Origin of the sequence: Brevibacillus jepli (assembly GCF_047229145.1) — a bacterium.
In the GTDB taxonomy this organism is placed as follows: Bacteria; Bacillota; Bacilli; order Brevibacillales; family Brevibacillaceae; genus Brevibacillus.
Genome location: NZ_JBFEFW010000038.1, coordinates 1 through 51,437 on the forward strand (window position 1 = coordinate 1; position 51,437 = coordinate 51,437).

At 48.3% G+C, this 51,437-nt stretch carries 43 protein-coding genes, 2 pseudogenes and 2 riboswitches; of the genes and pseudogenes, 10 read left to right on the forward strand and 35 right to left on the reverse strand.

Translation table 11 applies throughout. The annotated features are described in order from the left end of the window. Positions 1–514: 514 nt before the first annotated feature. Both AB1L17_RS27665 and AB1L17_RS27670 read right to left on the reverse strand, forming a co-directional pair. Complete coding sequence (locus AB1L17_RS27665; protein ID WP_412848176.1) at positions 515–5,416, reverse strand: polymorphic toxin-type HINT domain-containing protein; 4,902 nt, start codon at positions 5,414–5,416, stop codon at positions 515–517. Between the two features lie 266 nt (positions 5,417–5,682). Then, positions 5,683–6,636, reverse strand: coding sequence for a YybI family spore inner coat protein (locus AB1L17_RS27670; RefSeq protein ID WP_412848175.1), 954 nt, complete (start codon positions 6,634–6,636; stop codon positions 5,683–5,685). Positions 6,637–6,891: 255 nt separating this feature from the next. On the opposite strand from AB1L17_RS27670, the gene AB1L17_RS27675 reads away from it, so the two are divergent. The 5 genes from AB1L17_RS27675 (at position 6,892) to AB1L17_RS27695 (ending at position 11,374) form a co-directional block, all read left to right on the forward strand. After that, entirely contained in the window at positions 6,892–8,253 is a 1,362-nt protein-coding gene (locus tag AB1L17_RS27675; protein ID WP_412848174.1) for a VCBS repeat-containing protein, read from the forward strand. 38 nt (positions 8,254–8,291) lie between these two features. Next, positions 8,292–8,984: a response regulator transcription factor gene (locus tag AB1L17_RS27680; RefSeq protein ID WP_412848173.1), complete on the forward strand. Its 693-nt coding sequence runs from the start codon at positions 8,292–8,294 to the stop codon at positions 8,982–8,984. Position 8,985: 1 nt separating this feature from the next. Then, positions 8,986–10,380, forward strand: coding sequence for a sensor histidine kinase (locus AB1L17_RS27685; RefSeq protein WP_412848172.1), 1,395 nt, complete (start codon positions 8,986–8,988; stop codon positions 10,378–10,380). A 238-nt stretch (positions 10,381–10,618) separates the two neighbouring features. Continuing rightward, positions 10,619–10,669 (forward strand): putative holin-like toxin, encoded by a 51-nt coding sequence (locus AB1L17_RS27690; RefSeq protein ID WP_231504337.1) that lies wholly within the window; start codon positions 10,619–10,621, stop codon positions 10,667–10,669. Between the two features lie 291 nt (positions 10,670–10,960). Continuing rightward, positions 10,961–11,374, forward strand: coding sequence for a GNAT family N-acetyltransferase (locus AB1L17_RS27695; RefSeq protein WP_412848171.1), 414 nt, complete (start codon positions 10,961–10,963; stop codon positions 11,372–11,374). A 79-nt stretch (positions 11,375–11,453) separates the two neighbouring features. On the opposite strand, the gene AB1L17_RS27700 is transcribed toward AB1L17_RS27695, so the two are convergent. Then, complete coding sequence (locus tag AB1L17_RS27700; RefSeq protein WP_412848170.1) at positions 11,454–12,086, reverse strand: nitroreductase family protein; 633 nt, start codon at positions 12,084–12,086, stop codon at positions 11,454–11,456. A gap of 208 nt (positions 12,087–12,294) precedes the next feature. Here AB1L17_RS27700 and AB1L17_RS27705 point away from each other — a divergent pair, with 208 nt between their 5' ends. Together AB1L17_RS27705 and AB1L17_RS27710 are read left to right on the forward strand one after the other, a co-directional pair. Next, a complete protein-coding gene (locus AB1L17_RS27705; RefSeq protein WP_412848895.1) occupies positions 12,295–12,405 on the forward strand; it encodes a hypothetical protein in 111 nt (36 codons plus the stop codon). Next, positions 12,378–12,488 (forward strand): annotated as a pseudogene (locus tag AB1L17_RS27710) (3-ketoacyl-ACP reductase); the annotation flags it as partial. The gene AB1L17_RS27705 and the pseudogene AB1L17_RS27710, both read left to right, overlap by 28 nt. Before the next feature lie 225 nt (positions 12,489–12,713). Here the strand turns inward: AB1L17_RS27710 and AB1L17_RS27715 are convergent. The 5 genes from AB1L17_RS27715 to AB1L17_RS27735 all read right to left on the reverse strand — a co-directional run bounded on the left by AB1L17_RS27715 (position 12,714) and on the right by AB1L17_RS27735 (position 17,201). Continuing rightward, positions 12,714–14,387: a b(o/a)3-type cytochrome-c oxidase subunit 1 gene (locus AB1L17_RS27715; protein ID WP_412848168.1), complete on the reverse strand. Its 1,674-nt coding sequence runs from the start codon at positions 14,385–14,387 to the stop codon at positions 12,714–12,716. 15 nt (positions 14,388–14,402) lie between these two features. After that, positions 14,403–14,870 carry a cytochrome c oxidase subunit II gene (locus tag AB1L17_RS27720; RefSeq protein WP_412848167.1) on the reverse strand — a complete coding sequence of 156 codons (468 nt, stop codon included), beginning with the start codon at positions 14,868–14,870 and terminating at the stop codon, positions 14,403–14,405. Positions 14,871–14,893: 23 nt separating this feature from the next. Then, positions 14,894–15,061 carry a cytochrome c oxidase subunit 2A gene (locus AB1L17_RS27725; protein WP_088910416.1) on the reverse strand — a complete coding sequence of 56 codons (168 nt, stop codon included), beginning with the start codon at positions 15,059–15,061 and terminating at the stop codon, positions 14,894–14,896. Between the two features lie 438 nt (positions 15,062–15,499). Next, complete coding sequence (locus AB1L17_RS27730; protein WP_412848166.1) at positions 15,500–16,156, reverse strand: response regulator transcription factor; 657 nt, start codon at positions 16,154–16,156, stop codon at positions 15,500–15,502. Continuing rightward, positions 16,131–17,201 carry a PAS domain-containing sensor histidine kinase gene (locus AB1L17_RS27735; RefSeq protein ID WP_412848165.1) on the reverse strand — a complete coding sequence of 357 codons (1,071 nt, stop codon included), beginning with the start codon at positions 17,199–17,201 and terminating at the stop codon, positions 16,131–16,133. Before AB1L17_RS27735 ends, AB1L17_RS27730 begins: the two co-directional genes overlap by 26 nt. A gap of 97 nt (positions 17,202–17,298) precedes the next feature. Between AB1L17_RS27735 and AB1L17_RS27740 the strand changes: the two genes are divergently transcribed. Beyond that, a complete protein-coding gene (locus AB1L17_RS27740) occupies positions 17,299–17,820 on the forward strand; it encodes a GNAT family N-acetyltransferase (RefSeq protein WP_412848164.1) in 522 nt (173 codons plus the stop codon). A 317-nt stretch (positions 17,821–18,137) separates the two neighbouring features. Here the strand turns inward: AB1L17_RS27740 and AB1L17_RS27745 are convergent, their stop codons facing one another. The 7 genes from AB1L17_RS27745 to ytaF form a co-directional block, all read right to left on the reverse strand. After that, positions 18,138–19,112, reverse strand: a complete 975-nt coding sequence (locus AB1L17_RS27745; RefSeq protein ID WP_412848163.1) for a copper amine oxidase N-terminal domain-containing protein — start codon at positions 19,110–19,112, stop codon at positions 18,138–18,140. A 123-nt stretch (positions 19,113–19,235) separates the two neighbouring features. Beyond that, positions 19,236–19,952 (reverse strand): sporulation protein YunB, encoded by a 717-nt coding sequence (gene yunB, locus AB1L17_RS27750; protein ID WP_412848178.1) that lies wholly within the window; start codon positions 19,950–19,952, stop codon positions 19,236–19,238. A gap of 27 nt (positions 19,953–19,979) precedes the next feature. Continuing rightward, complete coding sequence (locus tag AB1L17_RS27755; RefSeq protein WP_412848162.1) at positions 19,980–22,784, reverse strand: calcium-translocating P-type ATPase, SERCA-type; 2,805 nt, start codon at positions 22,782–22,784, stop codon at positions 19,980–19,982. 137 nt (positions 22,785–22,921) lie between these two features. Continuing rightward, the gene (locus AB1L17_RS27760; RefSeq protein ID WP_412848161.1) at positions 22,922–23,080 is read right to left on the reverse strand and encodes a DUF3368 domain-containing protein; all 159 of its coding nucleotides are present in this window, start codon (positions 23,078–23,080) and stop codon (positions 22,922–22,924) included. 20 nt (positions 23,081–23,100) lie between these two features. Further along, positions 23,101–23,325, reverse strand: a complete 225-nt coding sequence (locus tag AB1L17_RS27765; RefSeq protein ID WP_412848160.1) for a PIN domain-containing protein — start codon at positions 23,323–23,325, stop codon at positions 23,101–23,103. Further along, entirely contained in the window at positions 23,318–23,623 is a 306-nt protein-coding gene (locus AB1L17_RS27770; RefSeq protein WP_412848159.1) for a UPF0175 family protein, read from the reverse strand. Before AB1L17_RS27770 ends, AB1L17_RS27765 begins: the two co-directional genes overlap by 8 nt. Positions 23,624–23,717: 94 nt before the next feature. Then, on the reverse strand, positions 23,718–24,410 hold the full coding sequence (ytaF, locus tag AB1L17_RS27775) for a sporulation membrane protein YtaF (RefSeq protein WP_412848158.1): 693 nt from the start codon (positions 24,408–24,410) through the stop codon (positions 23,718–23,720). A gap of 77 nt (positions 24,411–24,487) precedes the next feature. On the opposite strand from ytaF, the pseudogene AB1L17_RS27780 reads away from it, so the two are divergent. Then, a pseudogene (locus AB1L17_RS27780) lies at positions 24,488–24,682 on the forward strand (HXXEE domain-containing protein); the annotation flags it as partial. A 66-nt stretch (positions 24,683–24,748) separates the two neighbouring features. Here the strand turns inward: AB1L17_RS27780 and AB1L17_RS27785 are convergent. From AB1L17_RS27785 to kdpB (AB1L17_RS27860), 16 genes are all read right to left on the reverse strand, one after another. Beyond that, positions 24,749–25,273 (reverse strand): DUF1036 domain-containing protein, encoded by a 525-nt coding sequence (locus AB1L17_RS27785; protein WP_412848894.1) that lies wholly within the window; start codon positions 25,271–25,273, stop codon positions 24,749–24,751. Between the two features lie 178 nt (positions 25,274–25,451). Next, complete coding sequence (locus AB1L17_RS27790; protein ID WP_412848156.1) at positions 25,452–27,113, reverse strand: DUF4179 domain-containing protein; 1,662 nt, start codon at positions 27,111–27,113, stop codon at positions 25,452–25,454. Continuing rightward, positions 27,094–27,660, reverse strand: a complete 567-nt coding sequence (locus AB1L17_RS27795) for an RNA polymerase sigma factor (RefSeq protein WP_412848155.1) — start codon at positions 27,658–27,660, stop codon at positions 27,094–27,096. Before AB1L17_RS27795 ends, AB1L17_RS27790 begins: the two co-directional genes overlap by 20 nt. A 187-nt stretch (positions 27,661–27,847) precedes the next feature. Continuing rightward, positions 27,848–29,503, reverse strand: a complete 1,656-nt coding sequence (locus AB1L17_RS27800) for a DUF4179 domain-containing protein (protein WP_412848154.1) — start codon at positions 29,501–29,503, stop codon at positions 27,848–27,850. After that, positions 29,484–30,050 carry an RNA polymerase sigma factor gene (locus tag AB1L17_RS27805; RefSeq protein ID WP_412848153.1) on the reverse strand — a complete coding sequence of 189 codons (567 nt, stop codon included), beginning with the start codon at positions 30,048–30,050 and terminating at the stop codon, positions 29,484–29,486. The genes AB1L17_RS27800 and AB1L17_RS27805 overlap by 20 nt, the downstream gene beginning before the upstream one ends. A gap of 123 nt (positions 30,051–30,173) precedes the next feature. After that, positions 30,174–31,505 (reverse strand): DUF4179 domain-containing protein, encoded by a 1,332-nt coding sequence (locus AB1L17_RS27810; protein WP_412848152.1) that lies wholly within the window; start codon positions 31,503–31,505, stop codon positions 30,174–30,176. Between the two features lie 299 nt (positions 31,506–31,804). Next, positions 31,805–32,671: an arginase family protein gene (locus tag AB1L17_RS27815; RefSeq protein ID WP_412848151.1), complete on the reverse strand. Its 867-nt coding sequence runs from the start codon at positions 32,669–32,671 to the stop codon at positions 31,805–31,807. Positions 32,672–32,733: 62 nt separating this feature from the next. Beyond that, the gene (locus AB1L17_RS27820) at positions 32,734–33,459 is read right to left on the reverse strand and encodes a hypothetical protein (RefSeq protein ID WP_412848150.1); all 726 of its coding nucleotides are present in this window, start codon (positions 33,457–33,459) and stop codon (positions 32,734–32,736) included. A gap of 12 nt (positions 33,460–33,471) precedes the next feature. Next, on the reverse strand, positions 33,472–35,802 hold the full coding sequence (locus tag AB1L17_RS27825) for a universal stress protein (protein ID WP_412848149.1): 2,331 nt from the start codon (positions 35,800–35,802) through the stop codon (positions 33,472–33,474). Between the two features lie 21 nt (positions 35,803–35,823). Beyond that, complete coding sequence (gene kdpC / locus AB1L17_RS27830) at positions 35,824–36,384, reverse strand: potassium-transporting ATPase subunit KdpC (RefSeq protein WP_412848148.1); 561 nt, start codon at positions 36,382–36,384, stop codon at positions 35,824–35,826. A 34-nt stretch (positions 36,385–36,418) separates the two neighbouring features. After that, positions 36,419–38,458: a potassium-transporting ATPase subunit KdpB gene (kdpB, locus tag AB1L17_RS27835; protein WP_412848147.1), complete on the reverse strand. Its 2,040-nt coding sequence runs from the start codon at positions 38,456–38,458 to the stop codon at positions 36,419–36,421. Positions 38,459–38,475: 17 nt separating this feature from the next. After that, the gene (gene kdpA, locus AB1L17_RS27840) at positions 38,476–40,149 is read right to left on the reverse strand and encodes a potassium-transporting ATPase subunit KdpA (protein WP_412848146.1); all 1,674 of its coding nucleotides are present in this window, start codon (positions 40,147–40,149) and stop codon (positions 38,476–38,478) included. A 61-nt stretch (positions 40,150–40,210) separates the two neighbouring features. Continuing rightward, positions 40,211–40,288 carry a K(+)-transporting ATPase subunit F gene (kdpF, locus tag AB1L17_RS27845; protein ID WP_412848177.1) on the reverse strand — a complete coding sequence of 26 codons (78 nt, stop codon included), beginning with the start codon at positions 40,286–40,288 and terminating at the stop codon, positions 40,211–40,213. 560 nt (positions 40,289–40,848) lie between these two features. After that, positions 40,849–40,995: riboswitch (cyclic di-AMP (ydaO/yuaA leader) on the reverse strand. A gap of 162 nt (positions 40,996–41,157) precedes the next feature. Continuing rightward, positions 41,158–43,095 carry a putative bifunctional diguanylate cyclase/phosphodiesterase gene (locus tag AB1L17_RS27850; RefSeq protein ID WP_412848145.1) on the reverse strand — a complete coding sequence of 646 codons (1,938 nt, stop codon included), beginning with the start codon at positions 43,093–43,095 and terminating at the stop codon, positions 41,158–41,160. A 9-nt stretch (positions 43,096–43,104) separates the two neighbouring features. Beyond that, the gene (locus tag AB1L17_RS27855; RefSeq protein WP_412848144.1) at positions 43,105–44,427 is read right to left on the reverse strand and encodes a methyl-accepting chemotaxis protein; all 1,323 of its coding nucleotides are present in this window, start codon (positions 44,425–44,427) and stop codon (positions 43,105–43,107) included. A 37-nt stretch (positions 44,428–44,464) separates the two neighbouring features. Further along, on the reverse strand, positions 44,465–46,465 hold the full coding sequence (gene kdpB / locus AB1L17_RS27860; protein ID WP_412848143.1) for a potassium-transporting ATPase subunit KdpB: 2,001 nt from the start codon (positions 46,463–46,465) through the stop codon (positions 44,465–44,467). Positions 46,466–46,629: 164 nt separating this feature from the next. Between kdpB (AB1L17_RS27860) and AB1L17_RS27865 the strand changes: the two genes are divergently transcribed. Beyond that, complete coding sequence (locus AB1L17_RS27865) at positions 46,630–46,998, forward strand: Na-translocating system protein MpsC family protein (protein WP_412848142.1); 369 nt, start codon at positions 46,630–46,632, stop codon at positions 46,996–46,998. 55 nt (positions 46,999–47,053) lie between these two features. Here AB1L17_RS27865 and AB1L17_RS27870 read toward each other — a convergent pair whose 3' ends face one another. Genes AB1L17_RS27870 through AB1L17_RS27885 form a run of 4 tightly spaced genes read right to left on the reverse strand, consistent with a single transcriptional unit; the run spans position 47,054 to position 50,465 of the window. Then, positions 47,054–47,464 carry a hypothetical protein gene (locus AB1L17_RS27870; RefSeq protein WP_412848141.1) on the reverse strand — a complete coding sequence of 137 codons (411 nt, stop codon included), beginning with the start codon at positions 47,462–47,464 and terminating at the stop codon, positions 47,054–47,056. A gap of 19 nt (positions 47,465–47,483) precedes the next feature. After that, complete coding sequence (locus AB1L17_RS27875) at positions 47,484–48,419, reverse strand: glycine betaine ABC transporter substrate-binding protein (RefSeq protein ID WP_412848140.1); 936 nt, start codon at positions 48,417–48,419, stop codon at positions 47,484–47,486. Next, positions 48,416–49,255, reverse strand: a complete 840-nt coding sequence (locus AB1L17_RS27880) for an ABC transporter permease (RefSeq protein ID WP_412848139.1) — start codon at positions 49,253–49,255, stop codon at positions 48,416–48,418. The genes AB1L17_RS27875 and AB1L17_RS27880 overlap by 4 nt, the downstream gene beginning before the upstream one ends. Then, entirely contained in the window at positions 49,239–50,465 is a 1,227-nt protein-coding gene (locus tag AB1L17_RS27885; protein WP_412848138.1) for a quaternary amine ABC transporter ATP-binding protein, read from the reverse strand. Before AB1L17_RS27885 ends, AB1L17_RS27880 begins: the two co-directional genes overlap by 17 nt. Before the next feature lie 393 nt (positions 50,466–50,858). Continuing rightward, positions 50,859–51,005: riboswitch (cyclic di-AMP (ydaO/yuaA leader) on the reverse strand. Between the last annotated feature and the right edge of the window lie 432 nt (positions 51,006–51,437).

Genomic DNA, 51,437 nt, shown 5'->3' on the forward strand with positions numbered 1-51,437 from the left:
CTTAAGCTAATGGCTACTACTGCCTTCACCATTCGGGACTTTAACCCTAGAGATAACGCCCATGCTGGGCGCACATGCAAAAGCTCTCCCTTCTGGGAGAGCTTGTTTTGTTTTACCGTTATATTGTTTTTGACTTTACATAATTGTACCGAGTTCTTTTAAGGAGTTATATAGCTTTTTCTGGACCAATTCCAATACTTGTTCGCTCACGTCTTTTTGATCTTGAAATCACTTCGTTTTCAGTCCACACAGAATAGTCTGTATCAGCCATTCAAGTTTGTCATATTTCATATTTCTCATTCCATGTATTCTCACAAACTCCTTGATATTATCGATATTCTCCATTCTTTGCATTTCCTCTAATTCATTAATGAGTAGAATATGATACTTTTTTAACTCACTTTCCTTGAATTCAGTAATAAGTTTCTCTAACTCATTGTAATTTGCACTAACATTAAAGTAGCATTCAAGAAAGTACTGGAACGTACTGTATTTTCCCATCATATCCCTCTCTTTATTTGACAACTGGGAATGCCGTTAGTATCTTAAAACCCCACTCTTGAGATAAGTCCCTAACTAGTACTAGGCGAGAATATGTTAAATCATATTTTATTTTTTTCTTATCCTGTAGTACTCCTTTGCCAATTGGAAATGCATGATCCATTTCAAAGATCTTCCTTCCTGTATCGGATTCATTAATCCATAGTGCAATTTCATCTGCGTTTCTACGTAAGTTTTCTTGAACGGACTTAATTGCAGTACTTTTGTCGGTAAAAGATGTAGCTGCTTCCACATCCTCTTTGTTAGCTCTATTTATTAACTCTTCATTAGTTTTCGAAACGTGCTTTTCAAGTGTATGTCCGCCAACCTTCTCCATTTTGTCAAGAATATCATCACCGACATTTCTCAGTACATTCGGGTCTAAACAACCATTGATATTATGAACCCATATTCCCAAATCGCTTACAAAGTAGGTATTAAAATCAGCAACGGTAAAATTATATACCTTAACCTTCTCATCATGTTTAACTATTTTGATATGGTCAATCGTCAAGGTATTTCCATTACTTTGCTGCAGTTTATCCCAAACCTGCAAGTTAGCCGCTACTACCCAACCTTTTCCCTCCACCCAGAATGGATGGTTGTCAGTTGTCTCAATGACTTGGTCACCTACTGAAAGTTCGTAAATGATATCCTTTTCATTTCTATACAAATGTGTAACTGCCTTGTAAGCTTGCTCACCAGTCTCATCATTCTTAGAGAGCACCATATCTCCGACTTTAATGTCTTCAATATTCTTCTCCCCTTCATCTGTCAAAACCTTCGTTCCGGCTGTGAAACAATTGCATTCAAACAAATCCCCAATGGTCTTACCTGCTTTTATGACAATCTTACCGCCTGTCTTTACCATCCGAAAAGCTGGGATTAGGGTAGCGGTATCATAAATAATCACATCACCATTGAAAAGGAATTCCGCGAATTCGCCAAGCTTATCTCGGTTTAAACGATGACTTCTAACAACATAATCCAGCAGTTCCGCATTAATCTTCCCTTGTTCCATGAGCGGTTGCCCACCTTGCGGGCCTACCATTGCACTTCTGTTTATCACCATTTCAAAAGCAATAATGGACATTAGTAAATCTTCATCATAAATACCGTCTGGTTCCCCAACATAGTCATAAAACTTCATATCCTTGAGAGCTCTTTGAAGAGCCTTTATTGTTTCAGGTGATTCGCCTATATTGGCATTAATCAATTCCTGTACATTGTGTACTTTCGAAGCGTGAGTATTCATGACTCTCACTAGTATGTTAATATCGTAATCCGGTGCGTCTTTCGCAACGACCTTTACGACATAATGTCCAGTCTCAGCCAATTGCCCTGGATTCCCTTTGTTATACTTCCCGTCCCACGTAAAGGTGAGAAACGTGTTTGCAGGCTGATTCAGACGAGTCTCTTCGTATACGACGATAGTCCCTCTTAATACTTGAATACTTACTTCCTGATGAGGCTTGGAAAATCTCCATTGGACGGTAACAGATTTTTTGAACCCTGGTGTGGTATCGATTACTGTGTTCTGAGATACTCGCTTAGGACTATGTAGCCCGACATCGTAACGATCTCCCTCATCCGGTACGAGAAGCAGCGATGTATTTTTCGTTACAGCCTGATTCCAAACTACCTTCGCATAGTAAATCCCAGCGCTTTCTGTAATAAATAGCTTGTCCTCTTGTCCAGGGAGAAACGTTTTTAATGTGTTTCCGCCCTGATCCTCCAAAATGAGCATGTTGGATGTCACATACAAGTTCATAAATGCTATCTCTTCGGCAGTAAGCTTGAAATAATCGACATCATATCGCGAGGATAACCTGTCTGTATAAATCTGGTCCCACTCCGCCGGAATAGCCCCTTCTCGCGTGCTGTCTGCATCTACTTGTTCAACAGTAAGTCGAGCATTCAAACTAGGAGAAGACTTCCCAGAACTTACTTTTACGTAATAGGTAGTTCCACCTGATAAGCTGTGCTCAATTTTGGAAAACAGTTCGCCGTATGGTCCACCTGCTACGTTGTCGTTTTCCGATAATAGGCTAGTTAATTGTTCGTCTGCATACAATTGTAGTATCGTATCATATTCAGCACCCGTACCTTTAACATTCGAGGTGAAAATACGGTAGACGCCCGCATTAGAGGTCGTGAATTTAAAGTAAGCAGCATTTACATTCTCTTGGGCTATGTCCTGACTTGAGTTAATGGTAATGTTCGTAAAAGGAGAGCTAGGAAGATCCTGCGATTGGAAATGGTCAAAATAACCATAGAAGTTAACTGGACTTCCCCCTGAAACAGTAACGTCCAGTCTTCCTTTTTGTGGTACTTTTATACTTCTAGTTGTGCTGTTTACATTGTGAGTAACTAAAGCTCCACTTTCATTGTAGGTTTTATAGTCAAATATGCCTCCAGATGATGCATCCGTTTCCACTTCACTTTCGAAATTACTAAAATTCGATAAAGTAACATTTTCTCCAGGTGATACCGTTCGTTTTAACAATGCTGGATTTATAGTCCCTTTTACATCAGCGAAACCGAAAGGAGCACCGATCGTTACAGGAGCATCTGAGGTACCTGTGACAACCATTTCACCACCAGGCGGAACTTCCACAATATCCTTGATCGTTTCTTTCCCTAACCTCTTCCCCTTCTTATCTTGGTAATACACAGCCCAGTCATATTTGCGCTTATCAGCAACAGAAGCATCGCTTACAAAATCGATATTGGAAGTACTTGTATTGGTGAACCGATAGCTTTCTCCCTTGCCTACTGTTACTCTCACAAGAGCTGGATCGTTTATTTGCTCCGCATTAAAAAATGCTTCTTCTCCACCAATCGTTACCGGGTTTTCTCCAGTTCCGCTTACAATTATATGGCTACCAGCCGGAATACTAATTTCATTATCTATATAACTTAATACTATAAACGCACTATAGTTTGTCTTTGATGATCTGATACTGCCATTCGCATTTTTTCTAACATAATCAAACATGCGGCCTTCAACGTAAGTATTATTAACCAATGTTTGATCCTTGTTACTAGTATTGGAAATTTTATAACTCTCACCTTTGTTTACTTCAATTCTCCACAAAGCTTGCTGAGAGCTTGCCTCTCCGGTCAAAAGCTCGTGATACCCACCAAACATGATAGGATCTTTTGAGACATTTGTAAGTATGGTGAATCCTCCTACAGGTACATCTAACCGATGATGTTTTCCTGAAACTTGAACATCCTTTGACTGGCTGATTCCATCTTGTCTATAGCTAATAAAGTCAAATTTACGGTTATCGAATCGCACAGCATCAGTCTGTATATTTGTACTTGTCTTTGCATGGTTAGTAAATCGGTAGCTTTCACCATTGTTCAAAAAGACTTTTAAAAGTGCAGGTTGCTGACTTTCGTTCCCTTCGAAAAAGTCGTAGTACGAACCAACAACCGAAACTGACTCAGTTACACCCGTGAAAATTATTTTTCCACCAGCCGGCACATCAATTGAATTTGATGCTTCTGATAATCCTTGATTGACCCCGCCTCCAGCAGCATTATAAACTGCATAATCAAACATTCCGTTCAATAGGTACTCTTTCTCTACTCTTATATTTATGTTGCCCTTATTCGTGAACTGGTAACTTTCTCCCTGATGCAAAGTTGTTTTTAATACTGCCGGATTACTTGATTTTTCACCTGTAAAAAAAGCCTTCTTCGCCTTCAAGGTTACAGGTGAATCTGATATTGCCGTTATAACCGCTCTTCCTCCAGCAGCTATGGATACACGGCTCCTTCCTGAAGAAATCTCCATTTCGTCAGGCGTCCCATCTTTCTTATATACAGCGTAATCAAATTTAGCTTCATTAGTGTGTTCAACATCAATAGATTTACTTGAGCTTGCAATGTTGTTAATTTGATAGCTTTCTCCCTTATTTAAAGTAACTGTATACTCTGTATCTGTTATCGTGCTCAGTTCCCGGACAACTACATTGATCTCAACCTTTTGATTATGATAGTGTGCGGAAACAACTGCACTACCAGGCTCTATCGCATATAAATCTCCGTCTATTACCTCCAAAATGTTATGATCACTAACATCCCAGTTTACTGATCGTGTAACATCCTGTTTGTCTCCATCTGCAAGAATAGAGCTAACTTTCACTTTTTTTGATTCGCCGGGAAGCAATGAAATCTCTTGATCGGATACTTCTAGATTTGCTTGTCTTACCTGGGTTTGGACGTCCACTTCATCCGACGAATATTCTTCTCCATTTTTATCAATTCCAACAACGAGATATGTATATTTCTCACCATCAATATAATCTTTATCCGCGAACTCTCCTGATAGTATTTGAGTTGCTATTTCGACATAATCTTCAATACCTGTTTTCCTTTTAATCGTGTATGATTCTATCAACTTATTCATTTCCCACGCTAAAAGGATTTCACTGTCTTGTATCGTTACTTTAGGTTCTTTTAGTTCAATAGCAGGCGATTTTACTTCCACTGGTATTACAATTTCGTCGCCTTCATATGTTACTTTTATGGACGTATTTCCCTCTTGGATTCCTTTAATTTCTCCTTCTTGTACTGTTGCTATTTCTGAATCCTCTACCTCCCATCTCGCTAGCTCTGTTACATCTTCTTCCGTACCATCAGCAATCACGGCATTAATTGCTATGTTTTGCACCTGATTGACGTCTAATTCTACCTTCTTATCAGAGGCGACTAATTTATTTGGGAGTTGGACGTCATTTTCCATTACCTTTATTTGTTGCTCGCTTTTTTGTATTTCTTTTGACATTGCACTGTTTATCGGCACTGATGTCATGAAAAGCGAAAAAGTAACCATAACTATCAGGAGCTTTCTAAACCATTTCAAAACTAACCTCTCCTTCAACAATGAATTTTGTTTTTTTGCATTCAACCTAAGTAAAAAGAATAAATCAGATCGAAAGACCAATACCTCCTTTTAATTACAATTTAATACAAATATTCCATCAACTGATTCTATTTTCAATTTAATTTTCAGTTATTTACAATTTGACTACTTTAGTCCTACTTATGTGTCATTCTTCAACAATGAGCTACTACAAAAAAATCAGCCAGATTTCACTCTGACTGATCTCCCTCACGTACACTCCACTATTATTTTTTCGCCTTATTCATCCCAACGGCCTCACCATAAACCCCAATCACTGGCTGATACGCTTGACGATCGTTCAATTTCCCCTGCTCAACGAGTGGCAACGGACGATTATCTTTCCAGGTAAGCTGGCTGTACACATGCCCTGTCGCAGTCGGCATCGTGACGAGGATGTCTTTCACTTGATCGGCATTGCCATCCGTGATGGCGAGCCTCGGCAAAATACCGCTGTCGCGTTTTCCTACAGAGATAGCCGTCTGTTGATTATTCTTTCCTTCGCGAACCACGACATGCAGATTATGGGCCGTCTGATTCATCGATACGCCCATTTTATCGCCTACAAGCAAAATATGATCTTTGACCATGTCTCCTGTTACATCCGCGTACTTCGAGTCGAGGACAAAGGTACTATCGCTGCCCATACTAAAGCCGCTATTGATCGTCACATCTGGCGACGGCATATTGTCCCAGTCTGCTTTTTGAACCGTTACCTGCAAAAGCTGCGCCTGTTCATTGACGATGTTCCACACACTGGTCGCCACTGCCAGGCGGTCTTCTGAATTCACACCCCACAGTGTTTGCTTGCCCATATAGCGCAGGTTGCCTTTCGCATCCCGGAATGGCACCAGCTCCACCAGCTTTTGCGCATATCCATCGGTTGCCTTTTGCAGCTTTCCGTTCCCCTGATAAATCCCTTGCTTTACGTACGTAGCCTTATTGGCCGATATATCTACTGTACTCGTCGCTTTTGTTTTTGTATTCGTTACTTTCGCCACAAATCCATCGACAAATCGTATAGAAAACGGGATATTTTGTTCTGGCTGTAATAAGACCACTGGCGCATACGCCTGGGATGGGGTGCTACTCGCTTGAACCGGACTTGCTTCTAGGCCTGAAGCTATGAGAACCGCTCCGCTGCAAACAATTGCCGCCATCTTTTTGTGCCATGCTTTCATCCTGTTCTCCTCCTTTGTATATGTAACATCTGACTCCTATCCTATATGTTTAAACGAATTTTCTAGGTCAATTGTTGCTAGTAAAATATTCCCGGTTCTCTCGCACTTTTTTCCTGTATAAGGAAGCCCGGAACACGATCACTTCTCCTTTGGAATGCTCGATAACGTTTTTTTTACCGTTTTGCAACAACTTTGCGGGATGGGCAAGCTACAATATAGTCAAATGGATGCAACAGCAGAAAGGAACATTTCGAAATGAAAAAGGCTTGGCTATTCACGACAGCACTCTGCGCCTCGCTTGTTAGCGGTTGCGGACTTACAGATACACCCAACGAATTGATGCGTGCTCCGTCAGCAGACGGCGATCAAAAATCAATCAATCAGGCCGTCATGCAGTTTTTGCCGGCTGGGTCACAATTGTCCGTTCCGCTTCATCCCGCAGAAGCCAGTGCAGTTTCCCTACAGGACTTGGACGGCGATGGGATTGCAGAAGTCGTCGCTTTTTACAAAACGGAAAAAACTGATTACGAAATCGGTGTACTCGTGCTTACCCAAAAGCAAGGAAACTGGGAAAAGCTCTCCTCCTTCACTGGCGTAGGCAGCGAGTTGGATTACGTCTCCTTTCAAGATCTCACAGGTGACAAAGTTCCGGAAATGCTGATTGGAATGGGGGGCGGCGAAGATTTGAACAAGGAGCTCTCCGTTTATTCGCTAGCCAATCATATAACCAAGGAATTGATGAAGCAGCCCTATTCCATTATGGCAGTAGGTGATTTGACAGGAGATGATCACGCGGATCTCGCTCTTGTTGTTCTCGATAAAAATAACTTCACATCCAAAGCCGAGCTGTATGGGGCGGCGAATGGCACAATCGCAAAAAAGACGGAGGTGGCCCTTGACGGATATGTAAATGGTTACTATCAGGCTGTCATCGGAAAAGTTTCCCCTACCCGAAACGGACTATTTATTGATGCTGGAGTAGGTGCTCACTCTGCTTCCACTGAACTACTCCTCTGGGACAATGGACAACTGTCCAATCCTTTGGCAAAAATAGAAGGAGAGATGGACCCGACCTTCAAGCCATATTCTTTGGAAAGTGAAGATATTAACGGTGATGGCATCATCGAGATCGGCACGAAGATACAACCCGCTGGGACAGAGGATTTGGCCATGGCAGAAATCCCTTGGGTCTCCTCCTACTTCCAATGGGACGGGAAAACGGGATTGAAACACATCGAGGATCATTTTCAACAATACACACAAGGGTTTGACCTGAAGATCCCGGCAAAATGGGGCGATAAATACACCATCTCCATCAACCATGATACGAATCCACTTCTCATTCGATTCCTATATTACGGAGCGAATGGAAAAAATAAGGCAGAATTACTAACGGTCCAAAGCATCCCTCAAAACGAATGGGCCAAATTTGAAAGCGGATTGAAGCAAAAACAAGTTCCTTACATTTTGCTGAAGGAAGAGGGCAAGCAAGTCTTGATCGCCATTTTACCGCAAACAACACCGAATCTGGGGAAGGCGGCGCTTGCGGAGTATCGTTCCATGCAGCTTACAGCAGAAGAGGTTCGTGATCTCTACAAGCCGCTGGCCCCTCTGTAATTACCCGAACTGAAATCTTACCAAGGAGATTTTGCCTAATGAAGGTGTTAATACTCGAGGACGAAAAATCCATTCGGGATTTTGTACGTATCAATCTGAAACGCGAAGGCTATGAGGTAATTGAGGCTGGCACTGGAGAAGAGGCACTTGCTCTCGCAGATCAACAATCAGACATCGTCATTGCGATTCTCGATGTCATGCTCCCAGGCATTGATGGCTTCGAAGTATGCGGACAGCTCCGCAAAAAATATCCACGTCTCGGGATCATTATGCTGACCGCCAAAAGCCAGGAGCTGGACAAGGTAATGGGTCTCGAATTCGGGGCAGATGATTACGTTTCCAAGCCGTTTAGCCCTGCTGAGCTGTTGGCCCGTGTCAAAGCGTTACATCGCAGATTGACACCTATCCCTGAAGCAGAGGACAGGAACGAAATTGACATTGCACCCTTCACGCTGCTGCTTGATGAACGAAAGCTAATTAAAGCGGATCAAGAAATTGACCTCACCCCAAAAGAATTTGCCATCATCAAATTACTCGCAGAAAATGCGAACAAAGCCATCAGTCGAGACGAGATTTTGACAGCAGTCTGGGGTCAGTTTTTTATCGGAGATCTGAAAATCGTCGATGTGAACATCCGAAGAATCCGGCAAAAAATCGAGGACGATCCTGCTCAACCAGCTTTCCTGGAAACAGTCTGGGGATACGGCTATCTATGGCGAAAGGACGTCTAAGATGAAAGGCATTAAGAGCAGGATGGTTCTTCATTTCGGCTTGATCCTCCTTCTGATCGTTTTGCTCTTGGAGGGACTGTTTTACTGGGCCGTTCATACGTATTACATCGGGACAGCTACCGAAGCATTGGTGACCCGCAGCACCACCTTCACGAATTTTATTAACAAGTACGCTACTGGGTATCATTTAAAAGAGAAGGCCCGTTACATTCTGGAAAATGTTTCAAATGAAGAATACGCCAAGATCGAAGTGCTGGATCCTGGCGGAAAAGTCATTCTCAACTCCTACGGCTTCCAAACGGGCGAGATCATCAATACCCCTGACGTCGCGGATGCGATAAAGGGGCAAAGTGGCTTGTACATCGGAAAAAGTCCGCAGTCGCGGGAGCGCGTCATTGCCGTGTCCAATCCGCTTACCTACAGTGGCGAATTCGTAGGCGTTCTGCGGTACACGATCTCGGCTGAACCGCTCTATCAAGCAGTCAATCGCATCGCCCTCTACGGCGCTGGCGTGGGGACAGGCGTAGTCGTCTTAGCTTTTGCACTCAGCTTTCTCATGGCAAAACGGATTGTCGACCCCATCGAAGACTTGACGAAAGCGGCAAAGCAAATGGCGGAAGGAAATTTCGCTGCACGGGCGCCAAGACGCTTCGACGATGAGGTCGGAACTCTCGCAGATACTTTCAACTACATGGCAGCGGAGATCAGGAAAAACGAAAAGCTAAAAAATGACTTCATCTCCTCTGTCTCCCACGAGCTTCGTACCCCACTCACGTCTATTAAGGGATGGGGCGAAACGCTCATCTCTGGAGGACTGGAAGAGCCTGAGGAAACAATGCTCGGACTAGAAGTGATCTCCAAGGAAACAGATCGCCTCATCGGACTCGTCGAGGAATTACTCGATTTCTCGAAGTTTCAATCCGGCGAGATGAAATTGTCGCGCGTACCCATGGATGTAAGGCAGCTTCTTCTTGACTTGCATCTTCAATTTTCAGTACGGGCGAATGCGAAGCAGATCGACTTGAAGCTGGATACTCCCCCTACCTCCCTTATGGTGATGGGAGACCCGAATCGACTGAAGCAAGTATTTGTGAATTTATTGGACAACGCCTTGAAGTTCACGCCACCTAACGGCTCCATCGTGATCGCAGCGTCTTTCTCGGGCGACAGGCTCCTCGTTACTGTCACCGATTCTGGTGAAGGCATTAACCCGGAAGACCTGCCGCATGTGACTGAAAAGTTTTTCAAGGGACGCTCCAAGCTCTCTGGCAGTGGTTTGGGCCTCTCGATTTGCAAAGAGATCATTCAGCTCCACGCAGGACGCTTTTCGGTCAGCAGCGCGCTTGGGCAAGGAACCTCTATTATGGTGGATTTACCACTGTTGTTAAACGAATAAGGCAGGAAGAGCATTTGGCTCTCCTGCCTTTTTTCATTTAAACTAACTCGCCACTTACGCTTGTACCTTGTAATACTATATCTATCAGGCAACTTCATTGTCTTTTTCTATCACTTTTCGTAAAATTAAGGTAATTCAATAGAACGGGATCTCTCAAGGGTGGTCGGCTCACTCTCTCACGTCTTACAGCGAGGGGGTGATGCTGGTGGAGGTTTATCAAGCGCTGACGCTCATGTTTATGTTTGGCATGTTCATTCTGGCGTTACTGACTTACCTCAAAAAGAAATAGACCGCCCTTGAGCTTGCGAGGCCAGGCGGCGGTCTTTTCGCTGTAACACATATTTGAGCCGCTCCCTTGCGAGAACGTCTATTGAATTAACCGTAGGTGCGGGAACACCTACGGTTTTATTTATATCCCAATCCACTAAGAAAAAAACTTATGCGATATCGTATATCGTATATCCACTATAACATGTTGAGCGATATACGTTCAATCTTTGATTACAGTGGTGGTAATCAAAGATCCCTTGAGAAAGCATAAGAGGAAACGCACGTACATAACAAGAAATAGACGTAGATCATGGAACAAACGAGCTTTCACAAAGAATGGGGATATACTGGTTTTCTGCGGTTGGCAACGATACAAGAGCTCGATCAGATCGCGGAGTGGATTTATCATTTTTTCATTGAGGTTGGGGAAGATATTACAAAAGAAGATGCTTGGAAAAAAGCGAACATGCATATTGAGGCATCGAAGCTCCATTTGTGGGATGACGGAAATGGAACGGCGACATCCATGGCCATGCGATCAAGATCCACTCGCCGAGGCATTGTCATAACCCTCGTCTATACCCCGCCTGAGCAGCGCAAAAAAGGGTACGCCACTTCCTGCGTCGCAGAGCTAAGCCGTCTGCTGCTGGGCTCTAATCACATCTACCAAGCAATCGGTTATGAGCCTGTTTCCGACTCCATCGTCTATTCCTTTCACCGATAAGCATTTCCGTTTACAAAAAAACTCACCCTGGCCACATCGGTATGAGGCGTGGGTGAGCTTTTGTCGTTGGGACACGATTTTAGAAGCTATTTTGGATAACCAATTCTTCCAGTCCAAAACGGGAAGTCGGATAAGCTTGCACGCTTGCTTTACCCAATGTCAGCATTAGTGTAGGCACATAGCGAGTTGGAATGTTCAGCTCTTTAATGAGGGCATCACGGTTGTAGCCACCCATCGGGCATGTGTCGTAGCCTTTTGCTTTTGCTGCCAGCATGAGCTGCATCGCTGCATAGGACGAATTGCGGATAGCTTCGTCACGAGCGATTTCCGGGTTGTTGTTGTAAGCACCTTCGATTTGACCAATCATGGTGTCACGTACTTGCTCGGTGACATATCCTTTTGCCAATGCTTCATCATAAATCGGACGAGCAGACTTGTATGCCTCGAGATCGCCGAGAATGATGATCGTAGCGTAAGCATCAACTACCTGCTGCTGATTGTAAGCAATCGGGAGCAGTTTTTCTTTGATGGCAGGATCGGTTACCACGAGAAAACGCCAATGCTGCAGATTCCAGGAAGATGGCGCGCTTGCTGCGAGACGCAAGATTTCGTTCAGGTCGCCTTGTGGGATTTTCCCATTAGGATCGTATTTACGTACGCTGTGGCGGGCTTCCATTACCTGTTCAGCGGTGATTTTCATTTCCGTATTCATGGTTGAATCTCCTCCATACTGTATAGTACGCTGTTCAAAAGTCAATACTTACTTTATTATAGTTACAAACATTTTTCAACTACTTTTTTTCATTCCTGCTACAGTTTGCTTCATACTCTATTGTTTGGAGGCACTATCAATGAAATACACGGATAACATTGTCATCGTCACTAGTGGCGGACAAGGTATTGGACAGGCTGTTGCCAAGATGTATGCTGCCGAACGGGCACATGTCATCATTGCCGAATATAATCGCGCTGCGGGAGAAGAAACAGCCGAGCAAATCAACGCGATCTCCCCCGTGCGTGCCTATTTTTGACGCAAAAGGATAGCGATTTCATTACAGATACTGAGCTGGTTGTAGATGGTGGCATGACTCACAAGATGATATACGAGCCATAAGCTAAACCAATGCCCTCCCCCTTGAATATATTGTGCTAACAAGAGATAAAGGAGGAGTTGTATGCCATTTGAAGAGGAAGACCTCAGAATCCTCGCCCTATGGCTTTTGGCAATCGGGTATCTGATTCTTGCCTTTACCGAATTGGCAGCGCTAGAGTTTTGATGAAAAAAGAAAGAGTCGCTCGTTTCCAAACGGAATGAGCGACTTTTTTCGTACGAATCGTTTTACCAGGTCACAAAAGGCGGCGAGCCCGGTGCTTGGTGCTGAATTTGTTCCATAATCGGATAACCGTACGCGAGGATAATCAGGAAGGCGACCAATCCGATCCATACTGGCCAGCGCTCCAAAATTTTTGGAACCTCTTGCGGAGTCTCCGTCTCGGCAATCGGATATTCCGTATTTCCTTTTGGTGCGTAGAAAGTCAGGTATAACAAAATTGCGATCAAGAGAATCGCCGATACGAACAGCAATCCTCCGCCAAATGCCATCACGCGCTGATAATCCATCCAGCCCAATGCCAACGGGTGGTCCATATACGTCGTGTAGTCTGTACGGCGTGGCGCCCCTTGCAAGCCCATTGTGTGCATGGCGAGCGACATCAGGAGCATCCCTACGGTCCAGAATACGGTTTGTACCATCCCCATGCGATTGGCAGTCTTCGTTAAGCGCCGTCCAGTCAGCGCCGGAATCAGCCAAAAGCTGACGCCAAAGAAGGTGAGCGCGACCGCAGCTCCTACGGTGATATGGAAGTGACCTGTCACCCAAATCGTATTGTGTACAACCGCGTTAATCTGGTTACTTGCGTTAATAATTCCGCCCGCTCCGCCAGGAATGAAGAACAGCATCCCCACGAATGGTGCGAAGAAGCGTACATCTGTCCACGGCATTTTTTTGAACCATCCGAATAGACCAACTCCGCCTTTTTTACGTCCGGTTGTTTCAAAAATCGCAAACATCGAGAAGGCTGTCATCAAAGACGGGATGACGACGATGAGCGTCAACGTTACGTGAATCATTTTCCATGCAGGCGAAATTCCTGGCTCCATCAATTGATGGTGAAACCCGACCGGGATGGAGAACAAGAGCAAGCAGAGAAAGGCAAGACGACTGAGTGAATCACTGAAAACGTGGCCGCCAATGATTCTTGGTACGCATACATACCACGCCATATAGGCTGGCAGTAGCCAAAAATAAACGAGTGGATGACCGAAGAACCAGAACAACGTACGGCTGAGCATGACGTTAATCGTCGGCACCAAACCGAGTGACCACGGAATGAGCTGGAACAATACCTCTACTGCTACAGGAATCGTCGCTGTAATCCACAAGACGTAGGTAGTCACGCCCATGAAGACGAACAACGGGGACGTTTTCCCTTTATTTTCGCGTCTCCATTTACGATAGCTGGCAAAAACCCCGAATCCCGCCAGCCAGCTCCCCACTACGAGCAAGGCAGAGCCAATGTAAAAGTACGGTGATGCTTTCAGTGGTGCATAGAACGTATACAGGACAGATGCCTCATTCATCAGAATGGTGACAACAGCCATCAACGTCCCGATCGTCATGAGAATCCAGCCGGCCCAACCAAATTTAAGCGCGGCTCCATGCAGGGAACCACCTGTCGTGCGGGCAACTCCTGAGAAAATAAATCCGACAATGAAGTACGTGGTAAAAATAAGTGCCATCAACACGCCATGCGCAGTCAAAATTTGATAGTAATTCGTCCAGCTGGGCAGCTCCATAATTCCACCGCGAACCATGCCCTGTACCATACCTGCCAATGCGGCCAATCCAAACGCAATATACGCTACCCAAACATAGGCCAAGCTAAGCCTTGCCGCAGAACGATGAACCGGAGCATGAGGAATCGTATCATCGATCTTCCTTGCGATTACCATAGGATTCACCTACCTTTATTTCACAATAATTGTGGTTGCCATGACCTGATGACCTGCGCCACAGTATTCGTTGCAAAGGATCAAATATTCGCCTGGCTCGTCAAACGTATGTGTCGCCGAGCTGATGTGTCCTGGCAGAACCATGAAGTTGATGTTCGTCTCAGGAATCTGGAATCCGTGAATAACGTCTGGACTTGTTACGTGGAAATTAATCGTCGAGCCTACCGGTATCTCCATCTTGGCTGGAGCGAAGCCAAATGCAAATGACGTCATGTAGGCGTCGTATTCCTTGTCTCCTACCTGTTTCAAGCCCGGTTTATCAAAAGGAGGCGTCTCCGTTACCTTTTCCGGATCGATCATTTCCATATTACTTGGCGGAGCCATCCCCATGGCAAACGCATTGACGCACAGTAAAACAATAAATAATGCCAATCCACCTGCGCCTAGCATCAACCAGATTTTTTCATATCGATGCAAATGCATAAGTACCCTCCTTCACTTCCTAATTACGCCCTATCCAGGAAAAGCCCGAATACACCTAACCAACCGACCAGAATGATACCCCCGACGATCAGTACTGCAACAAACGTCCCCTTCAAGTCTTCCTGGTCCGTTTGCAGCTTGCTGGATTTTGACTTCTTGCCTTTCGCAGCTTTGTCTACTTGCGTCTCCATCGTGCTCTTCTCCTTTCCACGTGCCCTTATTGGCGCGGTGTACTTTTCACGCCTTCATTCTACCGCTGGAACCCCTTGGAAGTAATTCAGGGAAATCCCCTAAAATGTTCCGGGAAACCCCTGATTTCGACCGAATTATGACCGTTTTCGGTCACAGGTTAGACACACAAAAAAGACGACCCCGTATTGGGATCGTCCTTGGACTTGTTGTAGCAATCGTTGTAGCCCTGACCAAAAAGAATGACCGCTCTTGAGCTAGCAGGCACCTGAGCGGTCATAACCCGTTTTAAATTTTGCTGAGCCGATCCCCTTAAAGGGTCCGTCTACCGTACGATAGATCAGAGTGCTGGAACACTCTGGTCTATTTATTTTTGCCATCATCTCTTGGTTTTACCATATCATAGGCTTTGATGTTGACTATAGAGAACAGATCAAGTCCTACTCAAAATCAAGCCAGCCCTTCTTAATCGCATACCGCACCAAATCAGGCCGGGTACGCAGATGGAGCTTTTCCATAATATGCGCCTTATGCGATTCCACCGTCTTGACGGATACGGTGAGCTGTTCAGCAATTTCCTTGTTGCTGAAGCCCTTCGCGATCAAGACCAGCACTTCTTTTTCCCGATCCGTCAGGATGTCGTACTTGGCCTGCTCCTCTCCGTTCTTGACCATTTGCAGAAATTCCTCGATCAGAGATTTCGTCGCGGATGGATACAGGTACGCCATTCCTTGATTGACTGAGCGGATGGCCGTGATCAAATCGAGATCAGGGGCGCTTTTTAATATATAACCGGCAGCACCGGCTTGCAGCACGCGAAACAAGTATTCCTCGTCATCGTGCATCGTGAGCACGAGCACCTGAATGTCTGGTGCTGTTTCCTTCAATCTAGCGGTAGCGGTCAAGCCGTTTTCCCCAGGCGGCATGCTCAAATCCATCAAGACAACATCGGGATGGATTTCCCACGCTTTTTCGCATGCTTCTTTTCCGTCAGCTGCATAACCGACGACTTCCATGTCCTCCTGGGCGTTGATCAGCATCCCCAGCCCAGACCGTACAATCGCATGATCATCAGCGATTAAGACGCGAATGGTCATCCTCTATCCCCTCCTTCGGCACCGGAATGCGGACAATCACCGTCGTACCTTCCTCAGGTGCGGAGCGAATATCAACAGTACCGCCGAGAAGTTGTGCACGCTCCTTCATGCCAAACACACCCAGACCTTTTCCGATGTTTAATGTTTTCTCTACTTCAAACCCTACACCATCATCTACAATCGTGACGACAATTTCCTTCTCCCTATTCTCGAACATGATCCCTAGATGGCTCGCCTTTGCGTATTTCGCCGTATTGGTCATGGCTTCCTGTACAATCCGGTACAACGCAGTTTCCATCGCAGCGGAGTATCTGCGTTTCTCCCCCTGAACATGCAGCTCCACCTGGATATGAAAAGTCTTTTCCACCCGTTTCATCAACGAGCGTAATGCAGGCAGTAAACCGAGATCATCAAGCGCAGACGGACGCAGCTCCAGCGCCATGCGCTTCACTTCCTCCATCGCCTTGGAAGTCATATTCACCAATTCGGTGACATGCTGCATAACCGGCTCGCTTAATTCACGTTGTCTGACGACGTTTAATCCCACTAAAATGCTATAAAGCGCCTGCCCTACGCCATCATGCAGCTCCCGGGCGATGCGCTTCCGTTCCTCTTCTTGCGCTTGGATTGCAAAATTCGTGAGCTTGTACTGGTAGCGTTCTTTTTCCACCCGCTGTTGTGCTGACATATCTCGCAATATCATGACCAGCTTGCCCTGTGAATCATCCTCCAATCTGGCAGAGCTGGCGGCAACAGGGTAATCCCGACCCGACTTCGTGCGGAGCCTCATTTCGAATGATGGCATCTGCACGCGCTTAAAAAAGCAGTCCGTGCAGCTCGTTTCTTCCATGCACGTTGCCATTCCTAGACATAGCTCGCAAATATGTTTATCTCTAATTAGCTCTTCTTCTGTCCAGCCTGTCATCTGCTCCAACGCAGCATTGGCCTTTACGATTCGTCCCTCGTGATCAATCACCAGGATCGCATCACTGACGTTGGCAAAGATGGACTGCATCAGGGAAAGCACTTCACTCGACGTACCCATGCGCTCCTCCTTTTGAGACAATCATCCTATCGTTATTGTAGAGTTTCCATAAAGGAAAGTGTATCAGGGAATTCCCTGAACATCATTCGGATTGGACATGCCTAAGACTACGCCCTTCCCTGCAAATAGCGCCCGTTTGCTCTTTCAGCCCGTCACAGAACAAGATTTTGCCCGGCTGCTCTCGGTCTACAATTCCAATCCCGATTATATGGAGGCAGCCTATGGGCAAAGAGTCGTAACTGTTCAGACAATCGAAGCTGACCATCAAGACAATTTGGCATTCGCTGATTCCTACAGCTTTTCGTTCAGGGAACGGCATGGCAGCGAGATCATCGGGATCGCCCAATTCATTCTGTGCAACCCGCGAGATTGCAATCCTTGGCTCGGTCTCATCATGCTACACAGCGACTACCAAAGCTGCGGCTACGCCAAGGAATTTCTCGATACGCTGATCGCCTGGTACCGGGAAAACAGCTATACCTCCCTGCATCTCGGAGTCTTGGAGAAGAATCACCGGGTCATTCCGTTCTATGAAAAGTACGGTTTCTCTATCTATGAGGAAAGGGTCTCGGAAAAGTTCGGTCGCGTGATCTGTATGTCTTACACGATCCAATCGTAGATGCCTCCCTCTATCAGTTGGGTTAGTTCACTTTCAAGAAGAGAATCAACAGCTACGTAGAAGAAGCGCATTTCCAGTCCAAGCGCCTCTGGAGCCCGACCCAGCGTTGGAAAAAATGGTGGGGATTTTCAGCATCACTTATGGAATCCATCTTCGAAATATCTACGTTTGACGCGCTCCGGCCATTTTTTCCTGAGCGGGCAGTCTTCACCCACAGCGGGGCGGAGGCCGAAGCGTAGACTGGAAATGCGCTTCTTCCCCCACGACAGCTACGAAAAAAAAAAAACGGGACAGCAATTGCCATCCCGTTCTTTCTCTTACTCTACTACGATTTTCACAGCAGTGCCGATAGGCGGCAGGCTCTTTGTCATCATTGGGCTGTAAAACGCCACCACTTGCATATCCTCTTTCAGATCAGTCGGAGAGAGAACTTTGTTATTTCGCGCATTGATAATGATTGTTTCTTCGTTGATGTTCAGTTTGATTTTTTCTTGGGAAGTTTCGGTAATACCGCGACCCTCTACGAGTACTTGGAAGTTGCCCTCTTTATCAGAAGAGACGCTCGCTACTTTTCCCGCTGTTCCCAATACGTCTTTTGTTTCCAGGCTTTCTTTTACCGTGATGCTGAGCACACTCGTTTGTGGCGGCAAGCTCATCGCCATGAATCTTTCGGTTGTAGCATCTACTGCCATACCCAGCTTCAAGTCTTCTGGCTTCAGTACTTTACCAGCTTCATCCGTAATTTTGGTGTCTTCAGTCAGGTGCAGGATGATGCCAGACTCGTAAATGTTCAGTGTAACTGAGTAGCCTTTGTCGGATTTGTTGATGTTCGTAATAGTACCTGTACGCATAGGCGCGATTTCGTCCTCAACTACAGTCACTGCATCATCGGTTACATTCACTTCTGCTTGCAGAATCTCGTCTACGAATTTAACTGGCACATATGTACTGCCATTCAGTACACGTGGCTCAGCTCCCAATGTTTTGTACATTTTCGCGAAAGGATAGCGATCCTCGCCTTCTTTTGCGTAGCTTGTAATTGCACCTCTTTGAACTTCTGCTGCTTTTTCCTTGTCGTTCCAGCTGACTTTGAAGCCAAGGGCTTCAGCAACGGGACGAAGTGGAACCAGTACGGTTTGTTGACCTTTATCGAAGATCGCATCTTGTGCGATCGCTTGACCGTTAATGTTGACGGAAAGTTCTTTTACTGGTTCGGAGGTTGCAGATACTACGCTAGTTCCCAAAACGGCCAGTGCCGCGATTGTCATCATGCCTGTGCGAATTGTTTTCATGTTGTTTACGCCTCCAATGTTCTTGCTTGTTTTCGTGTGTCTATTCATTGGACGGCGCCATTTCTGAAACGTTTCATAAAAATTTTCATAGATGTGTAAATCGTTCGCGTATAAGCGAAAATATCACGGCTGGCTTGGGGTTGGGACCGTTGGCATTTGACTTCGCGGCATCGGCACATCGGGCTTTCCGGATGGATTGTCGTACAAATAAGTAGGCACCTTGCCGACAATCAGCGCCTCGGAGACCGGGATTTCCGTGGTGACTGTCTGCTGTTTGGTCGCAAACGGAATAATGACCCGCAGATCGACTTCCACATAAATGTAGACCGTCACCAGCACCATGTTGATTCCCGCTTGCTTTAGCTTCGTTTCCAGCTTTGTTTTGACCGCGCCAATCGGAACGAACGACACCGGAATATCAGGCCCAAAATGTTCCAGAAAGACGTTTTTCGTTGCCAGGCCAAGTGGTATGGTCGTCTGCACATGCTCCTGCTCGAATTCCTTCAAGCGATTTTGGATTCGGGCTGTCGTTTCCCCCACTATCCGGGAATACTCTTTGAAATTAAAATTCACTGCTTTGATACTGCCATTCTCGTCCTTCTCCATTATGACGACTTCGTTGATATCGACCCCCTGCTGGGACATGCGCTTGGTGACTGCATCGGTAATGGCGAGCTTGGCGACCTGCTCTGCCTTGGCCTGGGCAATCAGCATCAGCGTTGGCTCGACTCTTCGTTCCACGACGATAAACAAAACGATCAATACCACAATGACCATCAGTATCCAAGCGAAAATTCGCCTTCTGCGTCTTTTCCATCCTCCCCTTCTCAAGCGTACGATGGCTCCCACACCCCTTTGGTGGTTAGGTTAGTCAGGACGAACCGTACGCATAGCCGGGCGTTTCTCTTTGCTTGTGCGCTGTCTGCTGCTGGTAAGCACTCCACCGATTCCTGCGACAAACGTAGGAACGCCAGCAGCGACCAAAATTAATGCCCAATCACGCAGATTTAGATCCGTCGTTTTGAAGATCGGCTGAAGTGCATCCATGTACACGACACCGATCACGAGCACGATCGACGAAAGCACAGCCCAGACTAGGTATTTGTTTTCAAATACATTGCGATGAAAAACACTGTATTGGCTCCGGCAATCGAAAACGTGAATCAGCTGCGCCATAACTAATGTAACGAAAGCGACGGTCTGGGCATGCACCAAGTCATTCGGATTCTCTTTGAGAGTCAGCCAGAACGCCAAGAGCGTCATAGCCCCGATGAGGAAACCACGGCTAACAATTTTCCAGCCCAAGCCCCTGCTAAATATGTTTTCTGCCTTGTTGCGCGGCTGCTGATACATTGTGTCTTTCTCAGCCTGATCGACACCCAGCGCCATTGCCGGTAAACCATCCGTCACGAGATTCACCCATAAGATTTGGATCGGCACCAAAGGCAAAGGAAGCCCCATGAGCATCGCAAAAAACATGACGAGAATCTCGCCTACGTTGGACGCCAGCAAATAGCGGATGAATTTTCGAATGTTGTCGTAGATGTTGCGGCCTTCCTCTACAGCAGCGACGATCGTAGCGAAGTTATCGTCGCGCAGCACGAGGTCGGCAGCTTCCTTCGTCACATCCGTACCGGTAATGCCCATCGCAATCCCAATGTCTGATGTCTTGATCGCAGGCGCATCGTTGACACCATCTCCGGTCATGGCGACGACATGTCCTTTGCTTTGCAGAGCACGAACGATTCGCAGCTTATGCTCCGGGGACACACGGGCATATACAGTCACGCGCTCTGCGTACTCTGCCAGCTGTTCATCTGACATGCCATCCAGCTCCCGGCCCTCCAACACTTCGCCGTAGCCACGCATCAAACCAATCTGCCGGGCAATTGCTTCTGCTGTCACCTTGTGGTCACCGGTAATCATGACCGTTTTGATCCCTGCTTGATGGCACAGATTGATCGCTGGACGCACCTCTTCACGCGGCGGGTCGATCATCCCGGCCAGTCCGACAAAGACGAGATTGTTTTCCAATGAGCCAATCGGCTGTCCCGGTCGATAGCCTTGCAGTGTCTTATAGGCGAAGCCCAGCACACGCAGTGCTTTACCCGCCATTCGTTCTGTTTGCTCCAGCACTTGGTAACGGAGTGTCGCTGAGAGTGGAATGAGCTCTCCCTTCCACAAAATGTGCGTCGATCTCGCGAGCAATGCCTCTGCCGCGCCTTTTGTCAGCAAGGAATACACACCGTCTGTCCCCTTTTCGACGACGGACATCATTTTGCGGTCAGAATCAAATGGGAGCTCCTCCACACGCTGTCCCTGATTCTTTTGGTTGCTACGATCTGAATTACCACCCAATGCCTTCGCTGCGAGCACCTTGAGAGCACCCTCTGTCGGGTCGCCAATGACCTGCCAAAAGCGCGACGTCTTGCCCATCCCGAGCAGGTTGCGCGTGCTCTGTTCCTCGCATGTCAAACGTGCGTTGTTGCATCTGTCTGCGATGCGGATCATTTGCGTGAGCGCTCCATCACGGGCGGGAGATACCATTTTCCCTAGGTAGTGAAAAGCTCCCTCTGGTGCGTAGCCGCTGCCGCTCACCTCATACGTGGAATCGCTGTGCCACACTTGGGTAACTGTCATTTTGTTTTGGGTCAGTGTCCCTGTTTTATCGGAGCAAATGACAGAGGCGCAGCCCAACGTCTCGACAGATGGGAGCTTGCGCACGATCGCATTGCGCCGGATCATTCGCTGGACACCAAGCGCTAGCGCTACCGTCACAATCGCCGGCAAGCCTTCCGGGATCGCTGCCACCGCGAGACTCACCCCGGCGAGGAACATCGTAAACAACTCATGACCATGCCAAACACCAGCGCCGATGACCACAATCGTCAAGAGCAGTGCGACGACCACGAGAATTTTGCCCATTTGCTCCAATCGCAGCTGCAGTGGGGTTTCTGCTTCTTCCGCTGTATTCATCAAGTGCGCGATTTTCCCGATTTCCGTATTCATCCCTGTCGCTACGACGATACCGCTCCCTGTTCCTCCGGTCACCATCGTGCCCATGAACGCGAGATTTTTCTGGTCGCCAAGCGGCACAGTAGATGCTTGTGCTGTTTCGAGCTTTTTCACATTTTTCCCGACCGGGACAGACTCCCCCGTCAACGCAGATTCCTCCACCTCCAGCCGATTCGCTGAAAGCAAGCGTAAATCTGCCGGAACACGGTCCCCGGCCTCCAGCTGGATCAGATCACCCGGCACCAACCGTGATGCCGGTATCATGGAAATGTGTCCGCCCCGGATAACGCGCGCCATGGGGGAAGCCAGCTCCTTTAGCGCCTGCAAGGATCGCTCAGCCTTGGCCTCTTGAATAAAACCGAGGATGCCGTTAATGAGGATGATCGCGATAATCGCAATCGCATCCAGATACTCCCCGAGGAAGTAAGAAATCAATGTTGCAATGAACAGGATGAGTACCATGAAATCCTTGAACTGATCAACAAAGACCGAGTAGAGAGGCTTTCGCTTTTGTTCAGCCAACTGGTTGGCACCATGTTTAGCCAGTCGCCGCTCCGCCTCCTGCTGAGTCAACCCTTGCGCTGCATCGCTATGAAGGGCTTCGGTCACGTCGGCCGCCGCCAGCGTGTACCATTTTCGAATTGGCTGTGTATCCACCTACATCTCCTCCATCCACATCTCACTCCTTTTCATGTGTATGCAGACGAGCTAGAAAATAAAACAACCCGTCCATTTATCAAAGACGGGTTCTCCTTATAGAGATTCATACCATTACTCTGCTATTCGGTTTGATGCTAGTCCATTTCTCCTGCTTGAATTAACGTTTGCTTATACAAGCTGGCAGAAATACGAAAGTTATGAGACAGTAACCGATCTAAATAAGGTTTAACTTTAGCTATCTTTTCTTTCCTCTTCGCAAACAAGAGTAAGCCCACCGTTCCTATTGAATTCATCAGAAACGTATCAGCAAGCCCTAACTCTTTGGCACCGATGATAACCTCAAGCTCTCCACGATGCAGCTTCCCGAATATACCTGTAACTCTCGCTTCCCATGCTCACGGATACTCTCACTTTCTACAATTTCACGATAGACTCCCGCAGGAATGAAAACTTCCTCAAAAAGCTCGTTCATCAGCGAAAGATGCCCGATCATCGACAAAGCAATAATCGGGCTTGAATTAGATATGACCTTAGTCACCTTTTTCTCCTTCTTCCACCAAAAGCTTGGCAATCGCTTGATCATCAAGTCGTCTATCCTCTTCTGTATATTCCATCCAAGCGATGCCACGATCCCCTAGATAATCAATAAAATCACTTAGCGACTTCCCTGCTAATTCTGCTGCTCGTGCCAGGGTTACCTTCTTCTCTAAAAACAAACCGACCGCTAAAGTAACTTTCACCTGCTCATCGAGACTCACATTTGCATTCCTTTGATTCAACAACGTCAAAAAATCGTCTGGCAAAGATACCTGAAACTTTGAAGGCTCCCAAGCCATTCCACTCACCTGCCCTTATATTTGAGCCTTTTTCGAATTCGAAAACGAAACCCGTCCTTCTCCCCGGACGGGTTCGATATTTTTGTATAAAAAACTACTTCAGGCTTTTGGCTACACCAATGCAAATCAACAAAATCGGCGGCAGCCAAGTGAGTCGCGTCAGCCATCTGGCTTTTCCGGCGCGCCTGCCGAGGGCAATTCCTACGACAAGCAGTAAGGCACTCATCACCGCGATACAGAGAGCGACGAGCAGTGGCGAGTATCCCAAAAACGTAAGGCTGATGCCTGCACCAAAAGCATCCAAAGACAGTGCGAGCCCCAGCATGACAGCCTCCCAGCCCATAATATGCCCGGAGCGGTCAGCGTCGGCTTTGGACGGATCTTTTAAAATCTGAATCATGACACCAAAAATGCGGAACTGCGACAATAATACGATGGGTTCCGGCTCTTCCTGTTTTTCTGCGACTACAACGGCGGTGCTGCCCGCAGCAGTAGACTCCTGAGCCTCTGTCCCCGACCGTATCGCAATGAGCCGCCACAGAGTAAACAAACCCATGAGGATCAAGACCGCGGCCCCAATATACTTGCCGATCTCAGGTGTGAACCATTCGGTGAGGGATGAGCCTACGAGCATGACACCATATACGACAGCAAACGAACAACCGGAAACGACGACGAGAGACAAAAAGGGCATTCTCATTTTCCGTAAACCATACGTCAATCCTACACTGACACTGTCCATGCTGATGGCCAGGGAAACGAGCAGGAGTGCGAGCCATCCGCTCATATGTGGTCACCTCTTTCCCATTGCCTATTAGGTATACGCGAAAAGCTCTGCTGATGTGCAAAAAACGAATCATTGCCATCCCGATCGGGGTATGGTATATCCTGCACATCAGCTCCACTGGGATGGTAACCACATTAGACTGGATCATAGGTACGATCTACTTCATCGTTGCGGTGTACATTCTTATTGTGAAGGGCAATATGTGGCTGAAGGACGAAAACTCACATTACGCCTTTTCTCATAAGCTGGGACCGTTCGTTCACAAATCATAGAGACAAAAAGAAAAGGAGTGAACCTGACAGATTCACTCCTTTTGCTACTCAAACCTCGCTTATTTTCTATCGTTTCCGGAGTCTTCGTGTAGGGAACTTCCCACGATTCTCTCCATTGGTCTTTCTATTCTTCCGGCTTGTAGGCAATCCTTTTGGAATAGTACGTACCTTTCTCGGTCTGCCTGTTGATCTAGTAGGTAACACGATCAGTGTGTCACCCGTCCTAGCATTTACTTGACTGGTACTTGTCGTAAGCGTGATCGTGAAGTTGAAGTTGAGCGCGCCAATAAAGAAGCGTCTAAACCCTAGATTTCTGCAAGTTGTGCAACCCCTGTTCCAACACCAATGAAAAGAAGTACGCGGGACTTGGGTAAAGTTATTACCCGCCCACCTACGTCCGCCACCCTCGGCATAGTAATAGTAGGTACGCCCCCCGACATGTCCACTCCGAACCAGTCTCGTCTGACCTGGCTCTATTCGATACCAGCCTCGCTTCGCATAGTTGACTGGACTACAGGAAAAATTCTCGTAAGCATAAGCAACAAATACGGTTGAATTGGTATTGTTGCGAAAATAGAGACCCATCTTCATCACTCCGTTTTTATATGGTTTGTCTTACGTTGTATAATATGAAGAAGACGAAAAAGTGAAATGGACAAACGTGGACATGCAAAAAATTTAGTGCATCTATAACCTTTTAGTTTTTCAAACGATCTTCCCATACATAGAAAAAGAAGAGGCCACTGTCGGCCTCTTCTCTTTCTTTGAACTATTTGATCTCAAACGGTACTTCCCAATTCACGTCATGCTCCACCATATATTCCGAATAGGATACCGTGAGCTTTTTCGGTTCGTGCTCCAAGAGCGGAATAGTCATCTCGCCTTTGAACTGTACACGTCCGTCCTTGTCTCTGGTGCTTTCTGTATTCACTGACGCATAGTAAACCTTCCCGTTTTCATCCTTTACAGACCAATAGTGGTTCTCAAGTATGTCTTTTCCTAATATACCTTCTACTCTAATCACAGCCTCACCTAAGTCTTCGCCTTTACCAGGCTCCCACGCATAAGAAGAGAACGTAAATATACTGCCTGTCTCATCCTTGAAAGTCGCCGCTTTCTTGTTTAGCTCTGTTGGAACCAGATCAAATTTAGGCGAAACCAGTTTTTTCTCATAAATTTTTTTGAGCTGAAGCTTTAATTTTTGTTCTCCCTGTATCGGGCCAAATGTATACCACCAATTCAAGACATCGCCTTCTGGTTTTTCTTCCGGTTCTTCTTCGGTTCTCGGTGTACTAAGAACATTCTTCTTATTATCAAGCCCATCATCCAATGATTTCATATCCCAAGCTGCTACCACTTCCCCTTTTTCGTTGGTGATCTCGTACATCATGTTCTCTCCCGAAAAAGCAGGTACGCGTTCTTTTATTGTAGTATTGGCACCTCGCGGATTTTTCTGATTGAATAGGACCTTCGTTCGATCAACCTCCAAATAAGCTGATTTTGGGAAAGTGGTATCCAGCATGAGCCGTGTCGCACTTGGGGACAATTCGATATTTTTCAGCTCAATCCCGAGCCCTTGTGGCGATTGAAAAGCAGTATCCTGGAAGGCAACCGTTTTCGTCGCTTCCTTGGCTTTCTTCATATCGATCGGAATTTCCAATGACCATTTTCCTGTCTTACCTGCGATTTTTGTCTGTTCTAAATGTAAGGTCAGTTGATCGGGAATAGCCTCAGATGATTCGAAGATTTCATTCAAATATCGCTCTGTGATGAAAAACTTTCCATAATCTCCCGAATTATCTCCTTCATCATCCTCCAACCAATCTTTTCCATTCTGATCCATCAGTTTCGCATTCAAAATATGATTTTCAATCTTTTTGCCGCTCTGGTCGTACACATCATAGATGACTGCGATCCTCATCGAGTCAGCCAACAGTTCTTTTAACTCAACCGTAATTCCTTGATCGGTTGCCTTTTGCTCCAGCTTTTGGACAAGACCTTTATGGACGGCGTTTTTCATGCCCTTATCCGCATCTTGTTCATTTTGGAACAAGCTATTCACATAGTTGGCAAACGTCGGTGATACAACTGTTCCTGTCACCACGAGTGCCGTAAGTCCTGCTACTACCAATCCTGTCTTCTTCACAATATCCCAACCCCTTTGTCTTCTGGTTCGGGAGGAGCGCTTTCGTGCAGAACGGGGGGGAACCGCATCAGACAGCTTATCCATGACCTCGTCTATAAACGCATCGGGTACAGGAGCCTCCGGAATGTCGGAAAAATCTTCTTCCTGCATGCCTTCTACCCACTGTTGCAGCTGACCTTGACATTGTGGGCAATTTTCCACATGTTGCTCCAATCCTTTGCTCTCTGCAGGGGCCAGCTCATCGTTTACGTATAGCTTCAATTGATTAAACATGAAGCATTTCATAAATAGCTCCCCCTCCCATCGTTTTCACCAGGCTGTCCTTCATCTTTTTGCGGGCGCGGAATAGACGCATCTGAACGGAGCTCTCCGAGAGGGTCAGTCGCTCGCTGATTTCCCGATACGACAGGCGCTCTATGTAAAACAGGACGAACACCTCGCGATACTCCTCATTCAACAGCATGAGGCTGCGTTCCAGCTCGGCGTCCCACTCCTTTTTCAATAACGTCGCCTCTGGCGTGTCTGGGTCAATCAGCTGCTCCTCATCGATTTCTACCTGCTCTATCCCTTTGCGTTTTCGCATTTCATCGAGACAATGATTGCTCGCAATTCGATACAGCCACGAGGAAAACCTGTATTCAGGCCGATAGGCGTGCAAACGATAAAAGGTTTTGATAAACACGTCTTGAGCCAAATCCTGTGCATCTGGCATATTGCCGATCATTCTGTACAAATAGCCCACGATCTTGCCCTTGTATCTGTCGACAATTTGTCTGTACTGCTCATGATCGCCAGCCAGGATTTGCTCGATTAGTTCCTGATCGTCCGGCATTTTTGCTACTCCTCCATCTATCACAGATCAAGCCAGCGGGGAATGCTGCGCAGCTTCCGTTTTTGGTTGATTCATAAGCTAATACGGATTGGCTGGAAAATCCTTTCTCTTTTTATAAAAAAATCATTTTTTCATCCCTGGAACAGAAAAAGAAGAGGCTGTGTCTGCCTCTTCCTTTACCTTAAAGCTATTTGATTTCAAATGGTACTTCCCAGTTTACGTCGTGCTCCACCATATATTCAGGATAAGAAACCGTGAGCTTTTTCGGTGGTTGCTCCAATTTCGGAATGAACAGCTCGCCTTTGAACTGTACGCGCCCATCTTTGTCTCTGGTGCTTTCTGGACCCAATGTCGCATGGTAAGTCTTCCCATTTTCATCCTTTACAGACCAAGTTCTGATGGAGACCACGTCTTTTCCTAGCGTACCCTCTACTGCTATCACAGCATTACCTTTTTCCTCACCGCTACCGGGCGTCCATGAAAAGGAGGAAAATGTAAAGGTACTGCCTGTCTCATCCTTGAAAGTCGCTGCTTTCTTGTTTAGGTCTTCTGGAATGAGATCGAATTTGGGAGAAGCCAGTTTTTTCTCATAAACTTTTTGGAGCTGAAACTTTAACTTTTGTTCACCCTGTAGCGGGTCAAATGTATGCCACCATTTCATCCCGTGATCGCCTTCTGGTTTACCGTACGTGCCAGATATATGAAGAACATTCTTCTCTTTCGCAATTCCTTCATCTAATAGTGGCATATCCCGAGCTGCTACGACTTCACCTTTCTCGTTGGTAATTTCGTACGCGATATCATTTCCTGATAACGTAGGTTCGATTTTTTTTATGGTGGTGTGGAAGCCTCGCGGATGATCCTTATCATACTTTAACACTGCCCGTTCAATCTCTACATAAGCCGATTTTGGTACCGTTGAATCCAGCATGACCCGTGTCGCACTTGGGGAAAATTCGATTTGTTTCAGCTCAAGCTCAAGCCCTTGTGCTGATTGATACGCTGCATCCCTGAACGTAACCGTTTTGGTCGCTTCTTTCGCTTTCTTCATATCGACCGGAATTTCCAATCCCCATTTTCCTGTCTTGCCTTCGATTTCTGTTGGTACGATTTTCAAGGTCAGCTGGTCAGGAGTAGCCTCCGCCGATTCGAAAATATTGTTCAAGGTTAGCTCTGTGATGAAAAACTGTCCATGACTACTTCCAGACTCTTCTCTTTCGTCTTCCTCCAACCAATCTTTTCCGGTCGAATCAATCAATTGAAGTGTCATAGAGTGATCATCAATCTGCTTTCCATTCTGGTCGTACATATCAAAGATGACTGCAATCCGCATCGAGTCAGCCATCAGCTCTTTTGCTTCGACGGTAATTCCCTGATCCGTTACCTTCTGCTCCAGCTTTTGGACGAGACCTTTATTCACAGCATTTTTCATGCCGCTATCCGCATCCTTTTCAATCTGGAACAAGCTATTCACATAATTCGCAAACGTCGGCGACACAACCGTTCCTGTCACCACCAAAGCCGTCAGTCCTGCTACTACCAATCCTGTCTTCTTCACAATATCCCAGCCCCTTTGTCTTCTGGTTCGGGAGGAGTGTATCCGTGTCGTACGTGCGGGAACTTCTTCGAACAGTGTAGCCATGACCTCTTCTGTAAACGTATCGGGTACAGGAACTTCCGGATAGGCGGAGAATTCCTCCTCCAGCATGTGATCTACCCACTCTTGCAGCTTTCTTTGGCATTGTGGGCATTGTTCTGCATGCTGCTCCAATCCTTTGCTTTCGGCAGGGGGTAGCACGCCATTTGCATAGAGCTTAAACTGATTAAACATGAAGCATGTCATGAACATCTCCCCCTCCCATCATTTTCGTCAGGCTTTTTTTCAATTCTTTGCGAGCTCGAAACAATCGCATTTGAACAGCGCTCTCCGTAAGAGACAGCCGTTCGCTGATTTCCCGATACGACAGACGCTGCAAGTAATGCAGAACGAACACCTCGCGATACTCCTCATCCAGCAGCATGATGCTGCGCTCCAGCTCGGCGTCCCGCTCTTTCTTTAACAATGCAGATTCTGGCGTCTCCAAATCAGCGATTTGCTCCTCCACGATTGCTGTCTGCTCCGTTCTTTTGCGTCTTCGCATTTCATCGAGACAATGATTGCTCGCGATTCGATACAGCCATGAAGAAAACTTGTGCTCAGGCCGATAGTCCTGCAAACGGTAAAAGGTTTTGGTAAACACGTCTTGAGCCAAATCCTGTGCATCAGGCATGTTACCGATCATTTTGTACAAGTAGGTAACGATCTTCCCTTTGTACCTGTCGATAATATGCTTGTATAACTGATGATTGCCAGCCAGGATTTGCTCGATCAGTTCCCGATCGTCCAGCATTTTTACTACTCCTCCATCTATAACCGATCAGCCAGTGGGGAATGCTGCGCAGCTTCCGTTTTGGTTGATTCACAACTAGTACGCATGAGCTGGGAAATCCTTTCTCCTTATTTTTAAAAAATCTTATTTTCCTGTCAAAAGTGGCACCGCAAAGCTTACATCACGATGTTCTTTCAACATTTTGTCAAAAGTGATCGTCATTTGCTTCGGCAAGGATTTCATCTCCTCGATTTCCAAATTCCCGCTTACTTTCATCCGTCCATTTTGATTCGTCGTTTCCTCGACATGGCAAACCGCATTGTACTTATTGCCCTGTTCGTCCGTCACGTACCATGTATCAAACGGGAAAATCCCTACAATTCCTTGCGCGAGTGTACCTTCAAATGCGATGTTGTAGCGATCCTCTCTGCTTCCCTTCGATATCTGGTGAAACGTGAAGCTTGTTCCATTCTTTTCGGCTGTAACTGGTTTTGCTCCCAAAGTGGCTGGGTCCAGTTTCACGCTGAAACCCGCTGCTTCCTCTGTATAAACAGCTTTCAACTGAAAGGCTAGACCTTTCTCTTCTTTCAGATCGTGGAAGTAAAAAAATTGTCGCTGTCCTTTCTCTACAGGAATAGACTCGCGCCATTTCATCGTATTGATCACGTTTTTATGAATGCTCGCATCATGGATAGCGACAGCAGAATCCCATGCGCCAAGGACAGCTCCCTTTTCATCGACAAATTGATAGCTGAAGTACTTGTTATTCGTATCGATCACCACTTCTGTTCCACTCGGGGCAAATGTCATTTCTCGCAAATCAAACTGAAAGCCTTGGGGCGAGGTATACGACTGGTTGATCTTCACTGTTTTCGTCGCTGATTTTGCTTTTTTCAAGTCAACGGGTACTGACAGCTTCCAGTTGCCGTTGGTACTGCCCATCTTTTTCATGTGAAACTCTACGAACAACTCGTCCGGCAGCTTGCTTTCGTCAGCAAAATAGCTTCTCAGCTCGTGTTCAAACAGAATGTAGTCGCTAATCTGCTTTGTTTTCCACGATTTCTGATTGGACGAGGCACTCTGTAACTCTTTGCCCGCTTTGTCCTTGATGATGATTTCCTGATATTCATGGGTGGGGACGTGGAAATTGTCCCAATATACATCTGATGGCTTGCCGTCCTTGTCCTTTACTCCCGCGATGATGCTGATACGCAGCGGATCTGCCACGACCTCTTTTACTTCCAAGGTAAAGCCTTGATCGGTCACTTTTAGGTCATGTGCTTGGGAGAATCCATTTTGCACGGCTTGCAAGATTCCCGGATCTCCAGCTTTTTGCGAGACGAACAAGCTCGCACTCGGCGAAGATGCTGCATTCACCACTGCTGCCGGATTGCTTGTCAATAATGTTGGGACAACGAGTATCCCCGATGATACGATGACTGCCATTGCTGCTACAGATAATGCCGTCTTTTTCATAACTGCTCCACTCCTTATTTTCCTGGATTCACTCTTTATTCACGAGAAGCGATCGTCGGGTTCACGAGGAGCGCGTAAAAATTTTATTACCCTCATTAAGCTTCACTTATGATTAACCCCATTGAAACTTCTACGTTTGAAGCGCTCCCGCCATTTTTTCCGAAGCGGACAGTCAATCCTACAGGGGGGGCGGAGGCCGAAGCGTAGACTGGAAATGCGCTTCTTCCCCCACGACAGCCACTTGTAAACACCATAAAAAAAGCACAACAGCCTGAAACTGTCGCGCTCATGAACGATCATTATTTATTTTTGAGTTGGGAGGCTTCTGCACGTGCAGCCAGTGACCCAGTAAGCAGCTCTGTCAGCCTTTTTGCATACACGCCAGTGGTATCCCTTGCCCCTGAAAACTCCGTCACTTCCAGATTCGTCACCCGCGAATCTCGTAAAACAGTCGCCAGCAATGCCTCCGCTTCCGACAGCGACAATCCTGTCTCACTTGGCGAATAGGCAGCTGGCATCGCGTCTTTGTGCATGATATCTACGTCGAAATGTACGAGAATTTTGGCATCAGACGGGATCGTTTGGAGCATATGAGAAACTCGTTCCACGATGCTTCCTTCTGTGAGCTGGGCCAAGGTCATGATCTCTACGCCAAATGTCTCCGCAGGCATCTGCTGGCAGCCGATCAGACGAATTCGGTCAGCACTCCAGCCGCTTGGCTCGATCCATTGTCCGCGATCCTGCAGCAAAAACCACAATCCCATTCCTGCCGCCCCAATACAACGGGAAGCCGATGGAACTTCCGCATCCAAATGACCGTCAATGACCAGCAGATACGCTTTTTCCTTATACCTGGCCTGATGAGCCTGCGCCGTTGCAACGATCAAGCTGCAATCTCCACCGAGCATCAAAACGAACTCATCTGTATCCAGCCACTCTTGCGCGTCCTTTTTCAGCAAATCCCAAAACATCCTCGAAGCCGGCCAGTTACGAACCGGCGGAATATTATGGCGAGGCAAATCATCCGGAAGCTTCAGATTTCCTACGTCTTGCACCTTCAATCCAAGCTGCTGCAATCGCTCGATTAATCCTGCGTTTCGCAAAGCCTCTGGAGCAAGCTCTGTACCAGATTCATAAGCCCCTGTGAAATGCGGGATACCAGCCACTTTTACTCTGATAAACAGTCCCTCCCAAGGAAATTCATCGTATGAATATCCCTAAAAGTATATCACAGCTTGGCTTGCAATAATTGGATGAGATCACTGACGGATGGTCGCAGCCAGCCATCTGGTAAGGATGCCTTCTCTCCTCGCAGCAATTGGCAAGCGAGTGCATTCGGATGGACATCTGCACTTAAGAAATACACTTGGTTCACAGGCTGCGGGAGCGCGTCCATGACCTCCACACATTTGTTGACATATACCTGCAGTGCCTCTCGATAGGCTGGAGTTGTTAGCGCCGCGCCACACCACACGTCAATTCCGGTCAACGCCTTGGCATGGGCTGCATCCAAGCTTTTTGCGAGCGAGCAGACCACGAACAACAGCTTCTCTGGCGCTAGCTTGAACCGCTTCTGATACTGCTTGGCAAAACGGGCAAGTGTCGCATTCCAGGACGGAGTATCATAACTGCCGAGATCAGGAATGCATTTGAGTGCCCCGACTAACTGTTCCTCCCTTTTTATAAACAAGAGACCGTCGATCACTTGAAATGAAAGCCCCGACAACTGCCCGGACAAAAACTCACCCACCCGCTCATGCATGACGCGAGAGATTCGCTGCGAGGATTTGCGCTTCAGCTTTTGCCGGATGCGCACCTCTTCTTCCTCCAAATAGACGCGTATCAGCCTGGAAAACAAATCTGCCTCCGTAGTTGGCTCTGGTATCAGGCACTCCAAACGGCTATAGGCGTCTGTCACGCTATGATCCCATTGCCCTTCTTTTTCTGTGCCCATCGTTTTCCTCCCTCACATCATATCAGGTGCATGATCAGCCACGACCAGCACATCCATGTGTCGAACTTCCCGCAGTAACCGCTGAATGACCGACCCCTCCAGTATTTCCTTCCAGCGCGTCCTCGCCGACTGCCCGATGACGACCTGTGTCGTTCCTTTTTCGTTCATATGCAAGACCAGCTTGGTGAAAACCTTGCGCCGGGATTGGGCTTCGTATCGTTCAAATCGGCCCCCGAGCCGCTCTGTTAAAGCCTTCAGCTTCGCCAGCTGTGTCTCTTCCTCTTCTGTCAGCGTCGGATGATCCTGCACATAAGCCACATGCCAGGTTGCTTTCAACCGATACGCGATCCGAAACCCTCGGCGAATCAGTCTCTCACTGTCCGACCGCAGGTTCACACAGACAAAGATCACTTCTTGCTGCCGCCATGGCCCGCGCAGCGTTCGACGCTCCCACGCCTCCAAGCGTTCATCGACATCGTCCGCCACTTCACGCAAGGCCAGCTCGCGCAGCGCGATCAAATTCCCTGTTTTGAAAAAGTTGGTCAGCGACTGCTCTACCTTTTCCATCGCGTAAATATTGCCCTCCCGCATCCGCTGACGCAGTGCTTTGGGTGAAATATCGATCAGCTCTACCTCATCTGCCTGGTGCAGGATATGGTCCGGCACCGTCTCTCGCACGCGGATTCCCGTGATTTGCTCGACGCTGTCGTTTAGGCTCTCGAGGTGCTGAATGTTCATCGTGGATATGACGGAAATACCCGCAGCCAAAATCTTCTCGACATCATGGTATCGCTTCTCATAGGCACTCCCCGGCACATTTGTATGTGCCAGCTCATCCACCAGTACGACCTCTGGATTGCGCCGAATAATTTCGTCCGTATCCATTTCTTCCAGCGTGACGTTTTTATACGGGATACGCTTGCGCGGGATCAAGGGAAGTCCCCCTACTTGCTCAATCGTTTCTTTTCGTCCGTGCGTTTCCAACAGCCCAATCACCACGTCGATGCCATTTTCGGCGAGCTCGTTGCCTTCACGTAGCATCGTGTACGTCTTGCCGACGCCAGGGGCAGCGCCTACATATACCTTTAGTGCCCCACGCTTGATCTTGCCGATTTCCTGCTGCATTTCTTCGTCAGAGAGCCGTCGATATGGATTAGCCGTTTTCTCTTTTTCTCGCTTGGTCGGCATGACGCGCTCACCATCCCGCTCGGAACGGTCTGCCACGATTAATATATCGATGTTTTTCGTTTGCCGCAGAATTTTGTGAACGATGGAGCCGTACCATATCTCTTCCCAGCGCGTACGCTTGGACTGACCCATCACGATTCGGGTCACATTATTCTCCATCGCGTAGGCGACGAGCTCGTTTGCTACTTCCTTGTCTCGTACAAGCGTCTGCTCTTCGAAGGTACCCCCGACTTTATCCACGAGCTTTCCAATCGCTCTCTTAAAAGTCGCTTCTTCCTTCGTCAGCTTCTTGGATAAAGGGAGAAAACAGACGACCAAGAGCTCTCCGCCGAGCCGCTTGGCAACCTGTTGTCCTCGTCGCACCAATATCGAGCCATTCCAATGATACTGCGCAGAAACCAACACCTTCTCTGTGGCTCCTGACGCACCTACCATGCCGTGCTTTTCCCGATAATCCTCCAAATCCTCGTTTACGCCCGTGGCTACGAATCGCAGCGCCAGCTCTCGCAGCACATGCAAATTGTCCCTGCGAAACAATGGATGCTTGGTTCTTGTCGGGTTGCGATCATCTTCTTGCAGCCGTTTCAGGATGGCTTCTGGCGTGACGTCAAGCAGCTTTACCTCGTCTGCCATGGCCAGTGTATCCTCTGGGACACATTGGTCAATCCGCACCTCCGCTTTGGTCAGCCGCTCCGCCATCTCCTTCATTCCAGCCAATTCGTAAATGTTGACGGTCGCAATCACACTAATATTGTGGTTCAGCAAATATTGCACATCATCCAGGCAGGTTGGACGCGGCGCATCTGGCCGGTTTCGGTGAGCCAAGCCGTCTACGAGTACGACCTCCGGATCTCGCTCGATAATCGCAGCCACGTCCAGATCATGCCTCGCTTCCCCGAGGGAATACCAAACGATCGGCTTGATTTGCTCCAGGCCTTCCCGTTTTTGCGTCAGCTTGGGATGAGTGGCCTCCCCTGAGCCAGCTACGACCACATCAATCCCTTTTTTCTTAAGCGTCTGCCCTTCCATCAACAGATGATAGGTTTTGCCTGAACCACTGACTGCCCCCAGAATGATTTTCAGCCTGCCCCGGTGCATTCTGGAGATGGACTGCAAGATTTCCTCCGGGGACTTTCGCCGAAACTGCTCTACCATCTTGCAGCCCTCCCTCATTGATTACTTCAATTCGTCCAGAGCCAGATTCAGCTTCAATACATTGACACGCGGCTCTCCGAATACACCCAAGCTTCTTCCCTCTGTATTGGCTTCAATCAGAGCCTCTAATTGTACCGTTTCGAGATTACGTGCCTTGGCTACACGCTCGACTTGTATCTGAGCAGCTTTTGGCGAGATGTGTGGGTCCAAACCGGAAGCGGAGTTCGTCAGCAAATCAGCAGGGATGTCTTCCTGCTTCACGCCGGGATTCGCTGCCAGAAATGCCGCGATATCCTTTTGCGTACGTTCGATCAGGGCTGGGTTGGATGGCGCGTAGTTGTTCGAGCCAGAGCCTGCCGCATTGTTATCAATAGAAGAAATGCGTCCCCAGAAGTACTTCGGATCGGTGAAGGTCTGCCCAATCAGCTCGGAGCCAACCACCTTGCCGCTTGCATCCGTGATCAGACTACCGCTTGCTTGTGCAGGCATGACAACCTGTGAAATACCTGTCATCGCCAATGGGTAGGTGATACCGCAAATCAGCAGCAAAACGAGGCTGAGACGCAAATTTTTCAATATCATATCCGTTCACCTGAGCTTTCTTATTTCAATTTAATTACACAAGATTCAATCCTGTCAAAATCAGGTCAATCAGCTTAATTCCCACAAACGGAACCACGATTCCCCCCAAGCCATAGATCACCAGATTGCGACTGAGCAGCTTCGTCGCGCTCATCGGCGTGTATTTGACACCTTTCATCGCCAGCGGAATCAGGATCGGGATAATGATCGCATTAAAGATCAACGCGGACAAAATCGCACTTTGTGGTGTAGCCAGGTTCATGATGTTGAGCGCACTCATTTGTGGGATCGCCAGCATGAACATCGCAGGGATGATCGCGAAGTATTTTGCTACGTCATTCGCGATACTGAAGGTCGTCAACGCACCGCGTGTCATCAAAAGCTGTTTGCCAATCGCCACGACCTCAATGATTTTGGTCGGGTCAGAATCCAGATCGACCATGTTGGCTGCTTCCTTCGCCGCTACTGTCCCCGTATTCATCGCCAAACCGACATCTGCTTGTGCGAGGGCTGGCGCGTCATTCGTTCCATCACCTGTCATGGCGACCAGCTTGCCTGCCGCTTGTTCTTTGCGGATCAACGCAATCTTGTCTTCCGGCTTGGCTTCTGCTACGAAATCGTCCACACCTGCTTCGCGGGCAATCGTCGCTGCTGTCAACGGGTTATCCCCCGTGCACATTACCGTACGAATTCCCATGCGGCGCAGCTCCTCAAAGCGTTCGCGCATGCCCGGCTTCACCGTATCCTTCAAATAGATCAAACCGAGAATCACACTTCCTTCTGCTACAGCCAATGGCGTGCCGCCAGCCGTTGCGATCCGGTTTGCTTTTTCATCCAAATCAGCAGGGATTTTGCCGCCTTGCTCTACCACGTATTTTTTGATGGCGTCTACAGCGCCCTTGCGAATGAGTACGCCGCTTGCCAGATTCGTACCGCTCATTCTTGTTTCAGCACGGAACTCTACGCCCTCTGAACCGGGCAATTCCAGTTCAGCAGGTGCCAGACCTTGTCTTTTCGCCAGCTCTACGACAGAGCGCCCTTCCGGTGTTTCGTCATAGACGGAGCTTTGTGCTGCTACTCGATTCAGTTCCGTGCTTTTGCTGTCTCCTACTGTCACGAACTCGGCAGCCATCCGGTTTCCGTGCGTGATCGTACCTGTTTTGTCCAAAATAATTGTATTGATGTCGCCAGATGCCTCTACTGCTTTCCCGGACATGGCGATGACGTTAAACTGTGTGACGCGGTCCATACCTGCAATCCCGATCGCCGACAAGAGTCCGCCAATCGTGGTCGGAATCAAGCAGACGAGCAAAGCAATCAGCGTCGCAACGGGAATGGCTGCATTCACATAGTTTGCGATCGGCAGCAAGGTCGTGCATACGATCAGGAAAATCAATGTCAAGCTGACCAAGAGTGTATTCAACGCGATTTCATTCGGGGTCTTCTGTCTTTTCGCGCCTTCCACCAAAGAAATCATGCGATCCAAAAACGATTCTCCTGGATCAGTCGTCACGCGGACGCGGATGCGGTCACTGACTACACGCGTACCTCCCGTAACTGAGCTGAAGTCGCCACCTGCTTCTTTAATAACGGGAGCCGATTCACCTGTAATTGCTGATTCGTCAACAGACGCGACACCCTCGACGATTTCTCCGTCGGAAGGAATCAGCTCGCCCGTTTCTACTACGACTAGATCGCCTTTACGCAGCTCCGTGGAGCTGACGATTTGGATTTTGCCATCTTTGCCTACTTTTCTTGCTTGTGTGTCCTGCTTGGTTTTCTTCAAGCTCTCTGCCTGTGCTTTGCCGCGACCTTCTGCCAAGGCTTCCGCGAAGTTGGCGAATAAAATCGTCACGAACAGGATCAAGCTGACGACACCGTTGTACAGCGGGTCTGAAGCTCCGCCGAACAAATTGGGCACAAACGTCAGGAGAAGTGTAATGAAGAACCCGATCTCTACCACGAACATGACTGGATTTTTGATCATTACACGCGGGTCCAGTTTTTTGAAAGACTCGACAAAGGCCCGCTGGTACAAATCTTTAGGAAGCGCAACCGTGCGCGTTCTACTCATGAAAATTACTCCTTTTATTAGCGGATTGTGAGCCACTCGGCGATTGGGCCAAGTGCAAGTACTGGCAAGAATGTCAGGGCACCTACGATTACCACAGTCGCAATCAGAATCACCGTGAATACACTATTGTCTGTGCGAAGTGTACCCATTGTTTCCGGTACTGGCGTTTTTGCGAGCAAGGAGCCTGCTACCGCCAGCATCGTAATGATCGAGACATATCGACCAAACAGCATGACGAGTCCCGTAGAGATGTTCCAGAATGGCGTGTTGTCAGCCAATCCTTCAAAACCGGAACCGTTGTTGGCTGCCGAAGAAGTGTACTCATACAGCACTTGCGAGATACCGTGGAAGCCTGGGTTCGTCACGGCGGATGAGCCCATCTCTGTCGCCAGTGCAATAGCGGTCGGCGCCAAAATAATCAGCGGATGAACGAGAATCGCGATGGCGATCAGCTTCATCTCTTTTCCTTCGATTTTGCGGCCGAGGAATTCAGGCGTACGCCCTACCATCAAGCCCGCCAGGAATACAGCCAAAATCGCATACATCAAAATGTTTATCGTTCCGACGCCATCTCCGCCGAATACGCAGTTGAGCATCATTTCACCGAGCGGAACCAACCCGCCAAGTGGCGTCAATGTATCGTGCATATTGTTCACGGTTCCTGTCGTAGCCGCTGTTGTCACGGCAGTGAACAAGGCGCTTTGTGCGATACCAAAACGAACTTCTTTTCCTTCCATGCTGCCCATCACTTGTGACAGACCTGCCCGCTCCAGTGCCGGGTTGCCGTTTACTTCATTGGCATATGCCGTAATCAGGAAGGCCAGGAACATCACGAACATGGCTCCAAAAATAACCCAGCCTTGCTTGCGGCTCTTCGCCATGAAGCCGAATGTGAATGGCAGTGCAGCCGGGATCAAGAACATCGACAAAATTTCGATCACGTTTGTTAGCGGTGTCGGGTTTTCAAATGGATGCGAAGAGTTTACGCCGAAGAATCCGCCGCCGTTTGTTCCCAAATGCTTGATTGATACGAGTGAAGCTACTGGACCGCGAGCGATTTGTTGCTCCGTTCCGCTAATGGTTGTTGCTGTAGCTGTCGGCTCCATTGTCTGTGGCACGCCTTGTGACACCAGTAGCAATGTCACGACAATCGCCAGTGGAATCAACACCCTTGTATGAGCACGCACCAGGTCAACGTAGTAGTTACCGATGCTGCGCTGTCCGGTCAGCCCTCGCATGAAGGCCATTACGACCGCGATCCCTGTCGCTGGCGTCGTAAACATCAGGTAAATGATGACCAGCATTTGCGACAGATAAGACAATCCGCTTTCCCCGCTGTAATGCTGAAGATTCGTATTCGTCAAAAAGCTGACGGCCGTGTTAAAGGATAGCAACGGCTCCATCGCCGCAATTCCACTCGGATTTCCTGGCAGCATCCCTTGCAAACGAAGCAAGAGATAAGCAATGGCTACCATCGAAATGTTGCTGACCAGAACAGCCATTGCGTACTGCTTCCAGTTCATGTCTGCTACGCGAATGCCAGACAGCTTGTATATCGCTTTTTCCACTCCGCCAAAAACGCTGTCCAATCGGGTCGTCTCCAGCGAAAAGGAGCGCGCCAAATATTTTCCCATCGGTATGGCGAGCACGAAAAGCACCACCAAAACCAACGCTATTTGTATAAAGTCCACGACAGTTCCTCCTACTCCCTCTAAAAAATGGTTCCAAATGAACGAATTGTTCGAACAACCTCTAGTATTTTTCCGGGTAAATCAATGCGTGGCACAGATACATTGCGAGCCCTGCCACAATCAGCAGCAACAAGATCATTTCTCTTTCCCTCCCTGTTCTCTTACCACGGCGTCACAAAACTTGATGAGTGCAAAAAATACACCGAATGAAAGCGCCAAGAGCAGTATGGAAACCACGTCCATGCAATGTCCCTCCTTTTTTCTGGTACTGACTATTCCGTAAAGTCTGGCTGACTCGTCTCTCTCGCTATCCCCTGTACAGGTCTTCTTTTTTGAAAAAAACCTGCCATTTGGGATAAAAAATAGACCAATGCTTACGATTCCCCCGAAAGATCGCTACATTTGAACCAGCGAAAGATAAACAGACGAACGAAGTCGCCCGCATCCCGTGGCAAATAAAACGATCCTTTGTATCGGAGAAAAAGTACTCATTGGTCTACCTAACGCCCAGCCGACTTGAAGTTGCCTTCTTTGCGTTTTGTCTCCCGTTTCCTTTTTCAAAAAAACAGTTATTTACTTGTGAGTAAAACGGTCACTGGCCGTTTTTGAGCAAAACGAAAAGACCTGCAAAATGCTTCGAGTCAACCTTTGTCGTCCCAAATGGATAACAAAAAGGCCTCCTCAAATAGGCGGTCTTTAGACCTCCCTCGCTTTAGCCGACGAAGTTAGCTGACGGGTAGGATGGCGAAAGAGTTTCTCATCCCTCCCACGATTCATGCGTGGGATTAACCCCTACTGATTGGGTCCTCCGTTCCCGAGTGCCTCGGGATTTGGCCATATTTGCAATTGTTGGTTACGAGTCTCATTATACGTCTGGCATAATCGGATGTTAATGTCCTATTTCTGTCTTTTTAGCACGATTTTTGCATTCTTTATCCGTGTAAGCGATTTAAACCTATCAGGCCTCATCCGATCATGATATTTCATCGTTTCTCTCGTTTTTTCATTTTATTTGCCCAATACGGCAAGAGCAGTCGCACCCGATTGCTGCATCCATGCTTCTAACAGATCAGCAGGTAATGGCTTGCTGCAATAGTAGCCTTGCATTTCGTCACATTGCTGCTCGCGCAAAAAGGCCAGCTGGACTTCGTTTTCCACCCCCTCCGCCAGCACGTTCATCTGCAAGCTGTGGGCCATGGCAATGATCGACTTGGCGATGACGGCATCTTCGTTTTCTGTGATGTCATTCACAAACGACCGATCGATCTTCAATCGGTTAATGGGAAAATCGCGCAGGTAACTAAGCGAGGAGTAGCCTGTCCCAAAATCGTCGATGGACAGCCATATCCCCAGATTTTTCAGCTCATGCAGGATTCCGATGACCCGAGTGGCATTTTGCATGACAGCACTCTCCGTGATCTCCAGCTCCAGGTATTGCGGCTGCATCTGCGTTTCTTGGAGCACCTGCTTGATCATGCCGACCAAATTCTCCTGCTGAAATTGGCGGGCTGAGAGATTCACCGCGACGCGCAGCGGAGGATAGCCTGCATTTGCCCATATCTTGTTTTGCTGGCAGGCAGTTCGAAGCACCCACTCCCCGATCGGAACGATCAGTCCGGTCTCTTCCGCCAACGGAATAAATTCTGCTGGAGAGACCATGCCCCATTCGGGATGCTGCCACCTGAGCAGAGCCTCTACTCCGACCACCTGATTCGTTTTGCAATCGATCTGTGGTTGATAATGGAGGCAAAACTCATTGCGCTCCAACGCTTTGCGCAGCTCCTGCTCGACCGCCAGCCGCTCCGTCGCATGTAGGCTCATCGTAGAAGAATACAGGTTGTACCGATTCCTACCCTTTTCTTTGGCACTGTACATCGCGGCGTCTGCATGCTTCATAAGGGTTTGTGTATCCTCCCCGTCTCTCGGGAAAATACTGATCCCGATGCTGGTCGTGACAATACATTCCCGATCCTCTACCGTAAGCGGCAACTGCAAGGACGCAATGATCCGATCTGCCAGCGCAATGACATCCGTCTCGTCAGAAATCGCGGGAAAAATCATCGTAAACTCATCTCCACCCATGCGTGCCAGCATGCCTGCCGAGCCGACATTTTCCTTTAATCGATGTGTCAGGGACTGAAGCAAGCAATCCCCGAAATGATGCCCCAACGAGTCGTTGATGTATTTAAACCGATCCAAATCGAAAAACAGGATCGCCATCATCTTGCCTTCCTGCTTCGCCTGGGACAGAGCAATCGTCAGCTCCGCTTCGAACAGTCGACGGTTCGGCAAATCAGTCAACGCATCGTGATACGCCATATGATTGATTGTCTGCTCTGCCTGCCTGCGATCCGTCACGTCACGGATAATCCCTCGCAGCCCCGTGACACCACCCGATTTTTCGCTGATTTTCACAATGGAGCCCTCCACCAAGCGCCTCTGACCATCACGCTGGATAAACGCCCAGTCAATTCGCTGTACAGGCGTCCCGGTATGTGACACCCACCGAAACGCATGCTTCAGCTTCAGGGCATCTTGCTTGCCCACGAACTCCTGATAGCTTGCACCCACCAGCTCATGCGATGGTGCTCCCAGTATCTCAGAAAGCGCCGGGTTCACGGCGAGAAAGCGACCCCGCTCATCCAGCTCGTAATAACCGTCTTTGATGCTCGCTAGGATCGATCGAATCTTTCTCTCTTCGTTCTCCCAATACACTTCCTCCAACTGATGCGCATCACGCGTGTATCGCAACGCCACACGATAGCAAATGACCAGGATGATACAAACCAACAACAGCCCGGCAAACCATACAGCCCCTCGCGTTTCCTCCGTCCAGAAAAGCATCAACACCAGCGCCACCAGCACCAAACCGGCAATAGCAGAGGCCAGCTTCATCGCCATTTGTTTTTGCCGTTCTATCCGTTGCTGCTCTAGCCATAGTCCCATTCCCATCACCTATGTCTTGAATCTGCGAATCAAACTTTTTTGCTGGTGAGCCAGCTTGCTTAGTGAATCGATACACTCACGAAACGCCTCTACCGCGTTGTTTTGCTGATAGGTCGCCTGTGCCACTTGATTTGCCCGCTCAGATGCAGCCTTCGCAATTTGTGCCAGCTGACCCATTTGGGCTGTTACTGTCACCGTTTTGCCCGAGGTGTGATCCAGACCTGTCGCGACTTGGTTGATGTGCATGGATACGTGCTGAACCGCCATACTAATTTCCGCAAAAGCCTCTCCCGCCTCCTTCACAACAGTCACGCCAGAGGCGACCTCCGCATTTCCGCCCTCAATCGAATGAACAGCGTGAGCAACATCTTGTCGCATCTGCTCAAGCATGTCGGTGATCTGCTCCGCTGCTTGCTTGGATTGATCTGCGAGCTTTCTCACTTCCCCGGCTACGACAGCGAAGCCTTTGCCTGATGCTCCCGCACGTGCAGCTTCAATCGCAGCGTTGATCGCCAGCAGGTTGGTCTGATTCGCCATCGCCTTAATGACAGCCACACACGCTTCAATCTCCTTCGATCGAGTCCCCAGCTGTGTCACGGCTTTCTCTGTCGTGGTGAAAGCAGCCGCAATGTCTGCCATCTGCTGCACCGTTTTCGCGATGACTTCCGTTCCCGTCTCTGCCGTCGCAGACGCGCTTTTGGCTGATCCGAAGACATGCTGCGCGTACTCCTCCATTTGCTTCACAGCTTCTTCTACACGTTCCATCGAATCGACTGTTTGACTGGAGCCCTTCATTTGCTCGCCTGCGCCATCCACCAGTTCTTGCATCGCTGTGACAACTGATCGGCTGTTTTCGGTTGCTTGCAAGGCATTCGTCGCCAGCTCTTCAGAAGCATTCGCTACATGATCAGCTCCCGTACTGATTTGTCCGATCAAATTGCGCAAATTACGCGCCATCTGGTTAATCGCTTGCGCTACCTGCCCAACCTCATCCCGCGTAGCTATCTGGATCTCTGCTCCCGTCAAATCTCCTGCGGCCATTGTTTCTGTCGCATCGGCAATGACACGTATGGATCGGCTAATTCGGCCAGAGATGATCCAGCCCAATCCGATAATCAGAACAAACATCACAACACTCGTCACATGAATGTAGGAAAGCTCCTCAAGCACGCTCTTTTCTAATTGCCTAATTGCTTCTTCTCCTAGTCCCAAACTGGCATAGCGCGCATTGATTTCAACCAGCTTTGTGTAATAGAGCTGCCCCAGCACTCCGATTAGCAGGGCCGCAGCGACAAAACCGCACATGATTTTGGATCGCAACGATACGTTCATGTAAAGACACCTCCGTATGTCATTCATAGCTGTTTGGTTACCAGAACAGTTGCAGTCCCATATCAATCAGCTTAATTCCGATAAACGGAAAAATGATTCCTCCTACACCGTAAATCAACAAGTTCCGGACGAGAAGCTGGTTCGCATTCATCGGCACATAGCGCACTCCCCGCAAAGCAAGCGGGATTAGCAAAGGGATGATGATCGCATTGAATAAAAGTGCGGAAAGAACGGCGCTGGACGGAGACGCCAGATTCATGATGTTCAAGAGCTGCATCTGTGGTACTTGCTCCACCAGCATTGCAGGGATGATCGCAAAATACTTGGAAAAGTCGTTCGCGATACTAAACGTCGTCAATGCGCCCCGGGTCATGAGAAGCTGCTTCCCGATGGAAATGACCTGCAAAATCTTCGTTGGGTCTGAATCGAGATCGACCATGTTGGCCGCTTCCTTCGCTGCCGTTGTCCCACTGTTCATCGCGATGCCTACATCGGCTTGGGCCAGTGCTGGTGCATCATTCGTTCCGTCGCCTGTCATCGCAACCATTTTTCCTTGCGCCTGCTCTTCACGTACGATCCTGATTTTATCCTCGGGCTTACTCTCGGCGATAAAATCGTCGACTCCTGCTTCTTTGGCAATGGTAGCCGCTGTCAGCGGATTGTCACCTGTGCACATGATCGTCCTGATGCCCATCCTCCGCAACTCCTCGAATCGCTCGCGAATTCCTGGCTTTACCGTATCCTTCAAATAAATCAGGCCAAGAACCTGACTGTCCTTACATACTGCGAGCGGAGTACCGCCTTGTAGCGATATACGCGAGCTTTTTTCTTCGAGATCTGGCGGAACCTCGCCACCACGCTCAAGGACATAGGCACAGATGGCGCTAACTGCTCCTTTTCGGTACTGAACCCCCTTGTAATTCAAGCCGCTCATGCGCTCCTCTGCAGTAAACGGGATGATCTGTCCCTCATACGCTTTGACATCGCAGACGACATGGTTTGCCTGGGCAAGCATCATGACGGAGCTGCCCTCTGGCGTATCGTCAAACAACGAAGTGAGCACAGCGACTTCCATCAGCTCCTTCTGATCGACACCTGCCATGGGAACAAATTCTGCCGCGAGTCGATTTCCGTACGTAATCGTTCCGGTCTTGTCCAAAATGATCGTGTTTATATCCCCTGCCGCCTCTACCGCCTTCCCTGACATTGCAATAACTCCAAAACGGGTGACACGATCCATCCCCGCAATACCAATCGCCGATAACAAGCCGCCAATCGTGGTCGGAATGAGACACACGAGCAAAACGACTAAAACGGAGATATCCAGCTTGATGCCCACATACGACGCAATCGGAACCAGCGTGACGACAACAATCAAAAAAATAAGCGTGAAGACGATAAGAACTGTATTCAAGGCAATTTCATTTGGTGCTTTTTGACGTTTGGCCCCTTCAATGAGCATAATCATCCGATCCAAAAAAGAGTCCCCGGGGTTCGTCGTAATTTTCACGACGATGGAGTCACTGATGACACGTGTCCCACCCGTTACGGATGTATGATCACTACCCGCTCTCTTGATGACGGGTGCAGATTCTCCCGTGATTGCAGATTCGTCGATAGACGCCAGCCCTTCGATAATGTCTCCATCCCCTGGGATGTGATCGCCGGTTTCGACCAAGACAATATCACCTTTGCGCAGTTCACCAGATGAGATGACCTGCACACTGCCGTCAGCTTTGAGGCGCTTGGCTTCCGTATCGCGCTTAGCCCGCCGCAATGTATCTGCTTGTGCCTTCCCACGTCCCTCCGCCAATGCTTCGGCGAAATTGGCGAACAACACCGTAAATAACAAAACGGAAAAAACGACTGTATTCCACCCCACTTGATCCTCTGTACCGAAGTACTTCGGAAACACCAGCATCAACAAAATCAGCACCGTCCCAAGCTCTACGACAAACAGCACCGGATTCGATTTCATGACTAGCGGATTTAATTTACGAAAACTATCAAGCAGGGCTTTTCCTATCAATTGTTTCATAGCTCCTCCACATGCAATAACGCGTAGATCAAATATAGAAAAATACCAGCAGCAAAAATGGAGACGATCACCACAGGAAGGTTTCCCCCTTTTTTCTTAGGTTGACAGCCCATAGACGGCTGAGTAATATAAGGCACAATGATAAATTATGGGAGGTATGGCGTTTGGCCATCTCTAACAAAAAAAAGCTGGAAGCCGAAATCAGCGAAGCATTCATAAAATTTCAACGTGATCTGATTGGACGAGGTCCGCAGGAAGCCAAGACGTACATCGTCGGTGATATGGTCATCGCCCGGTTCAAAGGGGTCCTCACCGTCGAAGAAAAGCATCTGTCCAGTCACGATAAAGGCCGCCGCATCGTAAAAGAAATGCGCGAAGTTCTCCGTGAGATGTACAGCGAAGAATCGGAAGAAATCGTAGAAAAGCTGACAAGCTGCAAGGTACTTTCCAGTCATAGCGACATCAGCACGAAAATGGGTGAACGGATCGAGGTATATGTATTGGACAAGGACCTCGAAAAGCTGCTAGGCTAATTTCACGAAACACGGCTCCGCCTTGATAGCAGGCGGAGCCTTTTCTATGACCCTCTTAACCGCTCATCTGCTCGGCCAACCAGCCGTAGCCCTTATACCCGGGCTGGCTTACGATGACGTGATTTGCCCCAAGTGCTTTGTATAGCGTTGCGTACCGATGCTCCTGCGTCATTACAAAAATCCGGCAGGTGCCCAGCTGTTTGAACAGCGTAATGAAATCGCGTCCCTCCGCCCACTCATCGGGAAAGATGTAGACGGAATGATAGCGCAGCAAGGGCTCTTGTTCGCGATAGCTCTCCTCAAACGAAATGGGCAAAAACCGCTGAATCGTCTGTTCTCTCGGTCCAGCCGTCAATGAAAAGGCACCGGGATTCCTGACCCAAAAAGCAGGCAGACTGTCGCAGCATAGCGTCTGGACAAATGAAGTGAATGCTTCGCCCTTGCCAATCACGAGATAATGCTTCATAGCAGCGCCTCCCTTTCTTCTACTTGAGATCCTCGATGGACGAGATGTTCATGTACGCAGGAACAACGAGTCCGATTTTTGTCCCATCAAGATTCGGCCCCAAATCCTCGATCTGTCCACCGAATTTTTTCACATAACTCGCATCTGTGGACGGCAGCCAAGCCGCTACCATTCCATCTACATCTCCGATTGCTACACCTGCCCACATCGGTCCCGTCTGTACTTGGCTCAATTCGACTTCATACCCCAGCTTCTGCTCCAGCACATGCTCTACGACGTGCGTGCTGGCGATCTCGGAGTCCCATGCTACATAAGCTAGGGTCAGCTTCTCTTTTTGGACAGGCTGAATACCTTCCACCCATTTCGCTACTTTGGCTTCGTTGTTTTTTACCCATTCAGCAGCAGCCACTTCAGGTTCTCGTCCGTCAATCATCTGGACCATGACCGACTCCATATCTGCTGGCTCCCACGAAAACTTATCCAAAAACTGATAAGCAGCAGGCTTCTCCTCCTTCAGCCCTTTGCGCACGATGGTATGGATTTGCTCCGCTCCGCCAAAACCGTTCTTCGGGTCCGCCAAGTATTTCAAATCCATCTTTTTGAACATCCAATGCGGCGTCCAACCCGTAATGATAATCGGTTCCTTCGCCTCGTACGCCTTGAGCAATGCAGCTGTCATCGCTGCATCGGAGCCTTCGACGAGCTGCCACTTGTCCAAGCCGTACAGGTTCATGACTTCCTCTGTCTTCACCATCGAGCCTGCTCCTGCGTCGATTCCGATGATTTTGTAGTCGAGCTTTTCTCCTATCGCGTTGTCAGACGTCTCAGAAGGAATCGGGCTGATCACCGTTGCTGTCGGTATTTGTGTGTTTGTGCTTTGACTGGAGCAGCCTGCCAGCCAAGCTGTCGCTCCCATCATTGCTGCTAATAGAGTGGGCACCATTTTGTTCATCATGTGTTTCTCTCCTTTTTTCCTGCATGTTGGGTAATCCGATCTAATACGATGGCGATGATCACAATGGATAACCCCGCCTCAAAGCCTCTTCCTATATCCACTTGCGATACAGCGCGATACACATCTGCCCCCAGTCCTTTTGCTCCGATCATGGCCGCTATGACTACCATTGACAGGGCGAGCATGATGCACTGATTGACCCCGGCTAAGATGGTCGATTTCGCATACGGCAATTGCACCTTCACCAGCTTTTGCCATCCCGTTGACCCAAAGGCGTCCGCCGCTTCCTCCATTTCCGCCGGGACCTGACGTATTCCTAAGTTCGTCAGACGCACAATTGGCGGCAATGCAAAAATAACGGAGGCAATGACTCCCGGCACCTCACCCAAGCCAAAGAAAAAGATCGCAGGAATCAAGTAAACGAACGCCGGCATCGTCTGCATCAAATCGAGAACTGGCGTAACCAGATTGCGAAACGTATCGTGTCTCGCGCAAAGAATGCCCACCGGAATCCCGATGACGATCGAAATGATCGTGGCAGAAATAACGAGTCCCAACGTCTCCATCGTTTCATCCCAGTAACCCAGGTTGTGGATCAGAGCAAGACCGATAACCGTAAAAATCATGGAAGCTCGCCCTGAAAAGACCCACGCAGTGGCACCCAGCATCAAGATGAGAATCAGCGAAGGTACTGCTGCCAAAACCGTGGAGAAGTAAGTCACCGTCGTGGAAATGATCATGGCTGCCGGATCAAACAGCACTCCTTTGTACTGGCCCAGCACCTCTACGAACCCTTCCATCCATTGACCGATCGGCAGCTTAGGCACGGAGTCCATGACTCATCACCTCGACTCTCTGGTGCTCTTGGACATTTACTTTGCCAACCAGTCCACCAAGCACCGCTCCTTTTACGATGACACCCAACAAACGCTGTTGCTCGCCCACGACCGCAATCGGGACGTGCAGGTCTGCCATCATCGGGAACAAGCTGTGCAGACGTGTATCAGGCGAGACCACGGGCAGGTCTGTTTTCATGATTGTCTCAAGCGAATCTCCCGTACCGATTGCAAGCGATACATCATACGCCGTAATCAAGCCTAGCAGCGTGCGCTTTTTGTCCACGACGTACAGGCTGGACACGCCGTTATCCATCATGAGCTGCAGCGCTACTCGCGCTCCTTTGTCCGGTGTGATCGCCTCCGCCCGTTTCATCACATTCTCTGCGACGAGTACTCTGGACAGGTCCGCATCCTCAACGAACTTCCTCACGAATTCATCCGCTGGGTCTGCCATGATTTCTTCCGGGCGTCCGATTTGGACGATCTGCCCGTCTTTCATAAAGGCAATCCGATCCCCGAGTCGCAACGCCTCTTGCAGGTCGTGCGTAATGAACAGGATCGTCTTTTTCATCGTCAACTGGAGCTCCAGCAGCTCATCCTGCATGTCTTTTCGAATAAGCGGGTCCAGTGCACTGAACGCTTCGTCCATCAGTAGAATATCGGGATTGTTGGCCAATGCCCGCGCCAAGCCAACCCGCTGGCGCATCCCTCCACTCAGCTGATCCGGGTATGCATTTTCCCACTCGGTTAACCCAACGAGTGCGAGTGCTTCCCGTGCTTTTTCTTGCCGGAGCTCCGGTGGAACCTGTTGAATCTCCAGGCCGAACTCGACATTTTCCCGAACGGTCCGCTGCGGAAACAGGGCGAAATTTTGGAAAACCATCCCGAGCTTTTTCCTCCTAACCTCGCGCAAAGCTGACGCCCTCATATCCACAATCTCTTCCCCGTCGATCTGAATGCTTCCGCTCGTCGGGTCTATGAGGCGATTACATAGCCGGATCAGAGTCGACTTGCCACTGCCTGACAGGCCCATGATGACGAAAATTTCACCTTCCTCGACTTCAAAGCTGACCTGATTTACTCCGATCGACAAGCCGGTTTGCTTATAAATTTGTTCCTTTGTACGTCCTTCTGCCAGCAGCTTCAAGGCGAGCTCGGGCTGCTTGCCGAACACTTTTGTCAGTTGATTAACTTTCATTTTGGGCATGGTATCCCTCATCTTTCGTTTATTTGTGAATGAAAAAAGCCCGCGAAATTTCCACACTCCAGCCAAACCAAGCATGCTAACTTGATTTTTACTGGTGTTGAAAATCCGCAGGCTTACGTAATACCTGGCGTCCTTTTTTCAGGACTCCCTGTACTCTGTCTTCCTGATTTCGATTGGTAGCGGTTTATGTCGTACCGACTGCCTCCTATCGATCCACACGCATTCGTTCCGCCTGTATCGTGTAAGCTGCTTGTCGGTGTATCCATAAAAAATAGGCCGATCCATTCTTTCTCTCCAGAACAAAGGTCCCAAAGAAAAAGCCTGCATCGGCCTATCACACGCCCGCAAGGAATCCCCTTGTTGCGCATTATATGCCTAGACTTTATCCATCCATGACCTTCCCTGCTTTGGCCGACGAGGTTAGCTGACGGGTAGGATGGCAGAGAAGACATTTCCTCATCCCTCCTGATCACTCAGGATTAACCCCAAAAGATTGGTTCCCCCGCTTCCGAGAATCTCGGAACTAGGCCGTATGTGTTGTTTTTCTTGTTTGAGCTTGATTGTGATTTGATTATACGCTCGCTTCCAGTTATTGTGAACGTTCGTTTAGCGCTGTTTTAACCGAATTATGGCTTTCTTTATGAGTCGGATTGGATTAGCTGTTGGTTGCTCATTCGATTAAAGGATTCGTGCGTTATTCTCACTCGCTTGTGTGGTGGGGAGGAAACAGGAGAAAACGCTCAGATTCTTGGAACACCTGCAAGGGAGCATGGGGTGCCCGGCTCCGTGAAAAAAATCGAAACCGCGTCCAAAGTGGTCCATTCAGGGGGTATCTCAGAGGTGGACGCTAAAGGCAGTTTCTCTTTTTTTCACTACGCCTCGGTAGGTGTGTCCAAAGATCTTCGCTGTTTCGTATTATGAGGTCAGCCAGAATAAAACTGGCTGGCCATTTTTCATGGAAATGGCTTTACT

Excerpts from the sequence above, each read along its gene's own strand:
- AB1L17_RS27670 (WP_412848175.1), bottom strand. The coding sequence starts at position 6,636 with ATGAAAGCATGGCACAAAAAGATGGCGGCAATTGTTTGCAGCGGAGCG.
- AB1L17_RS27675 (WP_412848174.1), top strand. The coding sequence starts at position 6,892 with ATGAAAAAGGCTTGGCTATTCACGACAGCACTCTGCGCCTCGCTTGTT.
- AB1L17_RS27680 (WP_412848173.1), top strand. The coding sequence starts at position 8,292 with ATGAAGGTGTTAATACTCGAGGACGAAAAATCCATTCGGGATTTTGTA.
- AB1L17_RS27685 (WP_412848172.1), top strand. The coding sequence starts at position 8,986 with ATGAAAGGCATTAAGAGCAGGATGGTTCTTCATTTCGGCTTGATCCTC.
- AB1L17_RS27695 (WP_412848171.1), top strand. The coding sequence starts at position 10,961 with ATGGAACAAACGAGCTTTCACAAAGAATGGGGATATACTGGTTTTCTG.
- AB1L17_RS27700 (WP_412848170.1), bottom strand. The coding sequence starts at position 12,086 with ATGAATACGGAAATGAAAATCACCGCTGAACAGGTAATGGAAGCCCGC.
- AB1L17_RS27705 (WP_412848895.1), top strand. The coding sequence starts at position 12,295 with ATGTATGCTGCCGAACGGGCACATGTCATCATTGCCGAATATAATCGC.
- AB1L17_RS27715 (WP_412848168.1), bottom strand. The coding sequence starts at position 14,387 with ATGGTAATCGCAAGGAAGATCGATGATACGATTCCTCATGCTCCGGTT.
- AB1L17_RS27720 (WP_412848167.1), bottom strand. The coding sequence starts at position 14,870 with ATGCATTTGCATCGATATGAAAAAATCTGGTTGATGCTAGGCGCAGGT.
- AB1L17_RS27725 (WP_088910416.1), bottom strand. The coding sequence starts at position 15,061 with ATGGAGACGCAAGTAGACAAAGCTGCGAAAGGCAAGAAGTCAAAATCC.
- AB1L17_RS27730 (WP_412848166.1), bottom strand. The coding sequence starts at position 16,156 with ATGACCATTCGCGTCTTAATCGCTGATGATCATGCGATTGTACGGTCT.
- AB1L17_RS27735 (WP_412848165.1), bottom strand. The coding sequence starts at position 17,201 with ATGGGTACGTCGAGTGAAGTGCTTTCCCTGATGCAGTCCATCTTTGCC.
- AB1L17_RS27740 (WP_412848164.1), top strand. The coding sequence starts at position 17,299 with ATGCCTAAGACTACGCCCTTCCCTGCAAATAGCGCCCGTTTGCTCTTT.
- AB1L17_RS27745 (WP_412848163.1), bottom strand. The coding sequence starts at position 19,112 with ATGAAAACAATTCGCACAGGCATGATGACAATCGCGGCACTGGCCGTT.
- AB1L17_RS27760 (WP_412848161.1), bottom strand. The coding sequence starts at position 23,080 with ATGAATTCAATAGGAACGGTGGGCTTACTCTTGTTTGCGAAGAGGAAA.
- AB1L17_RS27770 (WP_412848159.1), bottom strand. The coding sequence starts at position 23,623 with ATGGCTTGGGAGCCTTCAAAGTTTCAGGTATCTTTGCCAGACGATTTT.
- ytaF (WP_412848158.1), bottom strand. The coding sequence starts at position 24,410 with ATGAGCGGATGGCTCGCACTCCTGCTCGTTTCCCTGGCCATCAGCATG.
- AB1L17_RS27785 (WP_412848894.1), bottom strand. The coding sequence starts at position 25,273 with ATGAAGATGGGTCTCTATTTTCGCAACAATACCAATTCAACCGTATTT.
- AB1L17_RS27790 (WP_412848156.1), bottom strand. The coding sequence starts at position 27,113 with ATGAAATGCTTCATGTTTAATCAATTGAAGCTATACGTAAACGATGAG.
- AB1L17_RS27795 (WP_412848155.1), bottom strand. The coding sequence starts at position 27,660 with ATGCCGGACGATCAGGAACTAATCGAGCAAATCCTGGCTGGCGATCAT.
- AB1L17_RS27800 (WP_412848154.1), bottom strand. The coding sequence starts at position 29,503 with ATGACATGCTTCATGTTTAATCAGTTTAAGCTCTATGCAAATGGCGTG.
- AB1L17_RS27805 (WP_412848153.1), bottom strand. The coding sequence starts at position 30,050 with ATGCTGGACGATCGGGAACTGATCGAGCAAATCCTGGCTGGCAATCAT.
- AB1L17_RS27810 (WP_412848152.1), bottom strand. The coding sequence starts at position 31,505 with ATGAAAAAGACGGCATTATCTGTAGCAGCAATGGCAGTCATCGTATCA.
- AB1L17_RS27820 (WP_412848150.1), bottom strand. The coding sequence starts at position 33,459 with ATGGGCACAGAAAAAGAAGGGCAATGGGATCATAGCGTGACAGACGCC.
- AB1L17_RS27825 (WP_412848149.1), bottom strand. The coding sequence starts at position 35,802 with ATGGTAGAGCAGTTTCGGCGAAAGTCCCCGGAGGAAATCTTGCAGTCC.
- kdpC (WP_412848148.1), bottom strand. The coding sequence starts at position 36,384 with ATGATATTGAAAAATTTGCGTCTCAGCCTCGTTTTGCTGCTGATTTGC.
- kdpB (WP_412848147.1), bottom strand. The coding sequence starts at position 38,458 with ATGAGTAGAACGCGCACGGTTGCGCTTCCTAAAGATTTGTACCAGCGG.
- kdpF (WP_412848177.1), bottom strand. The coding sequence starts at position 40,288 with ATGATCTTGTTGCTGCTGATTGTGGCAGGGCTCGCAATGTATCTGTGC.
- AB1L17_RS27850 (WP_412848145.1), bottom strand. The coding sequence starts at position 43,095 with ATGGGACTATGGCTAGAGCAGCAACGGATAGAACGGCAAAAACAAATG.
- AB1L17_RS27855 (WP_412848144.1), bottom strand. The coding sequence starts at position 44,427 with ATGAACGTATCGTTGCGATCCAAAATCATGTGCGGTTTTGTCGCTGCG.
- kdpB (WP_412848143.1), bottom strand. The coding sequence starts at position 46,465 with ATGAAACAATTGATAGGAAAAGCCCTGCTTGATAGTTTTCGTAAATTA.
- AB1L17_RS27870 (WP_412848141.1), bottom strand. The coding sequence starts at position 47,464 with ATGAAGCATTATCTCGTGATTGGCAAGGGCGAAGCATTCACTTCATTT.
- AB1L17_RS27875 (WP_412848140.1), bottom strand. The coding sequence starts at position 48,419 with ATGATGAACAAAATGGTGCCCACTCTATTAGCAGCAATGATGGGAGCG.
- AB1L17_RS27880 (WP_412848139.1), bottom strand. The coding sequence starts at position 49,255 with ATGGACTCCGTGCCTAAGCTGCCGATCGGTCAATGGATGGAAGGGTTC.
- AB1L17_RS27885 (WP_412848138.1), bottom strand. The coding sequence starts at position 50,465 with ATGCCCAAAATGAAAGTTAATCAACTGACAAAAGTGTTCGGCAAGCAG.